Raw genomic sequence first — 57671 nt, forward strand, 5'->3', positions numbered from 1 at the left:
TCCCCATGCGAGAGTAGGGAACTGCCAGGCATCAATTAAAAGAACCCCGTACCGTATGGTGCGGGGTTTTTTGCTTTGGGTTTTTCCCGCTGCCGGAGAGAGCATCAGACAGCACACCAATTCAAAATAAACGCGGCGATCTCCTCAACGTTATTCAAATCCAGTACCGGTACCTCCAGATCCAGGGCTACGTCACTGGCGACTGCAATCACATGCTCATCGAGCGTCAGCTCGTGAACATCATGCCCGGCATGGCTTCTGAACAGTAGGATCTTTGCCACCGCGTCATGCTTAAACCCCTCAACCAGCACCAGATCCAGAGTAGAGTGATCCATCCGGCTAACCAGATACATGAGATCCAGCGGCGCTTCATCCGGTGTTTCAGTCATCAATGCCCAGCGCTGATCACTCGCCACCATCGTTTGGGCTGCACCTGCCTTACGCAGCTCATAGCTGTCTTTTCCCGGCTTATCGACATCCATATTATGATGCGTATGCTTAATTAATCCGGGGCGAACACCTTTAGCGCAAAGCGCAGGGATCAGTTTTTTCAGCAGCGTCGTTTTCCCGGTACCACTCCAGGCTGAAATGGCCAAAACAGGTATCATTTTTTCTCCTGCATCATCTGCAAATCTTCTGTGGTATTGACGTTCATAAACGCCGATTTCAAATCGCTAAAATCGACGGGATGGCCGCCTGACTGGCGCATAAAAGCCATCACCCTGCGCTCTCCTGCCGTCAGGTACTCCTGTAACGCCGGAACTAACGAACGGTGGATCAACGCAACAGCAGGGTGGTCACGCTCACCATCATGGGCCCAGACAACGGGTGCGCTACCACGAAGCCGTACCATGCGTTCGACAAGACAAGACGGAATAAACGGGGTATCACACGGACAGAAGATAAACCACTCTCCGTGCGCCTGCTGCATAACCGAAAGCATACCGGCCAGCGGCCCGGGGTAATTCTCCTGAGTATCCTCGTAAACGGGATACCCGCTACGCTGATAAACATCTCTATGCCTGTTAGCGCTGATGGCCATTGTCATGACCTGGCCCGCAAGCGTATCAGCGACATGCTGCCAGAGTGGCTTACCGTTAAGGAGCTGAAGACCTTTATCTTTCCCCCCCATTCGGGTTGCCTTGCCACCCGCCAGAACAACGCCGATTATTTGCTGGCCATGATTCATGAATATCGCCTCTTTTATTGTGGGATTGACCCTGCTAACGTGTCACTCTCAATGAAAGGAGCACCACCATGAAATGTAAACGTCTGAATGAAGTCATTGAACTCCTCCAGCCGGCCTGGCAAAAAGAGCCAGAGCTTAATCTGATGCAATTTTTACAGAAACTGGCGAAAGAGTCAGGTTTTGACGGCGAACTGACAGACCTTTCTGACGATATCCTGATCTACCATCTCAAAATGCGCGACTCTGCCAAAGACGCTGTTATTCCTGGTATTCAGAAAGATTATGAGGAAGATTTTAAAACCGCGTTGCTGCGCGCACGTGGCGTAATTAAAGAGTAAAAGCTTGTAAGCGGCGGCACCGAAATCGCCACAAGATGATATCCTGAATCATTCGTATAATTTCCGGATGATCGGATGAACGACCAGGCTTTTACTTTCCAGACATTACACCCGGATACCATTATGGATGCGCTGTTTGAACAGGGTATTCGGGTGGATTCCGGGCTAACCCCCTTAAATAGCTACGAAAACCGCGTCTATCAGTTTCAGGACGAGGATCGTCAGCGCTTCGTCGTAAAGTTCTATCGCCCTCAACGTTGGTCCGCAGAACAAATTCAGGAAGAGCACCAGTTTGCTCACGATCTGCTGGATGATGATGTTCCCGTTGCCGCGCCGCTTAAATTTAATAACCAAACGCTGCTCACCCACGAAGGGTTTTACTACGCCGTATTCCCAAGCCTGGGGGGCCGCCAGTTTGAAGCGGATAATATCGATCAGATGGAGTGGGTTGCCCGATATCTGGGACGCATTCACCAGACGGGACGCAAAGAAGACTTTATTGCCCGTCCGACAATCGGTATTCAGGAATACCTGCTGGAACCTCGTCAGGTATTTGAAACCTCGGCGCTAATCCCCAAAGCGCTTAAGGATAATTTCCTCAACGCGACCGATAAACTTATTGATGCGGTGAAAATCTGCTGGCGCGATGATATTTCCGTTCTGCGTCTGCACGGCGATTGTCACGCTGGTAATATTCTCTGGCGTGATGGCCCGCTGTTCGTCGATCTCGATGATGCACGTATGGGGCCAGCGGTTCAGGACCTGTGGATGCTGCTCAATGGCGATAAAGCTGAGCAACGGATGCAGCTTGAAACGATTATTGAGGCCTATGAAGAGTTTAGCCCTTTTAATTCAGACGAAATTGTCCTGATTGAACCTTTACGCGCGATGCGTTTTGTTTATTATCTCGCATGGTTAATCAGGCGTTGGGACGATCCTGCATTTCCCCGTAATTTCCCGTGGCTTACCGGAGAGGATTACTGGCGCAGCCAGATATCCACATTTACTGAGCAGGTTAAGGTTCTTAAGGAGCCCCCTCTGCAATTAACGCCGATGTATTAATTGGACACACCCAGGAGAGAGTTAATCATGAAAAAAATTTGGCTGGCGCTGGCAGGTATGATTCTGGCATTTAGCGCTTCTGCTGCGCAGTTTACCGACGGCAAACAGTATACGACGCTGGAAAAACCAGTCGCTGGCGAGCCACAGGTTCTGGAGTTCTTCTCGTTCTATTGCCCACATTGCTATCAGTTCGAGCAGGTGCTGCATGTTTCCGATAACGTGAAGAAAAAGCTGCCAGAAGGCACCAAAATGACCAAGTATCACGTTGAGTTCCTGGGCCCATTGGGTAAAGACCTGACTCAGGCATGGGCGGTAGCTATCGCGCTGGGCGTGGAAGATAAGATCACTGCACCAATGTTTGAAGCAGTCCAGAAAACCCAGACAGTTCAGACGACTGCAGATATCCGTAAAGTCTTCGTGGATGCCGGTGTGAAAGGTGAAGAATACGACGCGGCATGGAACAGCTTTGTGGTGAAATCTCTGGTAGCCCAGCAGGAAAAAGCCGCCGCAGACCTTCAGCTGCAGGGCGTTCCGGCGATGTATGTTAACGGCAAATATCAGCTGAACACGCAGGGCATGGACACCAGCAGCATGGATATCTTCGTACAGCAGTACGCGGATACCGTGAAATATCTGGTCGAGAAGAAGTAAGATCAATAAAGAAAAAAACGCCGGTCACTGACCGGCGTTTTTGTATGAAGATTTAATTTTTTCTATCTGTTCATCTTTCTCATTCCAGAGCGTATTCAGCCAACGCTGGAAAAGACGTTTGAAATTCTTATCGTTAACGTAATCCCCGTGCAACCCGTCATCAACCGGCACCAGCTCGATGCGTACAACGATCCGCGTCAGCTTGCCGCTGAGCATATCGAAGAACGGTGTCCTGTCGTTTTCCGGATAGCAGAGCGTGACGTTGAGTAATTTATCGAACTGCGCGCCCAACACGTTAAGCGCCATCGCAATGCCTGCAGCCTTGGGCGGCAGCAGGTGCTGATAAGGAGAGCGAGTTTGTTGACGCTTCTCTTCCGTAAAGCGCGAGCCTTCCACGAAGTTCACAATGGTTGTCGGATGCGCGCGAAATTTTTCGCAGGAGCGGCGGGTGGTTTCTACATCTTTACCACGACGCTCCGGATGACGAAGCAAATAGCTGCGCGAATAGCGTTTCATAAACGGCATATCAAGCGCCCAGCAGGCCAGACCGATAAAAGGCACCCAAGCGAGCTGCTGTTTCAGGAAGTATTTGTTCATCGGGATATGTTTGCGGAAAAGCACGCATAACACCACGATGTCTGCCCAGCTGTGGTGGTTGCAGATAAGCAGGTACCAGTTCTTTTTGTTGAGGCCTTCAAGCCCTTCCACATCCCACTTCAGGTGTGGGTTCAGGTACAACAGGAACGCCAGTCCTTCACACCAGCAGTGCATCATGAAATTACAAAATGCGGATACGGCTCGCCATACCACGGGCACGGGCAGCAGCAACTTAATGATGCCGGCAATAATGATCGGCACAGAACAGGCGACAGTCACCAGAATAGTTAAAATGATGCTTAAAGGTAATGTTATTGCTGCGAGCAATCTCGACATGATGAGCTTTTTCAGATGGTTAGCTGTAAGTGAGCGGCCGGCTATCCGGTGCAGGGCGCTGATTTTATCAGAAATCAGACAAAATAAGGGTGCTTTCATGCCAGGCGTTGCGGGATAACGCCCGGGAGCAGAAGATTTCGCTATAACGGCATGCGGCCCTGGGCTTATATCCACATAGACTAAATTGTCATCAATTGGCCATAAAGATCAAATGAAACATAATAACTCTATGATATATAGCATCTATTTATTATGAGGTATGTACTTTTAGCGTCTGTTATTCCTGTGACGTAAAAGTATGCACAAACTTATCCACAGATTTATTTTTGCGAGCGATCCTCACGATCGCAAAATCTTTTCCTGTATCTGGCGCTAATAACTGATGTTTTCATCCTTCTGTGGCATCCTTTACGCATAAATTGATTAAAGGCACGGACATTATGGTTCAGATCCCAGAAAACCCTCTTATTCTCGTCGACGGCTCTTCTTACCTGTATCGGGCGTACCATGCGTTTCCTCCTCTGACCAATAGCGCAGGGGAACCTACCGGCGCAATGTACGGCGTGCTAAACATGCTGCGCAGCCTGATCCTTCAGTACCAACCAACCCATGCGGCAGTGGTGTTTGATGCGAAAGGTAAAACCTTCCGCGACGAGCTTTTTGAGCATTACAAATCTCACCGTCCGCCAATGCCTGACGATCTGCGTGCGCAGATTGAACCGCTGCACGCGATGGTAAAAGCGATGGGCTTGCCGCTGCTGGCCGTCTCTGGGGTCGAAGCCGATGACGTAATAGGTACGCTGGCACGTGAAGCAGAAAAAATGGGTCGTCCGGTACTGATCAGTACAGGGGATAAAGATATGGCGCAGCTGGTAACGCCGGGTATCACCCTGATTAACACCATGACCAACACCATCCTGGGGCCTGAAGAGGTGGTTACAAAATATGGCGTGCCGCCAGAGCTGATTATCGACTTCCTCGCGCTGATGGGCGACTCCTCGGATAACATCCCAGGTGTACCTGGCGTGGGTGAAAAGACCGCCCAGGCGCTGCTTCAGGGATTGGGCGGGCTGGATACGCTGTACGCGGAGCCGGACAAAATCGCCGGGCTCTCCTTCCGTGGCGCAAAAACCATGGCCGGAAAGCTGGAAGAGAACAAAGAGGTGGCTTATCTCTCCTATAAGCTGGCAACCATAAAAACCGATGTTGAACTGGAACTGGGTTGTGAGCAGCTGGAAGTGCAGCAGCCTTCCGCAGACGAACTGCTAAGCCTGTTTAAGAAATACGAATTCAAGCGCTGGACCACTGACGTGGAAGCCGGTAAATGGCTGCAGGCAAAAGGGGCCAAACCGGCTGCTAAGCCAAAGGAGACGATTGTCGTTGATGCCGAAGAGCTGGCAGAAGAAGAGGCCATCGCGCTCTCTTTCGACAACTACGAAACCCTCCTTGAAGAGTCACAACTGGTGGCGTGGATTGAGAAACTCAAAAAAGCGCCGTTCTTTGCCTTCGATACGGAAACCGACAGCCTCGATAACATCTCCGCCAATATGGTCGGCCTGTCATTTGCGACGGAGCCGGGAATGGCGGCCTATGTGCCCGTTGCACATGATTACCTTGATGCGCCTGATCAGATCCCGCGTGAGCGTGTGCTGGAGCTGCTGAAGCCGATTCTGGAAGATGACAAGGCGCTTAAGGTCGGGCAAAACCTCAAATATGATCGCGGCATTCTGCAAAACTATGGCATTGAGCTGCGCGGCATTGCGTTCGATACCATGCTGGAATCTTACATTCTCGACAGCGTGGCGGGTCGTCACGATATGGACTCCTTATCCGACCGTTGGCTCAAGCATAAGACCATTACCTTTGAAGAGATTGCCGGAAAAGGTAAAAACCAGCTCACCTTCAATCAGATTGCCCTGGAAGAAGCGGGTCGCTACGCGGCCGAAGACGCCGATGTCACGCTGCAACTGCACCTGAAGATGTGGCCAAAACTGCAGAAGCACGAAGGTCCGCTGAACGTGTTCCAGCACATTGAGATGCCGCTGGTACCTGTGCTCTCGCGCATTGAGCGCAACGGCGTAAAAATTGATCCGACGGTGCTGCATAACCACTCTGGAGAACTGGCGCAGCGGTTGACCGAGCTTGAGCAGAAGGCGCATGAGCTTGCCGGCGAACCGTTTAACCTTTCATCTCCGAAACAGCTTCAGACCATCCTGTTTGAAAAGCAGGGAATTAAGCCGCTGAAGAAAACCCCTGGCGGCGCGCCATCAACGTCTGAAGAAGTGCTTGAGGAACTGGCGCTGGATTACCCGCTGCCAAAAGTGATTCTCCAGTACCGTGGTCTGGCGAAGCTGAAGTCTACCTATACCGATAAACTTCCGCTGATGATCAACCCTAAAACGGGCCGCGTGCATACCTCGTATCATCAGGCTGTGGCGGCGACCGGTCGTCTCTCCTCGACCGATCCAAATCTGCAGAACATCCCGGTACGTAATGAAGAAGGCCGTCGTATCCGTCAGGCGTTTATCGCGCCAGACGACTACCTGATCGTCTCGGCCGACTACTCGCAAATTGAGCTGCGTATTATGGCGCACCTGTCACGCGACAAGGGGCTGCTGACGGCCTTTGCGGAAGGAAAGGATATCCACCGTGCAACGGCGGCTGAAGTCTTTGGGCTGCCGCTGGACAGCGTGACTCACGAGCAACGTCGCAGTGCGAAGGCGATCAACTTCGGTCTGATCTACGGCATGAGCGCCTTTGGCCTTTCGCGCCAGCTCAACATTCCGCGTAAAGAGTCGCAGAAGTATATGGATCTCTACTTCGAGCGTTATCCGGGCGTGCTGGAATATATGGAACGCACCCGTGCGCAGGCGAAGGAGAAAGGCTACGTCGAAACCCTGGATGGCCGTCGCCTTTATCTGCCGGACATCAAATCAAGCAACGCCGCGCGTCGTGCCGGTGCAGAACGTGCTGCCATCAACGCCCCGATGCAGGGGACGGCGGCAGATATTATTAAGCGCGCGATGATTGCGGTTGATGCCTGGCTGGAAAAAGAGAAGCCACGCGTGAAGATGATCATGCAGGTACACGATGAACTGGTATTCGAAGTCCACAAAGATGATCTGGACGCTGTGTCGAAGAAGATCCACGAACTGATGGAAAGCAGCATGACGCTTGACGTGCCGTTGCTGGTGGAAGTGGGCAGCGGTGAAAACTGGGATCAAGCTCACTAAGGGTTCTGCCAATAACGCGCTTTTTATGTAAGTTAGCAACATAACAAAGTGCGTTTTGTGACGATCATTAGAATTCCCTATGTAAAGAATGAAAAAAAACTACAAAAAGTGCTTTTTCTACAGCAAAAAAAGGGGTAGAGTTATTCGCGTAGGGTACAGAGGTAAGATGTTCTATCTTTCAGACCTTTTACTTCACGTAATCGGATTTGGCTGAATATTTTAGCCGCCCCAGTCAGTAATGACTGGGGCGTTTTTTATTGCGGCAAAGAAAAATCCAGGCAAAAAAAAAGCGCGGACATCGCCGCGCTCGGTATTACTCTTCTTCCGCTTCCGTCGCGGGTTCCAGCTCGTTGAACCAGCTATCGAGCTTCTGACGCAGCTTGTCGACACCCTGCTTTTTCAGCGAGGAGAACGGCTCCACCTGTACGTCGCCGTTAAAAGCCAGCACCGCTTCGCGAACCATATTCACCTGCGCTTTACGCGCGCCGCTCGCCAGTTTATCCGCTTTAGTCAGCAGTACCAGCACGGCTATCTCACTTGAGACAGCCCAGTCGATCATCTGCTGATCGAGATCTTTCAGGGGATGGCGGATATCCATCAGCACCACCAGACCTTTCAGGCACTGGCGTTTTTCCAGGTATTCACCCAGCGCGCGCTGCCATTTGATCTTCATCTCTTCCGGTACTTGCGCGTAACCATATCCCGGTAAGTCGACCAGGCGTTTGCCTTCTGCCACTTCAAACAGGTTAATCAGCTGAGTACGGCCAGGTGTTTTTGAGGTACGCGCCAGGCTCTTCTGATTGGTCAGCGTATTCAGGGCGCTGGATTTGCCCGCGTTAGAGCGGCCAGCAAAAGCCACTTCAATGCCAGTATCAGAAGGAAGGTGGCGGATATCGGGCGCACTGGTGACAAAATGCGTCTGTTGGTAGTTCCAGGTAGTCACGTGGTCGTCTCCAAAATCGTAATCTGAGGGGGATTATACCTGAATGCCGGCAAAAGACTTTTTTGATTGCACAGTGCCTGTAGGTTAAAACCCTGGCGGTTGTGAGAGATCGGCTATGAATACTATGGGAGATTTCAGAGAATTCGCAGGCGTTAAAAAAGCCAAATTGTTTTAAATCATAAGCTTATTCTCGGGTAATTATCTGAAAATCCGTTTTTGTGCCGTTTCGTTGCTTGTCAGTTTAACTGAACAGGGTAAAGTGTGCGTCAGGGCGAGGAAGCCAACAGGAAACAGACTTAAGGATTAGGGTCAGGAGCGCCAGGAGGCGAAGACGCAGGATTGTCAGGATGACCAACGCCTGGAGGCGTTTTAACAGGAAACGGAACCGTATCACGGACGGTATTAGCCAAGGGATAAACAGGGTTTGTTGTTGGCAAACACGGAATGTCTGACCCGTTAAGGGTTGTGAGTCAGGAAAAAAGGCGACAGATTGCTCTGTCGCCTTTTTTCTTTGCTTGCTTTCTGCTAGATTTCGCCGCAATTCTATACTGAAGAAAACGACTTAAAGATAAAACATCATGAAAAAACCGACCTCCGCTGCGGGCGCTAAACGCCCTGCAAAAGCACACCGCAAAACGCGCGAAGAACTGAACCAGGAATCGCGCGATCGCAAACGCGATAAAAAACATCGCGGTCATGCTGCGGGTAGCCGTGCAAACGGTGGTGATGCTTCTGGCGCTTCTGCGAAAAACAAGCAGCAGAAAGACCCACGTATTGGCAGTAAAACACCTGTTCCACTGGGCGTGACAGACACCCCGGTCACTAAGCAGCACAAACCAAAGAGCGAGAAACCTATGCTTTCACCGCAGGCTGAGCTGGATTTGCTGGAGAACGATGAGCGCCTGGACGCGCTGCTGGAACGTCTTGAAGAGGGTGAAACCCTGACCGCCGAAGAGCAGTCATGGGTTGATGCCAAACTGGACCGCATTGATGAGCTGATGCAGAAGCTGGGTCTGTCTTACGACGATGACGAAGATGAAGAAGAAGACGAAAAGCAGGAAGATATGATGCGTCTTCTGAAGGGTGGAAACTAACATTTGCATCCGGCAGGGACGATAGTCCTGCTAATAACCCTTCCGGTTATATGTTATCTGGTGTGGTTATTCGTTAAACTACGGCGGTTGTCGCGGCGACAGAAGTGGCTGCGCACCCGAGTGATGGCCCGCGATGGGGCCAGAACGGGCCGCCGTATGCGAACGCGACACCAACGGAAGGAGTGAGCATGTCTGTACCAACTATCGACTGGGATTTGGCCCTAATCCAGAAATATAACTATTCCGGGCCGCGTTATACGTCATACCCCACCGCGCTGGAGTTCTCCGATAGTTTCGGCGAGGCGGCGTTTCAGCAGGCTGTCGCGCGCTACCCCGAGCGACCGCTGTCGCTCTATGTCCATATTCCGTTCTGCCACAAGCTCTGCTACTTCTGCGGCTGCAATAAAATCGTTACCCGTCAGCAGCATAAAGCCGATCAGTATCTGGATGCGCTGGAGCAGGAAATTCTGCACCGTGCCCCGCTGTTTGCCGGCCGTCACGTCAGCCAGCTTCACTGGGGTGGGGGGACGCCAACGTATCTGAATAAAGCGCAGATCAGCCGTTTAATGACGCTCCTGCGCAACAACTTCCGTTTTAACGACGATGCTGAAATCTCGATCGAGGTCGATCCGCGCGAAATTGAGCTGGATGTACTGGATCACTTACGCGCTGAAGGTTTCAATCGCCTGAGCATGGGCGTGCAGGACTTCAACAAAGAGGTGCAGCGGCTGGTGAACCGTGAGCAGGATGAAGAGTTTATCTTTGCCTTACTCAACCACGCCCGCGATATCGGCTTTACGTCGACCAATATCGACCTGATTTACGGCCTGCCTAAGCAAACGCCGGAGAGCTTCGCCTTCACGCTGAAACGCGTGGCCGAACTCAACCCGGACCGCCTGAGCGTCTTTAACTATGCGCATCTGCCGACGCTGTTTGCCGCTCAGCGCAAAATCAAAGATGCCGACCTGCCTTCTGCCCAACAGAAGCTGGATATTTTGCAGGAAACCATCGCCTCGCTGACCGAAGCCGGTTATCAGTTCATCGGCATGGATCACTTTGCTCGTCCGGATGACGAGCTGGCTATTGCCCAGCGCGAAGGCGTACTGCACCGAAATTTCCAGGGATACACCACCCAGGGCGACACCGATTTGCTGGGGATGGGCGTCTCCGCCATCAGCATGATCGGTGACTGCTACGCGCAGAACCAGAAAGAGCTGAAACTTTACTATCAGCAGGTAGATGACGCGGGCAACGCGCTGTGGCGCGGTATCGCGTTAACGCGCGATGACTGCATCCGTCGTGACGTGATTAAGGCGCTCATCTGTAACTTCCGTCTTGATTTCAGCGAGGTGGAAGCGCAGTGGGATCTGCATTTCAGCGATTACTTTGCTGATGACCTGAAGCTGTTAGCGCCTCTGGCAAAAGATGGGCTGGTGGATGTTTCAGAACGTGCAATTGACGTGACACCCAAAGGGCGCCTGTTGATTCGTAATATCTGCATGTGCTTCGACGCCTATCTGCGTCAGAAAGCGCGTCTACAGCAGTTCTCACGCGTCATTTAAGACGTGCCAAAATATTTGGCCGGGTAAGGCGAAGCCGCTACCCGGCTTTTTTGTTAGCGACTCTCTAGCTAAACAGCCCAACCAGCGCCGCGCACAGCACAGCAGCAACGGCTGTTTGTGGCGTGTGGCTTTCAGCTGCTCCACTTGAGAGCATATTCACTAATGTTTCCAGCATGATGATCACCCTCACTTTCCGGGCACGATCATACAAAAATCATTGATACAGTAAAGCGCAAAATAGCAGCAATTTGCGCTCAATTAATAACCTTTACACAAGGGTAAAGATCACTCCATGCCAAGCTCTTTCAGCTTACGCGTCAGGGTATTACGTCCCCATCCCAGCAGGCGTGCCGCTTCCTGCTTATGGCCCTGTGTATGGCGGAGTGCGGTGGTCAACAGCGTGCGCTCCATCTCGGGCTGGGCTTCAGACAGCAAGTTTTGATGACCGGAACGCAGCGCGCGATCGGCCCACTGTGCCAGCAGCGTCGCCCAGCTGTCCGGCAATGCATGTCCGGTGCTGCTTTCTGGCGCAGTCGCTTCAAACAGTTCAGCCGGTAAATCCTGAATCAGGACTTCCTGTCCGGCGGCCATTACGGTCAACCAGCGACAGGTGTTTTCCAGCTGACGCACGTTGCCCGGCCACGCCAGACGGGTGAGGGCGGCATCGGTTTCCGGGTGCAACTGCTTGGCTTCCACGCCCAGCTCACGGGCAGCGACCTGCAGAAAATGACGCGCCAGGCGGGGAATATCTTCACGGCGTTCACGTAGCGGTGGCAAATGAACGCGGATCACGTTCAGGCGATGGAATAAATCCTCACGGAATTTACCTTCCTGGACGCGCTGCTCCAGATTCTGGTGCGTCGCGGCAATAATGCGCACGTCAACCTTCACCGGCGCATAGCCACCTACGCGATAAAACTGTCCGTCGGCCAACACGCGCAGCAGACGGGTCTGGACATCCAGCGGCATATCGCCGATTTCATCCAGGAAGAGTGTTCCACCGTCAGCCTGCTCGAAGCGACCCTGGCGAATGGTATTCGCGCCAGTAAAAGCCCCTTTCTCATGGCCAAACAGTTCGGATTCAATTAAATCCTTTGGGATGGCGGCCATATTCAGGGCGATAAACGGTGCTTTTGCCCGCGGGCTGTGGCGATGTAAGGCATGCGCTACCAGCTCTTTACCGGTTCCCGATTCACCGTTAATCAGTACGCTGATGGACGAGCGTGACAGACGGCCAATGATACGAAACACATCCTGCATGGCCGGCGCTTCGCCAATGATGTCCGTCGTGGGCCCGAAGTCAGGCGTGTGACGAGGCTGCTGCTGCTCCTGGTAGTGGCTGATCGCGCGCTCAACCAGGGCGACCGCTTCGTCGATATCAAACGGTTTGGGCAGGTAATCGAACGCCCCTTGCTGATAGGCGCTCACCGCGGCGTCCAGGTCGGAATGCGCCGTCATTATGATGACCGGAAGCATAGGATGGCGTTGTTTGATCTGCTTTAAAAGCGCCAGCCCGTCCATTCCCGGCATGCGAATATCCGAAAGCAGCACATCCGGCGTTTTGGTGGTGAGTGCGTCGAGCACTTCGCTGCCGCTCTCAAACGTCGTGCAGCTTAATCCTGCCCCTGTGAGCGCGCGTTCAAGCACCCAACGGATGGAGCTATCGTCATCGACTACCCAGACTATCCCTCGTTGCATAAACGTCACCTTTATTTTTTAATCGGCAGGAAAACCGAAAACTCGGTATGTCCCGGCCAACTGGTAAATTCAATTTTTCCAGAGTGTTGATCGATCAAACTACGGGCAATGGATAACCCCAGGCCGGTACCGCCTTCGCGACCGCTGACCATCGGGTAGAACAGGGTGTCCTGAAGATGCGACGGAATACCCGGCCCGTTGTCCTCAACGTCGATGCGGGCAGCCAGACGATAGCGCACGCCGTGCAGTGTGAGCTGGAACGCGGTGCGGGTGCGCAAAATAATTTCGCCCCCTTCCGGCCCCAGCGCCTGCAGGGCATTACGCACAATATTCAGCAAGACCTGCTCAATCTGATCCGGGTCGTGCGCCAGTTCCGGCAGGCTTGGGTCGTAGTCACGGACCAGCGTGACGTTCTCCGGCAGCTCCATCGAGACGAGTTTCACAACCCGCTCAGCCACTTTATGAATACTTTCTGAGACATGCATGCCGGGCTGTTGTGGCCCGAGCAGACGGTCAACCAGGTTACGCAGGCGGTCTGCCTGCTCAATGATGACGTTGGTGTACTCCGCCAGCGCAGGGTCGGGCAGCGCTTTGGTCAGGAGTTGTGCCGCACCGCGTAAGCCACCCAGCGGGTTCTTGATTTCATGCGCCAGGCCTCGCACCAGGTCACGGGCGGCAATTTGCTGGGCATGCTGAAGTTGTTCCTGGCTCAGGCGGCGCTGATTATCCATCGGCGCCATTTCAAGCAGGATCAGCCCTTCAGGAAGCCGTTGTGCGGTAAGCGATAAAATATGTGAGCGCCCGTCGATCACCAGCGTGACTTCGTTATCGGTAAAGCCCTGACCGGCCTGCAGACTTTCCTGCATCAGGCCAATATTCAGCGAGAAATAGCTCAATAATTCCGGAAGCGGGGTGCCAAACAGTTTGCGTGAACTCTGGGCGAGCAGCTGCTGCGCCGCCGGGTTGGCGTAATGTACGGCCAGCTCGTCGTCGACCAGCAAAATACTGTTAATCAAAGAATTGAGGATCTGCCCAGCATCGGGCAGCGTGCCAGTTGCCATTCAGCAGTCTCCTGGAGTTGGTTGCACTAATTTAGTGCAGTATAGCTTTTTCGTCGTAAAAAGCGCGTGAGATCAGTTTGTTGGTGGAGAAAAAAGCCCATCCGGAGATGGGCTGAAAGTTTCCACGGCAACAAATAAAAGCTTGTGAGATCGCGCGTAAAAGGGCGCGCGAAACTCATTGAAACTTAAACGCTGTAGTACAGTTCGAACTCAACCGGGTGTGGCGTCATACGCACACGGTCGTTTTCTTCAGTACGCAGGGCGATGTAAGCATCGATAGCGTCGTCAGTGAACACGCCACCCGCAGTCAGGAACTCGCGGTCTGCGTCCAGCGCCTGCAGGGCTTCTTCCAGAGAGCCTGCAACCTGTGGGATCTCTTTCGCTTCTTCTGGCGGCAGGTCGTACAGGTTTTTGTCCATGGCTTCGCCTGGGTGGATCTTGTTCTTGATACCGTCCAGACCCGCCATCAGCAGTGCTGCGAAGCACAGGTATGGGTTAGCAGCTGGATCCGGGAAGCGAACTTCGATACGACGCGCTTTAGGAGACGCTACCACCGGGATACGGATAGAAGCAGAACGGTTACGCGCAGAGTACGCCAGCATTACCGGTGCTTCGTAGCCTGGGACCAGACGCTTGTAGGAGTTAGTGGTTGGGTTCGCCAGGGCGTTGATCGCTTTAGCGTGTTTGATTACGCCGCCAATGTAATACAGAGCCTGCTCAGACAGACCGGCATATTTGTCGCCAGAGAACAGGTTGGTTCCGTTCTTGGACAGAGACATGTGGCAGTGCATACCGGAACCGTTATCGCCAAACATTGGTTTTGGCATGAAGGTCGCGGTTTTACCGAAACGGTGCGCAACGTTGTGCACAACGTATTTGTAGATCTGAATTTCGTCTGCTTTTTTGGTCATGGTGTTGAAGCGGGTTGCCACTTCGTTCTGACCCGCAGTCGCCACTTCGTGGTGGTGAGCTTCAACCACCAGGCCCATCTCTTCCATCACCAGACACATGGTGGAACGGATGTCCTGAGCGGAGTCGACCGGAGGAACCGGGAAGTAACCGCCTTTAACGCCAGGACGGTGACCTTTGTTACCACCTTCGTATTTGGTGGAGGAGTTCCATGCACCTTCGATATCGTCGATGGCAACGTGGGAGCCAGAAATAGAGGCACCGAAACGGATGTCATCAAACAGGAAGAATTCTGGCTCTGGCCCGAACAGTACGGTGTCTGCGATACCGGTTGAACGCAGGTACTCTTCAGCGCGTTTCGCGATGGAGCGTGGGTCGCGGTCGTAGCCCTGCAGTGTGCCTGGCTCGAGGATGTCGCAACGGATGATCAGGGTTGGTTCTTCGAAGAACGGATCAATGACCGCAGTGGAAGCGTCAGGCATCAGAACCATGTCAGATTCGTTGATACCTTTCCAGCCGCCAATGGAGGAGCCGTCAAACATTTTGCCTTCTTCAAAGAATTCGGCGTTTACCTGATGAGCAGGAATAGTGACGTGCTGTTCTTTACCTTTGGTATCGGTGAAGCGCAGATCAACAAACTTCACTTCATGTTCGTTCAGCATCGTCAAAACGTGTTCAGCGGACATACTTAACTCTCCAGATTGGTCATTGTCGTCGTGGTAACGAGGTCTTCAATTTCTGTCTTGGGCTGGCTGTGTGCCATTTTTTTGCCGTATTTTTATAAAGCGAAATCTGTGCCAACTTTTAAAACACCCCAAAAAGGCGTTATCATGCGCACCATAGTGCAAAAGTGCTGCACCACAATGGTTATGTTGCACCAGTATAGTGCTTCAGTGTGAACACTGAGCACCATATTGGTGCAATTTTCGTTAAAGTGCCCTTTTTACGCTCCGTGAAAGCGATCACAAAGCATCTCTGCAATACTTGTTTGCGGGGGATGTTTGTGATCCTGTTTTGTAGTGCGATTAATCCGTGTACAATAACGCGCTATTTCTAATGCCTGAGGCAAAGTTGTGATCGAAAATTTGCGTAACATCGCCATCATCGCGCACGTCGACCATGGTAAAACCACCCTGGTTGATAAGCTGCTGCAGCAGTCCGGTACGTTTGATGCTCGTGCCGAAACTCAAGAGCGTGTGATGGACTCCAACGATTTGGAGAAAGAGCGTGGGATTACTATCCTCGCGAAAAACACCGCTATCAAATGGAATGACTACCGTATCAACATCGTTGATACCCCAGGGCACGCCGACTTCGGTGGTGAAGTTGAGCGCGTGATGTCCATGGTGGATTCCGTGCTGCTGGTGGTTGACGCATTTGACGGCCCAATGCCGCAAACGCGCTTCGTGACCAAAAAAGCATTTGCCCATGGCCTGAAACCTATTGTTGTTATCAACAAGGTTGACCGTCCGGGCGCGCGTCCTGACTGGGTTGTTGATCAGGTGTTCGACCTGTTCGTTAACCTCGACGCGACCGACGAGCAGCTGGACTTCCCTATCATTTACGCTTCGGCGCTGAATGGTATCGCGGGTCTGGATCACGAAAATATGGCGGAAGACATGACTCCGCTGTATCAGGCGATTGTCGATCACGTACCGGCTCCGGATGTTGATCTTGATGGTCCGCTGCAGATGCAGATCTCCCAGCTGGACTACAACAACTACGTTGGCGTTATCGGTATCGGCCGCATCAAACGCGGTAAAGTGAAGCCGAACCAGCAGGTTACTATCATCGATAGCGAAGGCAAAACCCGTAACGGTAAAGTGGGCAAAGTGCTGACTCACCTGGGTCTGGAGCGTATCGACAGCGAACTGGCTGAAGCGGGCGACATCATCGCGATTACCGGTCTGGGCGAGCTGAACATCTCTGACACCATCTGCGACCCGCAGAATGTGGAAGCGCTGCCAGCCCTGTCCGTTGATGAACCAACGGTAACCATGTTCTTCAACGTCAACACCTCTCCGTTCTGTGGCAAAGAAGGTAAATTCGTTACCTCTCGTCAGATCCTTGACCGCCTGAACAAAGAGCTGGTGCACAACGTTGCGCTGCGCGTTGAAGAAACTCAGGATGCTGACGCATTCCGCGTTTCTGGTCGTGGTGAGCTGCACCTGTCTGTTCTGATCGAAAACATGCGTCGTGAAGGTTTCGAAATGGCGGTTTCCCGTCCGAAAGTTATCTTCCGCGAAATCGACGGCCGTAAACAAGAGCCGTTCGAGAACGTCACGCTGGACGTTGAAGAGCAGCATCAGGGTTCTGTTATGCAGGCTCTGGGTGAGCGTAAAGGCGACCTGAAAAACATGAATCCAGATGGCAAAGGCCGCGTACGTCTCGACTACGTGATCCCAAGCCGTGGTCTGATCGGTTTCCGTTCAGAGTTCATGACCATGACGTCCGGTACCGGTCTGCTGTACTCCACCTTCAGCCACTACGACGACGTGCGTCCGGGTGAAGTTGGCCAGCGTAACAACGGCGTTCTGATCTCCAACGGTCAGGGTAAAGCGGTTGCGTTTGCGCTGTTCGGTCTGCAGGATCGCGGTAAGCTGTTCCTGGGTCACGGTGCTGAAGTTTATGAAGGCCAGATCATCGGTATTCACAGTCGTTCTAACGACCTGACTGTAAACTGCCTGACCGGTAAGAAACTGACCAACATGCGTGCGTCCGGTACTGACGAAGCAACGGTTCTGGTTCCACCGATCAAGATGACCCTGGAGCAAGCTCTGGAGTTCATCGATGACGACGAACTGGTAGAAGTGACCCCACTGTCTATCCGTATCCGTAAACGTCACCTGACCGAGAACGATCGTAAACGTGCAATGCGCGGTGCGAAAGAAGAGTAATACGGTCAATCCGTAGGCCGGGTAAGCGCATGCGCCACCCGGCACGTAAAAAGCCGCTGAGCGATCAGCGGCTTTTTTTTTTATCAGAACGAATACCTTAACCCCAGGCGGATACGGTACTGCTCGCGGTTGTAATCATTCCATCTGTCCAGCCACTGAAGCTCAAGATAGGGCAGCCAGTTTTTATCGATTTTATAGCTAAATTTGTGAGTGATTTCCCAGTGATGGTCTTTGCCATTTTTGCTGTGGTAATCGTTCACGCGCTGGAAAAAATGCGGTTCAAAGGTATAGAAAAAAGCATCCGTGACCTTGAAATTCCAGTAGTTAGCGAATTCGTGGGTGTCGTTTTTATCCATCTGGCCGTTGTAGTCCGGCGTATCGTAATTGTTGTGGTTATAGCGATAGCGGAAGGTCAGATTAAACCAGTCGAGAAATTTATAATTGGTATCCAGATAGATAGCGCCTCCGGACCCGGCGCTGCTGTCATTCAGTAAACCGCCAGGCTGAAAGGTGAGTTTATCGGTCGGTTTAAAAAGCGGATACCACCCTTCTATTTCGTTATAGCTGTGCTTAAGCTCGTCCCATTTGCCCACGTTATAGGCGTTAGTGAACATCAGCCCCGCGCCCTTATCGAAGTTATAGCCAGCACGCAGGATCACTTCGTGCAGTTCAGAGGCCGTATTATAGGCTTCGCGCGTTTCGACATAGGCGCCGGCAACTGCCGAGCAGGACACAGACGACACAACCAGTGCAGTAACGATTCTTTTCATAATCAGTCCATGTATGAGGTACAGAAAGGCCCCCCTCCTGTTACACAGGAAGGGAATCAGGGCCGGATTTATTGTTATAAAGTGACTGCTGACGCTTTATTGTTGGTGGTTAACTCAGGGGGTTTTGCGGGTTGTTTTTTCCGTTTTCCAATCTCCTCAATAATAAAGGCGAAGCGTGCTTCGTTGAGTTTATAAAAGAGTCCCATGGTTATCGCGGCAACGATCGCCAGGCCGCACGGCCAGAGAAAAATTAGCTGACGGAGCCCCAGTAGCGTGCCCGCACTCTGCACGGCGTGTGGAATGTAGCCAATCTGCGTCAACATAATGCCCGGCAGGAAACCGGCGAGGGCGGCGGAGATTTTGCGCGAGAAGGTATAACCGGTATAAACCGATCCTTCGGCGCGAATGCCTGTTTTCCACTCGCCATAATCCACGGTATCGGGCACCAGCGCCCAGTTGAGGCTGTTTACGAATGCCGTACCGAAAAAGGCCATGCAGGAAAAGAGCACAAAGAGCAGGGAGCTGGTTCCCCAGAGGAAGTTCATTACGTCGCCCACGGCCCACAGCGTCAGCCCGCCAAGGTAGACCGGCTTCTTGCCGAAGCGCTTAACCGCGCCCGGCACCAGAAACACGCCAACCAGAATGCAGCCCATACTGAAAAAACCCATCCACGACAGCAGATGCAGATCGTTTAGCACGTACTGGGTGTAATAGACCTGAATCGCCAGTTTGATATTAAACGCGGCGAGGGTGCAAAGGTTGGCGATACACAACACCAGCAACGGCGGGTTGCGGAAAATGGCACAGAAGGATTTCAGGATGCCAGGCTTATGATGATCGGGCGTAACCTCCACATAGCGCTCTTTCACACCGCTGTAGCACCACCACATGCAGAACAGACCGCCGGTGACGAACACCAGTGCGGCCACCAGATAGCCGAGAGAGGGCTGGCTGACAAACAGCGCCTGGATTGGCATAAACCCCACGGTGCAGAGCAACAACCCAACCGTAGCGCCGCCCTGGCGCCAGGCCGCAAGCTGTGCCCGCTCGTTCGGATTTTTAGTGATGGCGGGAACCATCGCGCCGTAAGAGCAGTTCATCAGGCTATAACAGAGGCCAAACATCATGAAGAGCAGGGTGGCGATAGCGGTTTTCACCGTCAGGCTAAAATCGGTGGCCACAAACTGCGCCGTGGCCACCAGGGCAACCGGCACCGAGGCATAAAGAATAAACGGCCTGAATTTGCCTCTGGCACCGATGTTACGCCGCGAATCCAGCAACACCCCGGTCAGCATGTCGGTGAATGCGGTAAAGAACTTCGCCACCAGGAAAATAATGCCGCCATAAAAAGCGGGCATGCCCAGTTCATCAGTATAAAACTTCAGCAGATACAGCGTGCCAATACAGAGCATCAGGTTAGAGCCAAAATCGCCCATCCCGTAGGCGCACTTTTCGCGCAGGCTCAGCTTCAGGGTTAACGGATCACTCTTGTGTGTCATGGTCGATCCTCACAGCGCCCCGCAGGGCGCTCTCTCAAGTCAGTTATGCTGTACGTTTGCGCAGTTCAATTTCTTCCACGATGCGCACATACATCTTCTCGTTGAGGTTGTAGAAACAGCCCATCGCCACGATGGTGATGACGGCCAGCAGACTGGGGTAGATAAATATCAGCTGCCGCAGCCCTTCAACCGTTCCGGCGGATTGCACCACGTTTGGCACATAGCCGATTTGCGTGAGCATGATGCCGGGGAAGAAGCCGGCCAGCGCCTGTGAGACCTTCCGGAAGAAGGTAAAGCCGGTATAGACCGTCCCTTCGGATCGCACGCCGGTACGCCACTCGCCGTACTCCACGGTATCGGACACCAGCGCCCAGTTGAGGCTATTCACGAAGGCTGAGCCGAAGAAGGCCAGACAGGAGAACGCCACAAAGCTTACCGAACCACCGCCAAAGAAGTAGTTGAGCAGGTCGCCTGCCACCCAAATCAGCAGCCCGCTGATATAGACCTTTTTCTTGCCGAAGCGACGCACCGCGCCGGGCATCATAAAGACGCCGATAAAAATGCAGCCCATGCTGAAAAAGCCCATGTAGGACAACAGAATAGGGTCGTTCAGCACGTACTGCGTGTAATAAACCTGAATGGCGAGCTTAACGTTAAAGGCCCCCAGCGTGCACAGGTTGGCGATGCAGAGAATAAACAGCGGTCGGTTACCGGCGATGGCGCGAAACGACTGCAGCAGGCCGGGCTTCTGGGCTGGATTGGCGGGCTGCATTTCAACGTAACGCTCGGTCACGCCCTTATAGCACCACCACATAAAGAACAGCCCGAACAGCGAGAAGAGGGTCGCGGCAAAGATATACCCAAGCTGGTCATTGCCTTCAATCAGGTTCATTACCGGCACAAACCCGACGGTACAGAGCAGCAGGCCAAGCGTGGCGCCGCCCTGACGCCAGGCGGCCAGCGAAGCGCGCTCGTCCGGGTTTTTGGTAATGGCCGGCACCATCGCACCGTAGGAGCAGTTCATCATGCTGAAGAACAGGCCGTAAAGCATGAACAGCACGGTCGCCATCACTGTTTTGCCGGTGATTTCAAACGGCGTGCCGACAAAGTTTGCGATGGCCAGTAACGTCACCGGGAACGCCGCATACAGCACGAACGGGCGGAATTTGCCCTTAGGACCGATCTTGCGTCGGGAATCGAGCATGATACCCGTGCCCATATCGGTGAAGGCGGTGAAGAACTTGGCAATCAGGAAGATGATCCCGCCGTAGGTACCAGGCAGGCCAAGAACGTCGGTGTAGAACTTCAGCAGATACAACGTGCCGATATCCAGAAGGATGTTAGAGCCGAGATCGCCCATCCCGTAGGCGAGTTTCTCTTTAAACGGCAGGCGTAGCGTTGCCGGATCGGAAGCGTGTTGACGCATTATTGTTCTCCATCTGCCCGCAGGCTTCCCTGCGGGCGAGCCTTATCAGATATGACGTAAGGTGCTAAACAGCTCTGCCCATTCGCTTTGCTGGCGATAAAACACCGGCGGTTTGCCGAGCGGAGCGTCAACGGTGATGTCACCGCCCTCATGCGTTTCACCCGTCCAGGCATTCACCCAGGTGTCCTCAGGCAAATAGAGCGTCCAGTCACGACGGCCTTCTTCATGGACCGGTGCCACCAGCAGATCGCGGCCAAACAGATACTGGTATTTCAGCGTGTAGCTGCGCGCATCGTTTTCGTAATGCAGGAACAGCGGGCGCATCACCGGCAGGCCGCTTTTCGCGTTCTGCGCAACGGCGGCTTTTATGTAGGGCTTCAGGGTAGTGAAGACGGTCGTCATACGCGCAAAGTGGGCGATGGTTTCGCCGTCGCCATCAAACTGCCAGTTATCGCCAGGGCGGTTGCCCTCGTGGGTACGCATCATCGGTGTGAAGGCGCTGAAGTCGCACCAGCGCAGCAGCAGCTCTTTGCTGCGTTTCATCTCAAACAGCGTGGTATAACCGCCGATGTCGCTGTGATGCAGCCCGTGCCCGGTCATTGCCAGTGAGAGTGCCGCAGGAACCACTGACGCCAGACCGTCGTCCAGGCTCCAGTCGACGTTCTGATCGCCGGCCCACATCATCACCGAGTGTTTCTGGCTGCCGGTATAACCCGCGCGCATAAAGAACAGGATCTCGCCGAGCTTGCCGGTCTCTTCCAGCGCCTCGTAGTTACATTTCGCCCATAGCGCAGGCCAGGCGTTATGCATGATTTCCGCGCTCACGCCGTTGTGCAGGAAGGTATCAGTCGGCAAATATTCACCAAAATCAGCCATCCAGCCGCCACAGCCCAGCGCTATCAGGTTCTTTTTGATGACCTCTTTGTACCAGTCGTAGGCTTCCGGATTCGTCAGGTCGATAACGCCCGCATAGAACTCGCCGAACTCGACGTGATAGTCCTGCCCGTCGGCGTTTTTGGTCAGATAGCCGCGTTTCGCCGCCTCTTCACAGAGGTCTCTGTCGCTGGCCACGTAAGGGTTGATATAGGAGAGGAACTGCACGCCTTCCTGCTTCCACTGCGGGATACGTGTATCCAGCTGCGGATACAGATCGCTGTTCCACTTCCAGTTCCACATCACGCGTTTGCCAAAGGAGGTCATCCGGATGCCGGACCAGTCCTGCGCCCAGATACCGTTCACCTTCACACCGCCGTTGCGCATGGTGTCGAGCTTTTGCTGGCACACGTCGGTGCCGCCCTGAACGCCCAGCGTTACCTCGTCGTAAACCCAGTCCGGCAGTTCGGGCTGACGGCCCAGTAACCCGGTCAGTTTTTCCAGCAGATCGGCATACGTTTGCGCACATTCGAAGCGCAGCGTGGCGTTATCTTCCCAGAAGGCCAGCTCGTGGAACCCCGGCGCGCTGAAGTCGAAATTCATATAACAGCTGTTATCCACGTGGCAGTAGTACTTCTGGGTACTCACAAAGGTGGGTTGCGGGAAGAAGGTCCAGTAGTAATCGCCGCCCGCGTTCTCTTTGCAGTCTGCCTGCCAGGTGACGTAGGTCTGCTTATTACGGCCCACGCCCTGCTCGCTGGTCCACAACGGGAACGGCTTGCCGCGCAGGTCGAAGTAGGAGAACTGCTCTCCGCAACCATAGATATGATCCTCGGGCTGGGCCGCCAGCCGCAGCCAGATGCGGTTATGGCTGGAGGCATCATTTTTGAGTTTCAGCTCCAGGCGTCCTTCGGCATCCACACCCACCAGTAGCGTGGCGCTGACGGCGTCACCCCGGGTAAAGCGAATCGCCCAGCCCGCATTTTGCGGCGCGACGGTGGCCTCGGTCAGGGCAATTTTTTCGTTGAGTTTGTCTTTGATGCTGAAGTTGCCGCGAAACATCTCGATATCGGCTTCACCTGCGCCGATCCACAGGCACGGGGTGTCGGCGGTGTGGGACAGAATCAGACGATCCTGCCAGCTCAGGGTGAAACCATGTTCACTGCTTTTAAGAATAATATTGTGTAGGGTACGCATAAGATCTCCGTTTTTATTATTTGGCCTGGCTATCCAGTAATCCGGCGGCAACGGCCGGGGCTAACCCTGGCGCCAGCGGTAAGCGAGGGATCACCAGGCAATGCAGCAGATGATAAATATCCTGCTTGCCGTCCCAGACTTTGGTGGTCACTTCGTTATGGATATCCAGCTCCTGCCACCATGAACCGTTCTCGTAGTCGATCAGGTATTTGATGCAGTAATCCCACCATTTCTGATACCAGGCTTCGTACTGCGCCTCGCCGGTGACGGTATAGAGCGCATAGGCCGTTCCCATCGCTTCGACAATCGGCCAGCGCACGCGCTCGCGAACGATGGGTTTACCATCCCAGCCAACGGAATAGACAAAACCGTCGGCACCATCGGGTGCCCAGGCGTCGCGGATTGTGGCGTGGAACAACCCTTTTGCATCTTCCAGCAGCCATGCGGGGGGTGTTTCAAAACGCGCTTCCAGCGCAGCGCGCAGGTGCAGCATCAGGCGGCCCCACTCGATCCAGTGGCCTGGCGTACCGCCGTAGGCGCGAAAACGGTGAGCGGGGTTATCAATGTTGTAATCGCGGATGGGGTTCCATTGCGTATCGAAATGCTCATTAACCCGGTACTCGCCCTTGCGTGCCACGTCGTGAATGATCACCGAGGCAATGCGCAGGGCGCGGTCGAGCCATTTACGGTCATGCGTCACGTCATACACAATCAGGAAGGCTTCGACAGCGTGCATATTGGCGTTGCCACCACGGTACTCTTCGGTTTTGCTGAAGGCCTCATCCCAGGATTCCAGGCACATCTGTTCCTGTTCGCTCCAGAAATAACGCTCAATCACCTTGATGGCATCGTCCAGTAACTTGCGAGCCTGTGGATGGCCGGTGGTGACGGCGCTGGCCGCACCCAGCAAAACAAAGAAGTGCTGATAGCCCTGCTTGGAGGCATCCATAACGCCTTCATCGTTAATACAGGCGTACCAGCCGCCATATTGCGGGTCACGCAGCGGACCGTTCAGGGCGTTGATGCCATGCTCCACCAGGGCATATGCGCCGGGACGCCCCATGTTTGCCGCCACGGCATAAACGTGCAGCATACGGGCGGTGATCCACAGATGCGTGCCCATATCGCTGCGCACCTGACCGTTATTGCCCAGCCAGCCAAAGCCGGTCGGCACGGCGGCGTTTTTACCGAAATCGAGAATGCGGTCAGTCTCTTGTTCAAGCCAGCGGTTATGGCTCAGGGTGTTAAACCATTTCATGTTCGGGTCCTTTCTTAACGGCGAGCCATCATTTCGTCGACGATCTCACCCAAACGCTGCAGTTTCGGCACAGAAATATCACGGAGCATCAGTTCCGTGTCCGGCAGGCCAATCACTGATGACCAGACGGCGCGGCCGGCTAAAAAGCCGGATGCGCCCGCCTGCATCGCAACACTCACCGCCCTTGGGAACAACTTATCGTCCACGCCGGATGAGAGGATCACCCACGGCATGGCGATGTTCTCGTTCAGTTTTTGCGAGGCAGTCAGCAATTCCTGCTGAGAGCCTTTGCCGAACAGGGGCATCTCCACTTTGTAAAGGTCAGCTCCGCTGTCTCCCAGCTCTTTTGCCGCGTCGATAATGGCCTGTTCACGATTAAACGTCGCGCCGCGACGCGGCGGGCGGACTACCGGCTCAATAATGCTGAGCAGTCCATTGTTATGGCACAGCTGATTGAACGCCTTCACCATCTCCAGACGCTGCTGCGGATCTTCGTCGCTACGCCACAGCACCAGTAGCTTCAGCGCTTTACCGCCATCGCGCCTGACCGCCTGAGCATCAACGTTTTTATCGATGACGACGCTGTCAACGGGGATCCCGTTCCCCGGAATAAATTCGTCTGCTGCCACAATCATCGCGCAGCTTTTGGCAACGGCCTGTTGCTCAACGATCTGCTGGTAGCAAAACTGCTGATCGACAAGAATGGCGGAGGCATACGGCGACAGAATCTTGGCCGCGTTGACCTTAAAGTCGGTGAGATGCCGATCGGTGACCGGCACCGGGGCGCCCGCCGCAGCAAACATCAGGCGCATCGCTTCGCGCTGGTCAACGGCCAGCATTGCAAAACCGCCGGAAGGTCGGGTGATATCTTTCAGGGTGTACATCGTCATTCCTCAGTCCTTTCGTATCAGTGTGTTTTTTTCAGCCCGGCGGATGCGCGAACCTGTTCAAGAATGGCTGTCCAGTCTTCGCGCCCGCGTCCGGCGGCTCGCGCCTGGTTGTAGACTTCACGGGAGGCGGCGCCCAGCGGCATCGGGACGTGGAGCTGGTTTGCCACGTCCAGCGCGATCCCCAGATCTTTATGCGCGAGGTCGATCATAAAGGCCGGTGTAAGATCGCCTTTGAGCACCTTGTTAGGCCATGAGGTGGTGAAGTGGCCTTTGCCTGCTGGCGTACCGCTCATGACGCTGAGCGCCACATCGAAAGAGAGGCCGAGGGCTTCACACAGCACGGCGGCTTCAGCGGACAGCGCGTTCAGGGCAATGCTCATGTAGTTGTTAATAAGCTTCACGCGGATGCCCATGCCTGGCCCACCTGCGTTTATCAGTTCATTGCCCATCGCCATCAACACCGGCGTGGCACGTTCAACCTGCTGCGCGGTGCCGCCAGCCAGAAGGAGTAATGTTCCGGCGACGGCATGGTCCGATGTGCGTCCGACAGGCACATCCATCATGCTGAAACCACGTTCAGCCATGTCGCTGATCAGGGCATCGGTCTGTAGCGGGTGAATGGTGGACATATCAATGACCAGCCCTTCGCGGGATAACCCTTCGCAGACGCCCTGCTCACCAAACAAGACTGTGCGAACCAGGTCTCCGTTTGGCAGCATGGTAATGACAAATTCGGCCTCCTTTACTGCCTGTGCAGGCGTGGCTGCAGCCCGGGCTCCACGCGCCACCAGAGCCTGTATCGCCTGCGGGTTTACATCAAAAACGTGAAGCTGGTGGCCCTGTTTAAGCAGATTCGTTGCCATGGGCGCACCCATCTGTCCTAACCCGATAAAGGCAATTGCTGACATGCTTCTCTCCTGTCACATCGTGTCAATTATTGAGCGTTTGTGTTGTCTGTTTTTGATCGTATTTGTAATTTATAGTCAAAAAATTGACAGGGGTCACTTTTTAAACATTTCGTGAAATTAAAATGAGAGCATCAGAAAACGCAGAAGGAATCACCATGACTCGCATCGTTTGTGTCGGCATTACCGTGCTGGATCGCATCTGGTATCTCGATGATTTACCGAAAGAAGGTGGCAAATATGTCGCAAAAGACTATACGGAGGTGGGCGGCGGTCCTGCGGCGACTGCGGCGGTGGCGGCAGCGAAACTGGGGGCTGAGGTGGACTTTATTGGCCGGGTGGGTGATGACGATACCGGCAGAAGACTGCTCGCGGAGCTGGAGTCCCTGGGGGTAAACACGCGCTATACGCGGATGGTGAAAGGAGCCCGTTCATCGCAATCGGCCGTGCTGGTGGATGGCCACGGGGAGCGTGTTATTGCTAACTACCCCAGCCCCGATCTCCCGACTACAGCGGCATGGTTGCAGGATATCGATTTTTCGCAATGGGATATCGTATTAGCCGACGTGCGCTGGCACGAAGGGGCTAAACAGGCGTTCACCCTTGCCCGCCAGCAGGGCGTCAGCACGCTGCTTGATGCCGATGTCACCCCGCAGGACATTGCTGAACTGGTCGCCTTAAGCGATCACGCGGCCTTCTCCGCGCCGGGTTTGCGGCGTTTAAGCCAGCTGGACGATACGGAAAACGCGCTGAGAAAAGCACAAACGCTCACAAATGGACATGTCTACGTCACGCAAGGGCGTGAAGGGTGTTACTGGCTGGAGCAGGGCGCGCTTCGTCATCAGCCGGGATTTGCGGTCGACGTGGTGGATACCACAGGTGCAGGGGATGTCTTTCACGGCGCGCTGGCGGTGAGTCTGGCGCAGCAGGGGGCGTCACCAGACGCGGTACGTTTCGCGAGCGCGGTTGCGGCACTGAAATGTACCCGGCCCGGCGGACGGGCGGGTATACCTGACTGTGATCAAACCCGCTCTTTTTTGTCACTTTTTGTATAAAATGCGGGGCGTGATGGTTTTCAGAGGACAGCCCATGAGCCTTACCGAACTGACCGGCAACCCGCGGCACGATCAACTGCTTACGTTGATTGCTGACCGCGGCTATATGAACATTGATGAACTGGCGCAACTGCTGGACGTCTCAACGCAAACCGTGCGCCGGGATATCCGCAAGCTGAGTGAGCAGGGGCTGATCACGCGTCATCATGGCGGCGCGGGCAGGGCATCCAGCGTGGTGAACACCGCATTTGAGCAACGTGAAGTCTCCTTGACCGAAGAGAAGCGGGCCATTGCCGAAGCGATTGCCGACTACATTCCTGATGGTTCAACCATCTTCATTACTATCGGGACGACGGTGGAGCACGTTGCCCGGGCGCTGCTCAACCATCATCATCTGCGCATCATCACCAACAGCCTGCGGGTGGCGCATATTCTGTATAAGAACCCGCGCTTTGAAGTGATGGTGCCTGGCGGTACGTTGCGTCCGCATAACGGAGGCATTATCGGGCCTGCAGCGACGGCGTTCGTGTCAGGCTTCCGTGCCGATTACCTGGTGACCAGCGTCGGAGCAATTGAACACGACGGCGCGATGATGGAGTTTGACGTTAATGAAGCCAGCGTGGTGAAAACCATGATGGCCCACGCGCGACATATTTTACTGGCGGCCGATCATACGAAATACCACGCCTCTGCTGCCGTTGAAATTGGTAACGTGTCGCAGGCAACCGCGCTCTTCACCGATGAGCTACCGGGATCTGCGCTGCACAATCATCTCAAATCCAGCAAGGTTGAAGTCGTTGAGGTGAATTCAGGCGACGAACAGCAGGCAGGCTAACCCTTCTTAATGGCCCGATATTCAGGCTCGGGCCTTTCCTTTCTGTAAGCTGAATCTGGCGCATAGCCAAACCTTATCTTTCCCGCTACAGTTACTTTTCCACGGCGAGCAGGAGATAAAAAATGCTTTATATCTTTGACTTAGGAAATGTAATCGTCGATATCGATTTTAATCGGGTGCTGGGCGCATGGAGCGACTTTAGCCGTGTCCCGCTGGCGACGTTAAAGCAGAGTTTCGCCATGGGCGAGACCTTCCATCAGCACGAGCGCGGCGAAATTAGCGATGAAGAATTTGCTGAACGTCTGTGTCATGAAATGGATGTGCCGTTAAGTTACGAGCAGTTTTCCCATGGCTGGCAGGCAGTATTCGTCGCGATCCGCCCGGACGTGATCGCCATTATGCATAAACTCCGCGAGCAGGGGCATCGGGTTGTGGTGCTGTCGAATACTAACCGTCTGCATACCACGTTCTGGCCTGACGAGTATCCTGAGGTGCAGGCGGCGGCCGATAAAATCTACCTCTCCCAGGAGATGGGTATGCGTAAACCCGAAGCGCGTATCTATCAGGCGGTTCTGCAGGCGGAAGGATTCACCGCGGCCGATGCGGTCTTTTTCGACGACAATGCCGATAATATAGAGGGAGCTAACCAGTTGGGTATCACGTCAATTCTGGTGACCGGAAAGGAGACGATACCAAACTATTTTGCGAAGCAGTTATGCTAAAAACCGTTCATCAAAAAGCCACGCATCATACTCGTCCGCTCAGGGCGTGGCTGAAACTGCTCTGGCATCGCATTGATGAGGACAACATGACCACGCTGGCGGGTAACCTCGCCTACGTGTCACTGCTCTCGCTTGTGCCGCTGGTGGCCGTCATTTTTGCGCTATTTTCCGCTTTTCCGATGTTTGCAGATGTCAGCCTGCAGCTTCGCCACTTTGTCTTTGCGAATTTTATTCCCGCCACCGGGGACGTCATACAGAACTACATTGAACAGTTTGTCGCAAACTCCAGCAAAATGACGGCGGTCGGGGCGTGTGGCCTGATCGTCACGGCGCTGTTATTGATGTACGCCATAGATAACGCGCTGAATGCCATCTGGCGGAGTAAAAAGGCGCGGCCCAAGGTTTATTCCTTTGCGGTGTACTGGATGATCTTAACGCTGGGGCCCTTGCTGGCCGGTGCGAGTCTGGCTATCAGTTCGTATCTGCTTTCGCTGCGCTGGGCCAGCGATCTCAACGGCGTTATCGATAACCTGTTGCGTATCTTCCCGCTGATTTTATCGTGGCTCTCTTTCTGGCTGCTGTACAGCGTGGTACCGACCACGCGCGTGCCTAACCGCGATGCGGTCGTGGGCGCGCTGGTCGCGGCATTGCTCTTTGAACTGGGCAAAAAAGGGTTTGCCCTTTACATCACCATGTTCCCGTCTTATCAGCTGATTTACGGCGTGCTGGCGGTGATCCCCATTTTATTTGTCTGGGTCTACTGGACCTGGTGTATCGTCTTGCTTGGTGCCGAAATAACTGTCACTCTCGGCGTATACCGCGAACTTAAAAAAGCAGCAGAAGCTGAAAAACAACAAGAAGCAGACCAACCATGATTGCATTGATACAGCGCGTAACCCGTGCCAGCGTCACCGTGGAGGGAGAGGTGACGGGTGAAATTGGCCCAGGACTTTTAGTGTTGTTAGGTGTCGAAAAGGATGATGACGAACAGAAAGCCAACCGCTTATGCGAGCGCGTGCTGGGCTACCGCATTTTCAGCGATGCGGAAGGTAAGATGAACCTGAACGTTCAGCAGGCGGGTGGCAGCGTGCTGGTGGTCTCCCAGTTTACGCTGGCGGCCGATACCGAGCGCGGCATGCGCCCGGGTTTCTCTAAAGGTGCCGCACCGGATCGTGCAGAAGCCCTTTACGAGTACTTTGTGGCGCGTTGTCGTCAACAGGACATGAATACGCAAACCGGACGATTCGCTGCAGATATGCAGGTATCGCTGGTGAACGATGGCCCCGTCACATTCTGGCTCCAGGTATGAGCCAACTGGCGGCGTGGCCGCGGGTAACAAGAGAGAGTACAGCTATGTATCACCTTCGAGTACCGCAAACGGAAGAAGAGTTAGAAGCCTATTACCAGTTCCGCTGGGAAATGTTACGCAAGCCATTACATCAGCCAAAAGGGTCTGAGCGCGACGCCTGGGATGCGATGGCCCATCACCAGATGGTGATGGACGAAGAGGGTAACCTCGTCGCCGTCGGGCGTTTGTACATCAATGCCGATAACGAAGCTTCAATCCGCTTTATGGCGGTTCATCCTTCCGTGCAGGATAAAGGCCTCGGCACCTTGATGGCGATGACCCTTGAGTCCGTCGCCCGTCAGGAAGGGGTTAAGCGCGTCACCTGTAGCGCCCGCGAAGACGCCGTCGAATTCTTCGCCAAACTCGGTTTTGTTAACCAAGGGGAAATCACCGCCCCGCAAACCACGCCGATTCGTCACTTTTTGATGATTAAACCCATCGCTACGCTGGATGATATTCTCCATCGCGCCGACTGGTGTGGGCAGCTCCAGCAGGCCTGGTATCAGCACATTCCCCTGAGTGAAAAAATGGGCGTGCGTATTCAGCAGTACACCGGGCAAAAATTCATTACCACCATGCCGGAAATCGGCAATCAGAACCCCCATCACACCCTGTTTGCCGGCAGCCTGTTTTCACTCGCCACGCTGACCGGCTGGGGGCTAATCTGGCTGATGCTCCGCGAACGCCATCTTGGCGGCACCATTATTCTGGCCGATGCCCATATTCGTTACAGCGCGCCGATCAGTGGTAAGCCGAGCGCCGTTGCCGATCTTGGCGCACTCGGGGGCGATCTCGATCGCCTGGCGCGCGGGCGTAAAGCGCGCGTACAGATGCGCGTTGAACTGTTCGGCGATGAAACGCCGGGTGCCGTCTTTGAAGGTACCTACATTGTTCTTCCTGCGAAGCCGTTTGGCGCGTTTGAAGAGGGTGGAAACGAAGAAGAGTAGGCTCCGGCGTCCCGGCATGATTGCCGGGCTAATTCCCCGCGCCGATCCGTCTGGCAATATCCCTCAGAAGATCGCGCGCAGACGGGCTGACCCCACCAAGCTGGAAAAATCCATGGATAACCCCCAGCCACCGCTGAGCCGTACACGTGACGCCTTGCTCAGTCAGGCGCTGATATAGCGCCTCACCTTCGTCGCAAAGCGGATCAAACTCGGCAGTAATGATGTGCACGGGAGGCAGGCCGCTAAAATCCTTTCGCCAGAGCGGGCTCGCTTCAGGATGCTGGCGTTCCGTGTTGGCCAGATAGAGCTCATATCCGCTCAGCAGCGTATCGCGAGTGATGACGTAATCCGCGCCGTTACGGGTATAGCTTTCAAAATAGGCCGTGGCATCCAGCATCGGGTAGATAAGAATGAGCTGCGCAGGCTGCCAGAGTCCGGAAGACGTGAGCCGCAGGGCAGTCACCAGTGCCAGATGGCCTCCCGCGCTGTCCCCGCACAGGGTGATACGGTTTTTATCCACACCAAACATATCCGCGTATTGCCAGATCAGATGTGCGCCTCTTTCTGCATCATCATGGGCGGCAGGGTAGGTATGTTCAGGAGCAAGTCTGTACTGGATCGCAATGACGCGGCAGTTGCCATAAAACGCTAACTGGCGCAGTTGATTATCGTGAGTATCGAAGCCGCCGCTGATAAAGCATCCCCCGTGGTAGTAGATAACGGTCGGCAGCTTTTCAGCAGTATCTGGCGGAGAGAAGACGCGATATGTGATGCCTTCGAGGTTCTGCGTCTCTACGTCAACGCGCGTTTCTGTCTCACCGGCAAGCGCCGTGCTGGCAATATAGCCTGCTCTCCGGTCATCAATACTTTGGCTACGCGCAGAAGGACGTCCTGCTGCGATGAACGCCTGAACCAGCGTATCAATCCCTTTTTCGAGTGCCATGTGGGTCCCTTTAATCTGTATGAATATACAGTGTTATAACTCAGTTTGTTGTCGGGTGAAACAGGGAAAACGAGGCTGAAAACGATTCTGGAAAGCGGCTCGCAAAAGTAAACATGGATGTTAAATTTGGCTTTAGTCCTGAATAACGCACGTGTAGTTTGCCTGCACAGTGATGCTGGAAGATATGCGAGAGGAAGGCGAGGATGTTTCAGTCAACCAGATACAGGCCGGGCAAACCAACGTTGCCCGGCACTGTGAGTGGGGATTACTCCCCTTCACCCGGGAACAAGAACGGGTTAATAGAGCTGCGGGCAAAGCCCTCTTGCTCCATTTTGGCGTCCAGAATCAGCGAGGCGAGATCGTCGGCGACGGCTTCGACTTTCGGGTCTTTTTCCTGATAAAGGATCTTCAGGTAGGTACCGCAGTCGCCGCAGCTTTCAGCTTTGACCGCCGCGTCTTCATTTTCCAGCGACCAGTAGTTGAGATCGCGCGTCTGCTCGCAGTTGCTGCATTTAATGCGCACCACGTGCCACTCGGTTTCACACAGGTTGCAGTGCAGATAACGCAGCCCCTGAGTGGTACCGATCTGCACCATGCTGGACACCGGCATTGAGCCGCATACCGGGCAGAATTGACGCGCTTCACCGTATTCGGCGCGGGCTTTACCCGGGATCAGGCTGGCCATTTGCGCCCAGTAAAGCGACAACGCCGCCCAGATGAACGGCGCTTTGTCGCTGCTGACCAGGGAGAAATCGGACGCAAACAGCGCGCTCGCCATCTCTTCCAGCTCCTGATCGGAGGCTTTTTCCAGATTCTCAATGACCGCCAGCGCGGTACCGCTCATCTCGGGTTTCAGCTCGGCAATCAGGGAGTGCAGCAGCGTATGCCAGTGCTTATCGCGCGGCAGAACGTGGATATCCAGCGGAGGCTTACCCTGCTCGCTGGCCTCTTTGATGCGCGCGGTCAGGTCAATTTGCAGCGGGTGGTCGTAGAGCACCACTTCCTGCGCATGGGCAACCAGCGCGGCAAAACGCAGAAAATCGCCCAGTGGGTTGTTCTCTGCCAGCTCGCGCAGACGCTCTGCGCGGCGGTTATAGAGGTTCTTGAGTCTGGGGAATAACAACGGCGGAATATATTCCGCCGTGCGTTTCTCGCTCGAACCCAGCTCATCTTGCGGGATTATGCGAATACTCATTCAGATGACTTTTCCTGTTTCTGGCGGACCTCTCGGTACCAGCGCGGGTGATGTTTCTTCGCCCACGTACTGGTTACCCAGCCTTCCACCATCGCGGTAATGGTGCCTTTCACCCAGAGGGCGGCGTAAATATGCACCATGATAACCACAATTAACGCCACTGCGGCAAATGAATGCAGCATCAGCGCGAATCGGATCACCGGGATTGAGAAAGCAGGCGCAAAATACGGACGCCAGATGATCACGCCGCTCACCAGCAACAGGACCAGGAAGATAATCGCCGCCCAGAATACGCACTTCTGGCCGAAGTTATAACGCCCGGTATCACCCACTTCCTCGTTGACGACGATCTTACGAATATTCTTCGCCCAAAAGATATCATCCCGATTGATTAGGTTATGGTGCCAGTATCGGAAAAACATGATGATGAACGACGCGAACATGATGACGCCAACAAACGGGTGCAGTATACGCGCCAGCTGTGGTGTCCCCATGATCTGCATCAGCCAGTTGAAGGAGGGGAAGAAGAACCCCAGCCCGCTTATCGCCGCCAGCATGAAGCAGAAGGCGGTGACCCAGTGGTTGATGCGTTCCGGCGCGGTATAGCGCACGATGGTGTCACGTTTTTTCATTTGCGCACCTCGTCTTTCTCTTCATGCAGGTTGTCGTCTTCCTCTTCCGCGCGGTTCGGACCGACACCGACATAGTGGAAGATGCTCGCTGCGAAGGTGGCAGCAAAACCCACCGCTGCCAGCGGTTTCCAGATGCCTTTCCAGAACTTCACGGTCGCGCTGATTTCCGGGTTCTCCGGCAGGCCGTGATACAGATTCGGCTTGTCTGCGTGGTGCAGCACATACATCACGTGCGTGCCGCCCACGCCGGCCGGATCGTACAGGCCTGCGTTGTCGTAGCCACGGGTTTTCAGTTCGCCCACGCGTTCAGCCGCCAGCGTTTTCATATCCTCTTTGGAACCAAAGTGGATAGCGCCCGTCGGACAGGTTTTCACGCACGCAGGCTCCTGGCCGACGTTTACGCGGTCTACGCACAGCGTGCATTTGTAGACGCGGTTGTCTTCCGGGTTCATGCGAGGGACATCGAACGGGCAGCCCGCTATGCAGTAGCCGCAGCCAATGCACTGCTCGGACTGGAAGTCGACGATACCGTTAGCATACTGAATGATAGCCCCTTCTGACGGACATGCCTTCAGGCAGCCCGGATCCGCACAGTGCATACAGCCGTCTTTGCGGATAAGCCATTCCAGTTTGTCGTTCTGTTCCACTTCCGAGAAACGCATCACCGTCCAGGACTTGGCGGTCAGGTCAGCCGGGTTGTCGTACACCCCGACGTTGTGACCCACTTCATCACGGAGGTCGTTCCACTCAGAACAGGCCACCTGGCAGGCTTTACAGCCGATACAGGTGGTCACGTCGATAAGCTTCGCCACTTCCTGCTGGTGGTCCCGCGCCTGAGGCGCGGGCGTGAAACCGTTAGTCGCGGAACGACGGATAATGTCTTGAGATTGATAAGCCATAAGTCGTCTCCGTTACACCTTTTCCACGTTCACGAGGAAGGCCTTAAACTCCGGCGTCTGCGTGTTCGCATCACCGACGAACGGCGTCAGGGTGTTCGCAATGAACCCTTTCTTCGCCACGCCCTCATAACCCCAGTGAATCGGAATACCGATGGTATCCACCTGCTGACCGTGAACGTTCAGCGTGCGAATACGCTTGGTCACTACCGCCTTGGCCTTGATGTAGCCACGGTTAGAAGAGACCTTCACGGTATCGCCATGGGCAATGCCGAGCTTGTTCGCCAGCTTCTCGCCGATCTCCACAAACTGTTCCGGCTGCGCGATAGCGTTAAGCAGCGCGTGCTTGGTCCAGTAGTGGAAGTGTTCGGTCAGACGGTAAGTGGTGCCCACATACGGGAACTTGTCTTTTTTACCCAGCGCGTCGAAATCGCCCTTAAAGATGCGGGCTGCCGGGTTAGAGACCACGTTCGGGTGCAGCGGGTTGGTGCCCAGCGGCGTCTCAAACGGCTCGTAGTGTTCCGGGAATGGCCCTTCCGCCATCTTATCGATAGCAAACAGGCGTCCCATCCCTTCGGGCTGCATGATAAACGGCCCGACATCGCTGCCTGGAGGGGCAGTACTGTAGTCCGGAATATCCACACCGCCCCATTTCGCGCCGTCCCATTTCAGCAACTGACGCTTCGGATCCCACGGATTACCCTGTGGGTCAGCGGAAGCACGGTTGTAGAGAATGCGGCGGTTCAGCGGCCATGCCCAGGCCCAGCCCAGCGTATTGCCGAGGCCTGACGGGTCAGCGTTATCGCGGTTAGCCATCTGGTTACCTTTCGGCGTCCAGCTACCGGCAAAGATCCAGCAGCCACTGGCGGTCGTGCCGTCATCACGCAGGTGCGCGAAGGTACTGAGCTGATCGCCTTTCTTCGCCAGCACCGTCCCGGTGGCCGGGTCGATAACATCTGTCAGCGCTTTACCGTTGCTCTCCATCGCCACTTCTTCCGGCGCTGGGTTTTCCGGCGTCGAGTAGTTCCAGGTCATGTTCAGCACCGGTTCCGGGTTCGCACCGCCTTCTGCCGCATACATCTTACGCAGGCGTAAGAAGATACCGGCCAGGATCTCGCCGTCGTTCATGGCGATGCCAGGGGCGTCCGCACCTTTCCAGTGCCACTGCAGCCAGCGGCCAGAGTTCACGATGGAACCGTTCTCTTCCGCGAAGCAGGTAGAAGGCAGACGGAACACTTCAGTCTGAATCTTCGATGGGTCAACATCATTCGACTCACCGTGGTTCTGCCAGAAGGTCGACGTCTCGGTGTTGAGTGGGTCAATCGTCACCAGGAACTTCAGTTTCGACAGCGATTCAACCACCTTGTTCTTGTTCGGGAAAGAGGCGACCGGGTTAAAGCCCTGGCAGAGATAGCCATTCACCTTGCCCTGATGCATCATCTCGAAGTACTGCAGAACGTCGTAACCTTTGTCCCACTTCGGCAGCCAGTCAAAGCCCCAGCTGTTTTCCGCTGTCGCTTTGTCACCGAAGAAGGCTTTCATCATCGAGACGAAGAACTTCGGATAGTTGCCCCAGTAGTTCACCTGACCTTCGAGCAACGGTTTAGGCGTGCTGGCTGTGAGGTAGGTTTGCAGGTCGGTCTGTTTTTCGCTTGGCAGGTTCATGTAACCTGGCAGGCTTTGAGACAGCAGACCAAGGTCGGTCAGACCCTGAATGTTGGAGTGACCACGCAGGGCGTTCACGCCGCCGCCAGCCATCCCCATGTTGCCGAGCAGCAGCTGAACCATCGCCATGGTACGGATGTTCTGCGCGCCGACAGAGTGTTGGGTCCAGCCGAGTGCGTAGAGGAACGACGCCGTTTTGTCTTTCGCGCTGGTTTCGGCGATAAGCTCGCACACCTTCAGGAAGTCTTCCTTCGGCGTACCACAGATGTTTTCGACAACGTCCGGCGTGTAGCGGGAAACATGCTCTTTCAGCAGGTTCCACACGCAGCGCGGATGCTGCAGCGTCGTATCACGCTTCGCAAAGCCTTTCTCGTCCAGCTCATAGTTCCAGCTGGTCTTGTCGTATTTGCGTTTTTCGGCGTCATAACCGCTGAACAGTCCATCTTCGAAGTGGTAATCCTCACGCACGATCAGGCTGGCGTTGGTATAGGCTTCGGTGTATTCGCGGTTATATTTTTCGTTGGTCATCAGGTACAGCAATACGCCTGACAGGAAAGTGATGTCAGTACCTGAACGAATAGGGGTGTAGAAATCCGCCACTGACGCAGTACGCGTAAAGCGGGGATCGATCACAATCAGTTTCGCACCGTTGTGGATTTTGGCTTCCATCGCCCAGCGGAACCCGACAGGGTGCGCTTCAGCGGCGTTACCGCCCATCACCACGATAAGGTTGGCGTTCTTGATGTCGACCCAGTGGTTGGTCATCGCACCGCGACCAAATGTTGGAGCAAGACTTGCTACCGTTGGTCCGTGTCAGACACGCGCCTGGTTGTCGACCGCGAGCATACCGAGTGCACGCGTAAATTTCTGGGTTAAATAGCCGGTTTCGTTACTGGAAGCAGAGGCACACAGCATCCCGGTGGAAAGCCAGCGGTTGACGGTGACGCCTTCAGCGTTCTTCGCAATAAAGTTGGCATCGCGGTCTTCTTTAATCAGTTTAGCGATGCGGTCAAATGCGTCTTCCCAGCTGATTTGCTGCCATTTATCGGAACCTGGCGCACGATATTCAGGGAATTTGAGGCGGCTTTCGGAGTGGATAAAGTCAACCAGGCCGGCACCTTTCGGGCACAGCGCGCCGCGGTTGACCGGATGGTCCGGGTCACCTTCGATATGGAAGATAGACGCTTTGGCGTTTTTAGCACCGTCGCCGAGGCTATACATCAACAGCCCGCAACCGACAGAGCAGTACGTACAGGTATTACGGGTTTCACGGGTGCGCAGCAGTTTATATTGCCGCGTCTCCGCCAGCGCTACACCGGGTGCAAAACCCAGTGCCGCCGCCGTGGTGCCTGCCATACCGCCAGCGCAGATCTTAAAGAACTGCCTTCTGCTGACCTGCATGGGTCACTCCTTGTTTCGACATTGCTTACATATGTAGTTTTGACTTCGCGGTTGAACGGTGACCGCAAAGGAGAAAAATTTGCGTTAATCCCTCAGTTCTACGAGGGATATCATCAGAATACCACAATGTCGGTACGCCTGTTCCAATGGCGTTAATACAAAGTGAACGTATTATCACTGTGTTGATTATAAAGTGTGACACGAGTCACATTATTGCCCCGACATGTTAAAGGGCTGTATCACCGCCTCGGTTGCGCCTCTCCCAAATGAGTAGGTAAACTTGATGAGGATGGGTGCTGAAAAGTTGATCCATACTATGCGTATGGCCTGCGGTTTATGATGCAATAGCAGGCTCACCTCCGTGGTTGTTCAGGAATACCGCTGTGTCTAAACAAAACCATGTTACCCACTCGTCGCCACTGCCTGCCGGTATCGTGGAACTGTCGGTACACAGACCGCCCCACATTACCCACACCACGCCTGATTTTCTGGCGGAGGAAGTGCCCGTTGCTCTGGTTTACAACGGTATTTCCCATGTGGTGATGATGGCCTCGCCGAAAGATCTGGAGCTGTTCGCGATTGGCTTTTCCCTCTCGGAAGGCATCATTGAGCACCCGCAAGAAATTTACGGTATGGATGTGGTGAAGGCCTGCAACGGCCTTGAAGTGCAAATCGAACTCTCAAGCCGCCGCTTTATGGGGCTCAAAGAGCGGCGACGCGCGCTGGCCGGGCGTACCGGATGCGGGGTTTGCGGGGTAGAGCAGCTCAATGATATCGGTAAGCCTGTCGCACCTCTGCCGTTTACCCAGACCTTCAATCTGGCCCATCTCGACCATGCCCTTGAACATCTGAATGACGTGCAACCTGTCGGCCAGCTGAGCGGATGCACGCATGCGGCGGCATGGGTTCTGCCATCGGGCGATATTGCCGGGGGGCACGAGGATGTCGGCCGCCATGTGGCGCTGGATAAACTGATGGGCCGCCGGGCGCGTGAAAGCGACCTCTGGCAGCAGGGGGCGGCACTGGTCTCCAGCCGCGCCAGCTACGAGATGGTGCAAAAGTCGGCGATGTGCGGTGTTGAAATCCTTTTTGCCGTATCGGCCGCGACCACGCTGGCGGTAGAAGTGGCGGAGCGCTGTAACCTGACGCTGGTGGGGTTCTGTAAGCCGGGAAGGGCGACGATTTATACCCATCCGCAGCGATTAATAGTTGATCAGTAAATTTGAAAAAGAATAGCAAATCCTTCCGCTTTTAGTTGTTCATGATGAGGTCTACTATTTATCTCATCAAGGCACGGTGCCTTAAAAAAATGACTAATTGAAAGGGTTTATATCATGAAAAGCATCAAAAATTTTGTCGCAGTAATCGCTCTGGCTACATCTTTCGGTTCTTTCGCTGCACAGACTGTGACCGCAACCGCCTCTACCATTGATGGTGCAGAAGCCAAAATTGCTGCACAGGCTCAGGAAGCGGGCGCGTCATCTTACAAAATTACGCAGGCGTTTACGGGTAACCGCGTACACATGACCGCTGAACTGAACAAATAAGCTGCCACACCGTCGAAAGAGCGCCCCCGGGGCGCTTTTTTTTATTGGATACCCGCCAGACGCAGCAATGCAGTCACGACCGCTGCCGCCACGATCACCACAATTAACGGCATTTTTCGCCATGCCAGAAACACTGCAAACGCCACGCCCAGTACGCGCGCCATACCGGCAAAATGCTCACCTTCATAGAAGGTGGTCGCCAGCGCGACGGAAAACAGCAAAACCGTTGCCGCATCTGAAAGCAGAGCCTGAGAGCGGTCTGTCAGCGCCAGTCGGTTGCCGAGTTTTGCCCCGCCGAGACGCATTAAATAGGTTCCCAAAGAAAGAAGGGCGATACCGAGAATAAAGACCGTCATATTCCCCATTATTTTTTCCTCGCAGCAAGACCGAGTAAAGAGAGCAAAACCGGTAAACCCACCGGGGCAAACGGCACGGCGGCCAGTGACAACGCAGCACCGCTGCAGGCGCGGATCAGGGTGGTGCGATTTTTAAAAGCCGGCACCACTAACGCCAGTAAAATCGCCGGGAATACCGCATCCAGCCCGATGGTTTCAAGGTCCGGCAACAGTTTGCCAACCATGGTGCCCAGCAATGTACCCAGCGGCCAGACGATCGCCACGCCTAAACCGCATAACCAGTATGCCGCCTTACGCTGTTCGGGCGTTTTTTGCGACAACCCGAACACCACGCTTTCGTCGTTCATAATGTGGCAACCCAGAAAACTCAGGCCACGTTTACCCACCAGTTCACGCACCGTCACTCCAAACGGTACATGACGTGCATTAACCAGTAATCCGGCAGCCGCCGCTGCCAGAGGGTTACCGCCGCTTGCCACAATGCCGATAAACATAAATTCAGAGGCACCCGCCAGCACGGTAATGGAGAGTAAAAATGGGACCCAGACCGGGAAACCGTAGGCCATTGCCAGCGAGCCATAGGACATCCCGACGACGCCTACCGCGAGACACACCAGGATGATTGCTTTTATCGTGTCGCCTTTCAGGGTGGAGAGATGATGCTTCATACAATTTTAGCCATATCGAACGTATTTCCATTATAATGAACGCATCAGAACCGTTTTTCAAGACGAACGATTCGTTCGATTTATAGAACAAAGGGGGCCGTTTTTATGACGCAGCCAATCAGCGTGATCGCTAAAAGTCTGGTGCGAGAACGCCTGCGAACCGGACTTTCACTGGCGGAAATCGCGCGCCGTGCCGGGATCGCTAAATCCACGCTGTCGCAGCTGGAGTCCGGCAACGGGAATCCCAGCCTGGAGACGCTCTGGTCACTCTGTGTGGCGCTGGACATTCCTTTTGCCCGTTTGCTCGAACCGCAGCAGCCGACCACTCAGGTGATCCGCCGTGGAGAAGGAACGAAGGTGGTTGCCGGACAGGCTAACTATGAAGCCATTTTGCTGGCGGCGTGCCCGCCGGGCGCGCGTCGTGACATCTACCTGTTACTCACCCAGCCGGGGGCCGACCGCATTTCTCAGCCACATCCGGCAGGCTCAGTGGAGCATATTATTGTGACGCAGGGTAGAGCGCTGGTTGGTCTGATCGACGCGGCGGAAGAGCTTGGCCCGGGGGATTACATTTGCTATCCCGCTGACCAGCCGCATATCTTTAAGGCCCTGGAGCCGGATACGCACGCGCTTCTGGTGGCTGAACAAAATTAACGCAGATACGGAAAATCATGTCGCTTAAAGCCATTGCCAAAGAACTGGGGCTGTCTGTTACCACCGTCAGCCGCGCCCTTAACGGGTATGACGATGTCTCCCGCGAGACGCGCGCCCGCGTCGAAGCGGAGGCTCAGCGCCGTGGCTACCGGCCAAACACCTTCGCGCGTCGCCTGAAGATGGGCAAAATCGACGCCGTGGGTCTGGTTTTTCCGGTGCATCCTGTTCCGCTCAATAACAGCGTCTTTATGGACATGGTCGGCGAAATTAGCCACGAACTGGCGCGACATGAAATCGATCTCCTGCTGATTGCCGATGACGATCTGGCGGACAAGCACAGCTATATGCGTATGGTGCAAAGTCGTCGCGTGGATGCGCTGATTGTGGCGCACACGCTGGATCATGACCCGCGGCTGGAACAGCTTCAGGCCGCCGGTTTTCCCTTTCTCGCGCTCGGGCGCAGCCAGCTGCCGCAGCCCTATGCGTGGTTTGATTTCGACAACTATGCCGGCACGTACAATGCCACCCGCTGGCTGATTGAAAAGGGGCATCGCCGCATCGCCTTGCTGGGTGAAAGCAACAATCAGGCCTTCATCACCCAGCGCCGCCAGGGTTATCTGGATGCGCTACGCGAAGCCGGGTTATCCAGCGAATGGCTGCGCGCTATGCCGCCTTCGCGCCGCGTGGGATACGCCACGACGAATGAACTTCTCTCCCTGCCGCAGCCCCCCACGGCCATCATTACCGACTGCAACACTCACGGCGACGGCGCGGCCATGGCGCTGGCGCAGCGGGGTCTTCTCTGCGGTGAAAACGCCGTTTCGCTGGTGGTTTACGACGGCTTACCGCAGGACAGCATTGTCGATGTTGATGTGGCGGCGGTTATTCAGTCCACCCGCCAGGGCGTCGGGAAACAGATCGCTGACATGGTGCGTCAGTTGATTAACGGCGACGATATCGCTCAGCTTCAGGTGCTCTGGCAGCCAGAGTTCTTCCCGGGCCAGACGGCCTAAACACAGCAAAATTCCAAAGCCGATCACAGATCCGAAACGTTTTGGTTTGTATCCGAAACGTTTCGGATCAACACTCAGATCATCCCGATGACAGGAGAGGTCTGATGCACGATTCCATTTTTCGACTCGAAAGTAAGGCGGTTGACCTGGTGATAACCACGCACCCGTTCGCCGAAATTCTCTACTGGGGGCCGCACCTTCACCACTTTTCACCGCAAGATGTGGTAAGTCTTGCTCGTCCGGTGGCGAACGGCAGGCTCGACGTTGACGCCCCGGTGACGCTGATGGCGGAGCTGGGACACGGTCTGTTTGGTTCGCCCGGTATTGAAGGGCACCGCCAGGGGCTGGACGGGTCGCCTGTCTTTAAAACCACCCATGTGCAGCACCAGGGGCAAACCCTGACGTTAACGGCGGAAGATGAACATGCCGGGTTACGTCTGACCAGCGAGCTGGTACTGGATGCAAGCGGGGTACTGGTGGTGCGTCATGGTTTAACTAACCTGCGGGCGCAGGCGTGGCAGGTTGATCGTTTCGCCGTGACGCTACCGGTCGCCGAACGCGCGCAGGACGTGATGGCGTTCCACGGACGCTGGATCCGTGAGTTCCAGCCGCATCGCGTGAAGCTTGAACACGACAGCGTTGTGATTGAAAACCGCCGCGGCAGAACCTCTCACGAACACTTCCCGGCGCTGATCGCCGGTACGTCCTCATTTAACGAAATGCACGGCGACGTCTGGGGCGTGCATCTGGGCTGGAGCGGCAACCACCGCCTGCGTGCGGAAGTCAAAACCGACGGACGCCGCTATCTGCAGGCCGAAGCCCTCTACCTGCCGGGAGAAATGGCGATTGAAGAGGGGGAAACGCTCTGGACACCACGCCTGTATGCAAGCTACTCCGCACGGGGTCTGAACGGCATGAGCCAGTCGTTCCACCGGTATCTGCGCGACAACGTTATCCGCTTCCCTGAAAACAAACCGCGCCCGGTACATCTCAATACCTGGGAGGGGATCTACTTCAGCCATAACCCGGCGTACATCATGCGCATGGCCGATGAGGCTGCGGCGCTGGGCGTGGAGCGTTTTATCATCGACGACGGCTGGTTCAAAGGCCGTAACGATGACCACGCGGCGCTGGGTGACTGGTACCTGGACGAGAAAAAATACCCGGACGGGCTGACGCCGGTGATTAACCATGTGAAAAAGCGCGGCATGGAATTTGGTATCTGGATTGAGCCGGAGATGATTAACCCGGACTCGGATCTGTATCGTGCCCATCCCGACTGGGTGCTGGCGCTGCCGGGCTACACCCAGGCAACGGGCCGTCATCAACTGGTGCTCAACCTGAATATTCCGCAGGCTTTTGATTATCTGGTCGAGCGCATGAGCTGGTTGCTGGGCGAACATGCCATCGACTACGTTAAGTGGGATATGAACCGCGAACTGGTACAGCCCGGGCACCACGGCAAAGCCGCCGCGGATGCGCAGACGCGGCAGTTTTATCGTCTGTTAGACGTGCTGGGCGAGCGTTTCCCGCACATTGAATTTGAGTCCTGCTCCTCGGGCGGCGGGCGAATCGACTATGAAGTCCTGACCCGCAGCCACCGCTTCTGGGCCTCTGACAACAACGACGCGCTGGAACGCAATACCATCCAGCGTGGCATGAGTTACTTCTTCCCGCCGGAAGTGATGGGCGCGCATATCGGTCATCATAAATGTCACGCCACCTTCCGCCAGCACAGCATTGCTTTCCGCGGCCTGACGGCACTGTTTGGCCACATGGGACTGGAGCTTGATCCGCTCACCGTCGATGCTCAGGAGCGTGAAGGCTATCGCCATTACGCCGCGCTGCACAAGCAGTGGCGGGAAGTCATCCATCACGGTACCCAGTGGCGCGTGGATATGCCGGATGCCAGCACGCTGGCGCAGGGTATAGTGAGCGAAGACAAAACGCAGGGGTTGTTTATGGTCAGCCAACTGGCCATGCCGGATTACACGCTCATGATGCCGCTGCGCATGCCGGGGCTCGACGCGCAGGCGCAGTACCGCATCACGCTGCTCGACCACCCCAACATTCGACTCACCGGTGAGGGCGGGCACACCATGCGCAAGCTACCGGCGTGGATGGAAACGTCCCAGACGGCCAGCGGTGAGTGGCTGATGCAGGCGGGGATCGCACTGCCGATTCTGGACCCGGAAACCGCCATTCTGATTGGCGTTGAACGCGTGTAAGGGTGATGGGCCGGGAGACTGGCCCTCCGTTGAGGATAAAAATAATGAACACAACAACCTGTACCCACAAAGACAACCCTAACTTCTGGATCTTCGGGCTGTTCTTCTTTCTCTACTTCTTCATTATGGCCACCTGCTTTCCGTTTCTGCCGATCTGGCTGTCGGATGTCATCGGCCTGAACAAAACCCATACCGGGATCGTATTCTCCTGTATCTCGCTTTCGGCCATCGCCTTCCAGCCCGTACTTGGGGTCATTTCGGATAAGCTGGGGCTGAAAAAACACCTGCTGTGGATTATCACGGTGCTGCTGTTTCTGTTCGCGCCGTTCTTCCTGTATGTCTTTGCGCCACTGCTGAAAAGCAGTATCTGGCTGGGGGCATTGAGCGGCGGTCTGTATATCGGTTTTGTCTTCTCCGCAGGTTCAGGCGCGATTGAGGCCTACATCGAACGCGTGAGCCGTAACAGCGTGTTTGAATACGGCAAGGCGCGCATGTTCGGCTGTCTCGGCTGGGGGCTGTGCGCTTCAACGGGCGGTATTCTGTTTGGCATCGACCCGTCGTATGTCTTCTGGATGGGATCAGCGGCTGCGCTGCTGCTGATGCTGTTGCTGGTGGTTGCGAAACCGAAGCCAAACCAGACTGCGCAGGTGATGAATGCGCTGGGGGCCAACCAGCCGCAGATCACTGCCAGGACGGTCTTTAACCTGTTCCGTCAGCGCAGAATGTGGATGTTCATTCTGTACGTCATCGGTGTGGCCTGCGTGTATGACGTTTTTGACCAGCAGTTTGCCACCTTCTTTAAAACCTTCTTCGCAACGCCGCAGGAGGGAACGCGAGCCTTTGGTTTTGCCACTACGGCGGGGGAAATTTGCAACGCGATCATCATGTTCTGCTCGCCGTGGATCATCAACCGTATCGGCGCGAAGAATACGCTGCTGATTGCCGGGCTGATTATGGCGACGCGCATTATCGGCTCGTCGTTCGCCACCACCGCGGTGGAGGTCATTGCCCTGAAGATGCTGCACGCGCTGGAGGTTCCGTTCCTGCTGGTAGGGGCGTTCAAATACATCACCGGCGTGTTCGATACCCGTCTGTCGGCCACTATCTATCTGATTGGCTTCCAGTTTTCCAAACAGTCGGCGGCGATTTTCCTCTCTGCTTTCGCCGGGAATATGTATGACCGGATCGGTTTCCAGGAGACCTACCTGATGCTGGGCTGTTTTGTACTGGCGATTACGGTGGTCTCGGCCTTTACGCTGAGCAGTAAGCAGGAGATTGCGGCGCGCCGCGCTGCGGTGGAGGCAAACTAACGCAGGACGCTGCCGCGGATGCGGCAGCGTTAACGCTTTAGGGCAGGTAAAACACCGCTTTCAGTTCGGCACTCACCGGGCTGTTGTCGGGGTTCGAGGGCATTACCTCACCCATGTATTTCCACCAGCGCTGACAAACGTCGGTCTTTGCCACCGCGTTCCAGCGCGCTTCCGATTCAATTTCAACGCTCGCAAACAGCAGGTTATGCGCCTCATCGAGATAGATAGCGTAGTGGTGCGCACCGTGGTCTTTTAATACCGCCTCCAGCTCTGGCCAGATGGGGTTATGGCGACGCGCGTACTCGTCGTGCGCGTCAGGGTTCACCTGCATCACAAATGCTTTGCGGATCATCATGCCTCCAGCCGCTTTCGCGGGCCGCTATGGGTACAAATCCAGTGCCGACTGCATCGGCGTGACGCCAAAGCGTTTACCGAGTGCAATCAGCTCTTCCCGGGTGATGGTCTGCTTCATGCCGCCCATCGACAGAACCTTCACCAGCACCTCGGCGGACTTCTCGGCGGTATCAATCAGACCAAACGTTTCGTCGAGCGTCGGCCCGCTGCCGAATACCCCGTGGAACGGCCACAGCACCAGGGAGTGTGACTGCATTTCGATGGCGGTGGCCTGGCCGATTTCGTCGGTACCCGGCACCATCCATGGCAGAATGCCGACCCCGTCGGGGAAAACCACCAGACATTCGGTGCTGCCTTCCCACAGCTTCCGCGTGAGGTAGTCGCTACTGTTTTCCAGCACGTAGGTCAGGGCGATCAGGTTAGTGGCGTGACAGTGCATGATCACCCGGTCCTTGCCGTGAGTTGCCTTGATACGCTCACAGTGAGAGAGGAAGTGCGCCGGGAGTTCAGACGTGGGCACTGCATCGTCCGTCAGCCCCCAGAGGATGTGATAGCCTGCGCCGTCGCTGTCCACTCTCACCACCCCGAGATTGGCCTGCGGGTCGAGCTGCACGTTACGGAAGAATTTGCCGGAACCGGTGACGATAAACGGCGTCCTGGCGAGCTGCGGCATTGGCTGGCTCAGGGCGATATAGCGCGGCTTCTGATGGAACTCGGCGGCGAACGGTTCAATGTCGGCATCATCCAGGCGCAGCGTCAGGTTACCGCCGTTGCGCTCGTCCCAGCCTTTCAGCCAGGCGTCGGAGGTGGCTTTAATCATGCCCTGGACGAACCAGGCGTTAGTGATGGTCTGCATAGTGTTTCATTTCCCGTGATCGTGGTGAGCGTTTCCCTCACCCCGGCCCTCTCCCACAGGGAGAGGGGGTAAAAGTGGCCTCTTCCACAGGAAGAGGGTGAGGGCATATTTATCCGCGCTGACTCAGCACGTCTTTCTCATACATCCGCACGTTATCCAGCCACTGACTGCCCGCTGGGGTGTCGTTACGCTGGCAGTACATCTCCCACACCGCCTGCCATGGCAGGGTTTTCTGCTCTTCCAGCAGCACCAGGCGCGCGGTGTAATCGCCGTTCTCTTCCAGCTGTTTCAGGGCGCTGGTGGGCTCCAGCAGCGCACGCAGCAGGGCTTTTTTCATGTTGCGGGTGCCAATCACCCAGGCCGCGATGCGGTTGATGGAGGCATCAAAGAAGTCGAGGCCAATGTGCACGCGGTCAAACAAATCGTGGCGAATGATTTCGCTGGCAATGGCCTGGGTTTCGTCATCCAGCAGCACCACGTGGTCGCTGTCCCAGCGTACGGGACGGCTCACGTGCAGCAGCAGGCGGGGTACGTAGAGCATGGCGGCGGAGATTTTGTCGGAGATCACCTCAGTCGGGTGGAAGTGGCCGGCATCCAGGCACAGCGCGGTCTGGCGGCTGGTGGCGTAACCCATGTAAAACTCGTTCGAGCCAACGGTGTAGCTTTCCGCACCAATACCGAACAGCTTGCTCTCTACGGCGTCGATGTGGTGCGCCGGGTTCAGTTTTTCGCTGATGGCTTCATCCAGCGCCGCCAGCAGGCGTTGACGCGGGGCCAGACGGTCAACGGTGATGTCTTTCATGCCGTCCGGGATCCAGATGTTCATCACCGACGGCGTGCCGAGCTGCTCGCCAAAGTACGCGGAGACGCGGCGGCTGGCTTTTACGTGGTCAATCCAGAACTGGCGGATATCGTCGTTCGCGTGGGCAAGGGTAAAACCGTCGGCGCTCAGCGGGTGCGAGAAGCAAGATGGGTTGAAATCCAGGCCGAGCTGGTTGGCTTTCGCCCACGCCACCCAGTTTTTAAAGTGCGCAGGTTTGATCTCGTTACGCGCGACCGGCGTGTCAGATTCCAGATAGATAGCATGCAGGTTCAGCCGCTTAGGCCCCGGGATCAGGCTCAGCGCCAGCTCCAGGTCGGCGCGCAGCTCGGTGGCGTTACGCGCTTTGCCCGGATAGTTGCCGGTGGCCTGAATGCCCCCCGTCAGCGAGCCGCCCGGGTTTTCAAAACCGGCAACGTCGTCGCCCTGCCAGCAGTGCATGGAGACCGGCAGACGATCGAGCTGACGCAGCGCCTCATCGACATCCACGCCGACGGCGGCGTAACGCTGTTTAGCCAGGTCCCAGGCTTGTTCAAGTTGAGTGGTCATGCGCAAAGCTCCTTAGTCAGTCGGTTTTGCTGAAACTGCGCCCGATAGCGGGCAATTTCATGGCAGGGATTGGGGATGAACGTGGTCAGCGTGGCGTTCGCCGAGACCACCGTGCGGAAATCGTCCACGCTGGCGAGTTCGTCCAGGGTCATGAGCTGAATGCCAATGTTGCCGAGCGTCGACGCTTCAATCGGACCTGCCACCACGGTGATCCCGCAGGCATCGGCGCAGAGCTGGTTCAGAAGCTGGTTCTGGCAGCCGCCGCCGACAATATGCAGCTGAGTGAACGGCCGGCCACGAAGGTCGGCCAGCTCGCTCAGGATCTCGGCATACAGCAGGGCGAGGCTGTCGAAAATACAGCGTGCCAGTTCTGCCGGTTTCGATGGCACGGGCTGCCCGGCGTCGACGCAGGCGGCCTGGATTTCGGCGCTCATGTTCGCCGGGTTGATAAAGCGGTCATCATTGGGATTGATCAGGAAACTGCAGGCTTTCAGTCTTTCGGTGTCGGCAATAAGCGCGGGCAGGTCGGTAATGTTTTGCTCTTTAAGCACTCGCTGGAGCAGCCACAGACCCATGATGTTCTTCAGCACGCGGTAGCGCCCTTCGGCACCGCCTTCGTTGGTGATGTTCGCGGCCAGCGCGGCATCGCTGGTGTAGGGAGTTTTGCTCTCAAAGCCCATCAGCGACCAGGTCCCGGAAGAGAGGTAGGCCGCGTCGTTACCGGCAAGCGGTGACGCAATGACGGCGCTGGCGGTATCGTGACTCGCAACCGCCACCACCGGGATCGCATTACCCTGCGGGCACATCCATTGCCCGATCACATTGCCAGGATGCGTCGGTGTACCGAACCAGGAGGGGGAAGCCCCGGTCCAGGCCAGCAGGTGTTCATCCCAATTATCGGAGTTGATGTTCACCAGTTGCGTGGTGGTGGCGTTGGTGTATTCCCAGTTCATGTTGCCGGTCAGGCGGTAGCTGAAGTAGTCCGGGATCAGCAGTGCATGCGCCACGCGGGGAACCAGCGCCGGCTGCTGTTCGACCAGCGCGCGCAGTTGATAGAGCGTATTGAATGGCAGGAACTGAATGCCGCTGCGGCCATAAATATTCTCTTTGCCAAGCCCGGCAATCGCACGCGCCATCAGGCCGTCGGTGCGGCTGTCGCGATAGGCTATCGGCAAACCAACGCGTTCACCGTTGCTGTCCAGCAGTACGTAATCGACGCCCCAGGTATCGATGCCGATACTGTCGATACGGATACCCGCATCGCAGACTTTCTGCAGTCCGGTGCGGATCGCTGCCTCAAGGCTGTCGATATCCCACACCTCACAGCCATCCTGCTTTTGCAGGCAGTTAACAAAGCGGTGCATCTCGCGAAGCGAAAGCGTCTGCCGCTTGCCGTCATAAGTGGCCAGCATTACACGGCCGCTGGATGCGCCTAGATCGACAGCCACGCAATGGCGAAAAGTCATGGTTGTGTCCTTCTTAAAGTCATTAGCGGTGAGTGTAAAAAAAGGAACCCATCACCACCTTCTCGCCAGTGACAGCGGTTTTCCGGGGCTGGCAAGAAAGCAAAGGTGAACGTGAGGGAGTTCACAGTTTCCAGGCGTGACGGGGTTTGCAGGCAGTGTGACGCTTACCGCATTTCCTGATCTTTCAGCCTGTTTCTTGAAAAACGGACAGTTTTTGCGAGGTTTACGGTCGAAAATTTAAGGTGAGGGGACGGGGCCTTAATTACTATTTTGAGAACATTTCTCATTGGTGGGGGCCGTTATGACCGTACTGCACAGCGTGGATTTTTTTCCTTCGGGTGGGTCGTCTGTCGCGATTGAACCGCGACTCCCTCAGGTGGCGTTCCCTGAGCATCATCATGATTTTCACGAAATTGTGATTGTTGAACACGGAACGGGGATCCATGTGTTTAACGGCCAGCCGTATACCATCAGTGGTGGGACGGTCTGCTTTGTGCGCGATCATGACCGGCACTTATATGAACATACCGACAACCTGTGCCTGACTAACGTGCTCTACCGTTCGCCCGATGCGTTCCAGTTCCTGTCCGGGCTGAACCATCTCCTGCCGCAGGAGAAGGACGGCATCTATCCTTCGCACTGGCGGGTGAATCAGTCCACGCTGCAGCAGGTGCGCAAGCTGGTGAGCCAGATGGAACAGCGCGACGAGGGACAGGAGACCCACGTCATCGCCACGCGTGAGCTGTTGTTTATGCAGCTGCTGGTGCTGCTGCGCCGCAGTAGCATGGTGGCCGGGCTGGAGAATAACGATGCGCGTTTGACTCAACTGATGGCCTGGCTGGAGGACCATTTCGCCGAGGATGTCTGCTGGGAAACGCTGGCGGATGATTTTTCGCTGTCGCTCCGGACCTTGCATCGTCAGCTGAAGCAGCAAACCGGGTTGACGCCGCAGCGCTATCTGAACCGTCTGCGCCTGATTAAAGCGCGCCATCTGCTGCGTCATACCGATGAGAGCGTCACAGATATCGCCTATCGTTGCGGTTTCGGCGACAGTAACCACTTTTCGACCCTGTTTCGCCGGGAATTTAGCTGGTCACCGCGCGATATTCGCCAGGGAAAGGACGCGTCACTGCAGTAACGCGAGGGTTGTCACCGTTTCCTGTGGGCAAAAACGCTAATAATGTCAGGTTATTTGCTGTCGAGGTGGTGTCGTGGTTGCTCAGCTAATGCTTCGCAAAGTGGATTTTTTTGCCTCCGCCGGCCAGGCCGTCGCGGTGGCGGATCGCTATCCGCAAAACGTCTTTGCCGAGCACACTCATGAGTTCTGCGAGCTGGTGCTGGTGTGGCGAGGCAATGGCTTGCATATCCTCAACGACCGGCCCTACCGCATTACGCGTGGGGATCTGTTTTACATCCGTGCTGAAGACAAGCACGCCTACGCTTCGGTAAACGACCTGGTCCTGCAGAATGTGATTTACTGCCCCGACAGGCTGAAACTGAACGTCGACTGGGCGGCTTACATTCCGGGGTTTAATGATACGAAGTGCGCGGCGCACTGGCGACTGAGCAGTAACGGCATGACGCAGGTGCGACAGGTGATTTCTCAGCTGGAGCAGGAGAGCCAGAAAAGCGATCCTGAGGCTCACCAGATGGCAGAACTGCTTTTCGCCCAGCTGGTCATGACGTTGGCGCGCCATCGCTACGCCATTGATAACCCGTCGGCTACCGCGCAGGAAGCCCTGCTTGATAAGCTCATCACCACCCTGGCGGGCAGCCTTAACAAAAGCTTTGTGCTGGAGAAATTCTGCGAGCAGGCGCAGTGCAGCGAGCGCGCGTTGCGCCAGCAATTCCGCACCCAGACCGGGATGACGGTGAACCATTATCTGCGCCAGCTGCGCATCTGCCATGCCCAGTACCTGCTTCAGCATACGGAACTGATGGTCAGCGATGTGGCGATGCGCTGCGGCTTTGAGGACAGTAACTATTTTTCGGTGGTCTTTAACCGCGAGGTGGGGATGACGCCGGTTCAGTGGCGTCATCGCAGTCGTAACGCGGCGTAATCAGTTCGCCATGCCGAGGCCCACAATGTTGGCCGCAATAATGATCACCACGCACCCCAGACTCAGCACGCCCACCGGGCGACGCCCGGCGTTGTTCCACTCTTTCAGAAGCAGACCCACCAGCCCACCGCACAGCACGTAGAAGCTCATGTGCAGCATCCAGCTCATATAGTCATACTGCGCCGGAATACTGGCGTGACCCCACGCGTAGAAGAAGAACTGGAGATACCACATCAGCCCCCCGAGCGCCGAGAGCAGCACGTTCCCGATAATCATCTGTTTAGCCAGCGAGAAGTCGGCTTTCAGTGACAAGGTCTTCACGTTTGCCAGACGGAAAAAACAGAAACCGAGGTTAACCACCGCTCCGCCACCCATGATCACCACGTAGCTTGGCAGTGCCACGTACAGCGGGTCGACGCCCAGTGCGGCAGCAGCTTCATGCATCGGTTTGGCGGCGTTCATCGCGAATGACATGCCTGCGGAGAAGATCCCGCACATCACCGCCAGCAGCAGGCCTTTCTTCAGGTTGAACTCTTCGGCTCTGATGCCCATTTTGCGCTCTTTCAGCTGCCCTGCGCGGGTGACAATGCCCACGCCAATGACGGCCACCAGCACGCCCAGCAGCGTCATCTGGCCGCCTTTGGTGTTGATCAGCACGTCAACGTTGCCGTTGAGGATTGGCGTCATCAGAGTGCCGACAATCAGCGTAATACCAATCGCGATGCCAATGCCCATCGACATGCCGAGGTAGCGCATGGTGAGGCCATAGTTAATGTTACCGACGCCCCACATGGCGCCAAAGAGAAAGACCGGCAGCAGGGTGGAGGCGTTAAAGGAGGAGAAGTAGCCCCAGAAATCCGGGAGCAGCATGGCGCTGATGGTCCAGGGAAGAATTATCCACGAGACCACACCGCCGACGGACCACATGGTTTCCCATGACCACTGTTTGACCTGTTTAAACGGGGCATAGAAACAGGCTGCACTGGCCGCGCCTATCAGATGCCAGAAAATACCCATCGTAATCGCATGATTCATGTTTACATCCTCATCGTTTTTATATGCCGGTGGCTTCCCACCAACCCGATGAGTGTAAAAATTAAGCAGTCGGGTAACCTTCGGAAGGTTGCCGCACTTTGGTTTTGAATGGCAATCAACGCGTTAACCGGGTGAGCAGACTCACAATTTCAGCAATAACCGAAAACCGAATAACCTTATAAAAACTACGGCATTGATAATCATTTTCAATATCATTTAATTAACTATAATGAACCAACTGCTTACGCGGCATTAACAGCTGTGCCGCCCGACAATAATGGAGAGGATTATGAGTTATACACTGCCATCCCTGCCGTATGCCTACGACGCACTGGAACCGCATTTCGACAAGCAGACGATGGAAATCCATCATACTAAACACCACCAGACCTATGTGAACAACGCGAACGCCGCGCTGGAAAGCCTGCCAGAGTTCGCTAGCCTGCCTGTTGAAGAGCTGATCACCAAGCTGGACCAGCTGCCAGCTGACAAGAAAACCGTTCTGCGTAACAACGCAGGTGGTCACGCTAACCACAGCCTGTTCTGGAAAGGCCTGAAAACCGGTACCACCCTGCAGGGCGACCTGAAAGCGGCTATCGAGCGCGATTTCGGTTCTGTAGACAACTTCAAAGCGGAATTCGAAAAAGCCGCTGCGACCCGTTTCGGCTCTGGCTGGGCGTGGCTGGTTCTGAAAGGTGACAAACTGGCGGTTGTTTCAACGGCTAACCAGGACTCCCCGCTGATGGGTGAAGCAATCTCTGGCGCATCCGGTTTCCCTATCCTGGGTCTGGACGTGTGGGAACACGCTTACTACCTGAAATTCCAGAACCGTCGCCCGGACTACATCAAAGCCTTCTGGGATGTGGTGAACTGGGACGAAGCAGCAGCGCGTTTCGCCGCGAAAAAATAAGGTTGCATTGACGCCTGTGAGAAGCGAGTCTGATGACTCGCTTTTTTTGTATCTGCAGAAAGGAGCAGCGATGCATTTTCCGGTGAATGTCTTTACAGGCAAGGTAAGGGAGTACGACGGCAGCCGCCCGAGCGCCATCGCCAAAATTCAGGTCGACGGCGAGTTGACGTTAACCGACCTCGGGCTGGTGGGCGATGAGCAGGCCGAAAAGAAAATCCATGGCGGGCCTGACCGCGCGCTGTGCCACTATCCGCGGGAACACTATCAGCACTGGATAACCGAGTTTCCCGAACAGGCGGATATGTTTGTCGCGCCAGCGTTTGGTGAGAATCTCTCAACGGAAGGGCTGACCGAGAAAAACGTCTTTATCGGCGATATCTACCGCTGGGGCGATGCCCTGATTCAGGTGACGCAGCCGCGCTCGCCGTGCTTCAAACTAAACTATCATTTCGGCATCAGCGACATGTCTGCCCGGCTGCAGAGCGCGGGTAAAACGGGCTGGTTATATCGGGTGGTGCTGGCAGGTCAGGTATCGGCAGATGCGCCGCTGGTGCTGGCATCGCGCCTGAGTGATGTCTCGGTATATGACGCCTGCGCGATCGCCTGGCATATGCCGTTTGATGACGACCAGTACCATCGGCTTTTGTCCGCTGCAGGGCTGTCCACGAGCTGGACCCGAACGATGCAGAAACGCCGTTTAAGTAGCAAGATCGAAGATAATTCGCGGAGATTGTGGGGGAAATAGTTTCCCCGCAGAAGAGGCAAGCCGGGTCAGCGATACCGCCGCCCGGCTAAACGGCTACGAACGTTTATACAACGGCAGCCACAGCGTTAACCGCAACCCACCCAGCGGGCTGTCGTCGGCTTTCACCCAGCCGCGATGCTGCTGCATGGCAGTTTCAACAATCGCCAGACCCAACCCCGTGCCGCCAGATTCACGGTCACGCGCCTCATCGGTACGGTAGAACGGACGGAAAATCTGTTCGCGGTCTTCCGGGCTTACCCCAGGACCATCGTCATCAACGATGATGGTGATCCCGTCTTTATCCACCGAGAAGGCTACTTCAATCTTCGTGTGCGAATAGCGCAGGGCGTTACGCACGATGTTCTCCAGCGCGCTTTCCAGCGTGTTGGGGTTACCGTACAGCGGCCATGGCCCTGGCGGGAAGTTGACGGTAAAGGATTTCCCCATCTGCTCCGCTTCGAACGCCGCGTTATCCAGCACTTCATGCCATAGGTGGTTGGCTTTCACCGTTTCGCTCACCAGCGCATTTTTCTGCTGATTGCGCGACATGACCAGCAGGTCGTTAATCATGCTGTCCAGACGATGCGCTTCCGTTTCAATACGTTCCAGCTCTTTGCTCTCACCGCTGCGGCGACGCAGCAGCGCGGTGCCGAGCTGTAAGCGCGTGAGCGGCGTGCGCAGCTCGTGCGAGATATCCGACAGCAGGCGTTGCTGTGCCGTCATCATGCGGTCGAGGGCGCTCACCATCTGGTTAAAACTGGTCCCCGCGGCAAGGAACTCCTGTGGACCGGCTTCCAGTTCAGGGTGTTGTCGCAGGTTACCCTGCGCCACTTCGTCCGCCGCGTTTTTCAGCTTACGCGCCGGTTTCGCCAGACTCCACGCCAGCCACAGCAGCAGCGGTGAGCTGACCAGCATGGTGACAATCAGCAGCAGAAGCGGACGGTCAAACAGCAGGTTGATGAAATCGGACTGGGAGTTGCTCGCCGGGCGGATCAGGTAAAGCTGGTAATTATCCTCGCCATCTCTGACGGAGAAGGGGCCCACCATCTCAACCCGACCGTATTTTTTCTTCTGAGGATGGTCGGCGTTATCCGCCTGACCAATGAAGTTACGGATGATCTGCATTTCATTGCGATCGGCGCCAATCACGCGCCCTTCGCTGGTCACCAGCAACAGGCGCTGGCCTGGCGGTGCCCATTTGTCGATAGCGCGAAACAGCCTGCGCCACCACATTAAATCGTTCGGCGGGTCGTTTGCCAGCTCGGCTTCCACGTGCTGCTCGATCATCACGCCCTGACGTTGCTCGCTGTCGAGAAGCTCCGTCATCTGGCGTGAGTCGAGTTTTGGCAACATCAAAACGAGCATTAAAACCAGTGCCAGCGTCAGCCAGAAAATGGCGAAGATGCGGGCTGTTAAGCTTCCTATCATGAAGCGGAAACCATCAGATAACCGCGACCACGCAGGGTTTTAAACCACGGGTGCCCGTCCTTGCGTTCCGGCAGCTTGCGGCGCAGGTTCGAGATATGCATATCGATGGCGCGATCAAACGGAGTGAGGCGTTTGCCAAGCACTTCCTGGCTCAAATGTTCACGCGATACCACCTGGCCGAGGTGCTGGGCCAGCAGGTACAGCAGGGTGAACTCGGTGCCAGTCAGTTCCAGCGTTTCACCGTCAAAACTCGCTTCCTGACGGCCCGGATTCAGGCTCAGGGAGTCGACTTCCAGCGTCGGTGAACTGTTGTCGCTGTTCTGCTGCTGTTCGCTCCAGTGAGAACGACGCAGGATAGCGCGAATACGGGCAACCAGTTCACGGTCGTTAAACGGCTTTGGTAAATAGTCATCCGCGCCCAGCTCAAGGCCAAGTACACGGTCAAGTTCGCTGCCGCGAGCGGTCAGCATAATTACGGGCGTCTGGTGTGTCTGGCGAAGCTCTTTCAACGTATCAATGCCGTTTTTCTTCGGCATCATAACGTCGAGCAAAAGTAAATCGATGCTGTCGTCAAGGAGACTCAGCGCCTGCTCGCCATCATGGGCAACCAAAACGTTGAAACCTTCCATGTCGAGCAACTCCTTTAAAAGGGATGTGAGCTCTCGGTCATCATCAACTAACAGGATTTTATTCATTGTTTAAATACCTCCGAGGCAGAAATTACGACATCAAGGCTATCTAATCCATGACTTTACGTTGTTTTACACCCCCTGACGCATGTTTGCAGCCTGAATCGTAGACTGTCTCTCGTTGAATCGCGACACGAAAGATTTTGGGAGCAAGTGATGCGCAAAGTTACCGCTGCCGTCATGGCCTCAACGCTGGCGTTCAGTACATTAAGCCAGGCCGCTGTAGCTATCCCCGGCGATAACGGGCCCTCAACGGAGGGGGCAACGCAGCACAGCAGCCAAAGCCATATGTTTGATGGCATAAGTTTAACCGAACATCAGCGTCAACAGATGCGAGATCTGATGCAGAGGGCACGACACGACCAGCCCCCTGTTAATGTTAGCGAAATGGAGACAATGCACCGCCTTGTCACCGCAGAAAAATTTGACGAAAGCGCTGTACGCGCTCAGGCCGAAAAAATGGCACAGGAGCAGGTTGCCCGCCAGGTAGAGATGGCGAAGGTCCGCAACCAGATGTTCCACCTGCTAACGCCCGAGCAGCAAGCGGTTTTGAACACAAGACATCAGCAGCGAATGGACCAGTTGCGTGAGGTTGCACGGATGCAGCGAAGCTCAGAAACAACGTTTTTCAGTAGCAATAGCAGTACCCGTAGTAACCAGTAAACCCTGTTTTCCTTGCCATAGACACCATCCCTGTCTTCCCCCACATGATGTGGGGGTTTTTTTTGCCCTTCATTCTGCTTTGTTAACCGTTTATTCATCCTTTGACTCCCCATGCTTCCGTTATACTAGCGGCATGACATGACAGGAGCGTTTATGAATCAATCCTATGGAAGACTGGTAAGTCGGGCAGCGATTGCAGCGACCATCGTGGCTTCAAGCCTGTTAGTGATTAAAATTTTTGCGTGGTGGTATACCGGCTCAGTCAGTATTCTCGCGGCGCTGGTGGACTCGTT

At 55.3% G+C, this 57671-nt stretch carries 55 protein-coding genes (1 of these 55 running past the window's edge); 26 read left to right on the top strand and 29 right to left on the bottom strand.

Annotated elements, in window-relative coordinates; translation table 11 throughout:
• Positions 1–104 precede the first annotated feature (104 nt).
• Positions 105–608 carry a molybdopterin-guanine dinucleotide biosynthesis protein MobB gene (gene mobB / locus AB6731_RS21480; RefSeq protein WP_032679273.1) on the bottom strand — a complete coding sequence of 168 codons (504 nt, stop codon included), beginning with the start codon at positions 606–608 and terminating at the stop codon, positions 105–107.
• Positions 605–1189, bottom strand: coding sequence for a molybdenum cofactor guanylyltransferase MobA (gene mobA, locus AB6731_RS21485; RefSeq protein ID WP_047742347.1), 585 nt, complete (start codon positions 1187–1189; stop codon positions 605–607). Before mobA ends, mobB begins: the two co-directional genes overlap by 4 nt.
• 68 nt (positions 1190–1257) lie before the next feature.
• On the opposite strand from mobA, the gene AB6731_RS21490 reads away from it, so the two are divergent.
• The 3 genes from AB6731_RS21490 to dsbA all read left to right on the top strand — a co-directional run bounded on the left by AB6731_RS21490 (position 1258) and on the right by dsbA (position 3240).
• Entirely contained in the window at positions 1258–1527 is a 270-nt protein-coding gene (locus tag AB6731_RS21490; RefSeq protein ID WP_010436801.1) for a YihD family protein, read from the top strand.
• 75 nt (positions 1528–1602) lie between these two features.
• A complete protein-coding gene (locus tag AB6731_RS21495) occupies positions 1603–2589 on the top strand; it encodes a serine/threonine protein kinase (RefSeq protein ID WP_371006783.1) in 987 nt (328 codons plus the stop codon).
• Between the two features lie 27 nt (positions 2590–2616).
• Entirely contained in the window at positions 2617–3240 is a 624-nt protein-coding gene (gene dsbA / locus AB6731_RS21500) for a thiol:disulfide interchange protein DsbA (RefSeq protein ID WP_020883990.1), read from the top strand.
• Positions 3241–3264: 24 nt separating this feature from the next.
• On the opposite strand, the gene AB6731_RS21505 is transcribed toward dsbA, so the two are convergent.
• On the bottom strand, positions 3265–4116 hold the full coding sequence (locus AB6731_RS21505) for an acyltransferase (protein ID WP_277493414.1): 852 nt from the start codon (positions 4114–4116) through the stop codon (positions 3265–3267).
• On the opposite strand from AB6731_RS21505, the gene AB6731_RS21510 reads away from it, so the two are divergent.
• Both AB6731_RS21510 and polA read left to right on the top strand, forming a co-directional pair.
• Positions 4013–4291 (top strand): hypothetical protein, encoded by a 279-nt coding sequence (locus AB6731_RS21510; RefSeq protein ID WP_223399272.1) that lies wholly within the window; start codon positions 4013–4015, stop codon positions 4289–4291. The two genes, AB6731_RS21505 and AB6731_RS21510, sit on opposite strands and share 104 nt — an antisense overlap.
• A gap of 322 nt (positions 4292–4613) precedes the next feature.
• Positions 4614–7406: a DNA polymerase I gene (gene polA / locus AB6731_RS21515; RefSeq protein WP_020883988.1), complete on the top strand. Its 2793-nt coding sequence runs from the start codon at positions 4614–4616 to the stop codon at positions 7404–7406.
• Between the two features lie 313 nt (positions 7407–7719).
• On the opposite strand, the gene yihA is transcribed toward polA, so the two are convergent.
• Entirely contained in the window at positions 7720–8349 is a 630-nt protein-coding gene (gene yihA, locus AB6731_RS21520) for a ribosome biogenesis GTP-binding protein YihA/YsxC (RefSeq protein ID WP_014172255.1), read from the bottom strand.
• 578 nt (positions 8350–8927) lie between these two features.
• On the opposite strand from yihA, the gene yihI reads away from it, so the two are divergent.
• Together yihI and hemN are read left to right on the top strand one after the other, a co-directional pair.
• Complete coding sequence (yihI, locus tag AB6731_RS21525) at positions 8928–9443, top strand: Der GTPase-activating protein YihI (RefSeq protein WP_014172254.1); 516 nt, start codon at positions 8928–8930, stop codon at positions 9441–9443.
• Between the two features lie 188 nt (positions 9444–9631).
• A complete protein-coding gene (gene hemN, locus AB6731_RS21530; RefSeq protein ID WP_050737758.1) occupies positions 9632–11005 on the top strand; it encodes an oxygen-independent coproporphyrinogen III oxidase in 1374 nt (457 codons plus the stop codon).
• Between the two features lie 64 nt (positions 11006–11069).
• Here the strand turns inward: hemN and AB6731_RS21535 are convergent, their stop codons facing one another.
• From AB6731_RS21535 to glnA, 4 genes are all read right to left on the bottom strand, one after another.
• Positions 11070–11180: a YshB family small membrane protein gene (locus AB6731_RS21535; protein WP_032670298.1), complete on the bottom strand. Its 111-nt coding sequence runs from the start codon at positions 11178–11180 to the stop codon at positions 11070–11072.
• Positions 11181–11290: 110 nt separating this feature from the next.
• Positions 11291–12703: a nitrogen regulation protein NR(I) gene (gene glnG, locus AB6731_RS21540; RefSeq protein ID WP_020883985.1), complete on the bottom strand. Its 1413-nt coding sequence runs from the start codon at positions 12701–12703 to the stop codon at positions 11291–11293.
• 11 nt (positions 12704–12714) lie between these two features.
• The gene (gene glnL / locus AB6731_RS21545; RefSeq protein ID WP_014172250.1) at positions 12715–13764 is read right to left on the bottom strand and encodes a nitrogen regulation protein NR(II); all 1050 of its coding nucleotides are present in this window, start codon (positions 13762–13764) and stop codon (positions 12715–12717) included.
• 185 nt (positions 13765–13949) lie between these two features.
• Positions 13950–15359 (bottom strand): glutamate--ammonia ligase, encoded by a 1410-nt coding sequence (gene glnA, locus AB6731_RS21550; RefSeq protein ID WP_014172249.1) that lies wholly within the window; start codon positions 15357–15359, stop codon positions 13950–13952.
• A 387-nt stretch (positions 15360–15746) separates the two neighbouring features.
• Here glnA and typA point away from each other — a divergent pair, with 387 nt between their 5' ends.
• Positions 15747–17570 carry a ribosome-dependent GTPase TypA gene (gene typA, locus AB6731_RS21555; RefSeq protein WP_014172248.1) on the top strand — a complete coding sequence of 608 codons (1824 nt, stop codon included), beginning with the start codon at positions 15747–15749 and terminating at the stop codon, positions 17568–17570.
• Between the two features lie 83 nt (positions 17571–17653).
• Here the strand turns inward: typA and ompL are convergent, their stop codons facing one another.
• The 7 genes from ompL to yihU form a co-directional block, all read right to left on the bottom strand.
• Positions 17654–18340, bottom strand: coding sequence for a porin OmpL (gene ompL, locus AB6731_RS21560; RefSeq protein WP_020883984.1), 687 nt, complete (start codon positions 18338–18340; stop codon positions 17654–17656).
• 74 nt (positions 18341–18414) lie between these two features.
• Positions 18415–19839 carry an MFS transporter gene (locus AB6731_RS21565; RefSeq protein ID WP_020883983.1) on the bottom strand — a complete coding sequence of 475 codons (1425 nt, stop codon included), beginning with the start codon at positions 19837–19839 and terminating at the stop codon, positions 18415–18417.
• A gap of 43 nt (positions 19840–19882) precedes the next feature.
• Positions 19883–21265, bottom strand: coding sequence for an MFS transporter (locus tag AB6731_RS21570; RefSeq protein WP_020883982.1), 1383 nt, complete (start codon positions 21263–21265; stop codon positions 19883–19885).
• A gap of 45 nt (positions 21266–21310) precedes the next feature.
• Positions 21311–23335 (bottom strand): alpha-glucosidase, encoded by a 2025-nt coding sequence (locus AB6731_RS21575; RefSeq protein ID WP_371006784.1) that lies wholly within the window; start codon positions 23333–23335, stop codon positions 21311–21313.
• Between the two features lie 16 nt (positions 23336–23351).
• Entirely contained in the window at positions 23352–24593 is a 1242-nt protein-coding gene (yihS, locus tag AB6731_RS21580; protein WP_371006785.1) for a sulfoquinovose isomerase, read from the bottom strand.
• A gap of 14 nt (positions 24594–24607) precedes the next feature.
• Entirely contained in the window at positions 24608–25483 is an 876-nt protein-coding gene (yihT, locus tag AB6731_RS21585) for a sulfofructosephosphate aldolase (protein WP_014172242.1), read from the bottom strand.
• A 17-nt stretch (positions 25484–25500) separates the two neighbouring features.
• Positions 25501–26391, bottom strand: a complete 891-nt coding sequence (gene yihU, locus AB6731_RS21590) for a sulfolactaldehyde 3-reductase (RefSeq protein WP_371006786.1) — start codon at positions 26389–26391, stop codon at positions 25501–25503.
• Positions 26392–26546: 155 nt separating this feature from the next.
• Here yihU and AB6731_RS21595 point away from each other — a divergent pair, with 155 nt between their 5' ends.
• From AB6731_RS21595 to fabY, 6 genes are all read left to right on the top strand, one after another.
• On the top strand, positions 26547–27443 hold the full coding sequence (locus AB6731_RS21595) for a sugar kinase (RefSeq protein ID WP_044867216.1): 897 nt from the start codon (positions 26547–26549) through the stop codon (positions 27441–27443).
• Between the two features lie 34 nt (positions 27444–27477).
• Entirely contained in the window at positions 27478–28278 is an 801-nt protein-coding gene (locus AB6731_RS21600; RefSeq protein ID WP_050737750.1) for a DeoR/GlpR family DNA-binding transcription regulator, read from the top strand.
• Between the two features lie 122 nt (positions 28279–28400).
• On the top strand, positions 28401–29000 hold the full coding sequence (yihX, locus tag AB6731_RS21605) for a glucose-1-phosphatase (RefSeq protein ID WP_014172238.1): 600 nt from the start codon (positions 28401–28403) through the stop codon (positions 28998–29000).
• Complete coding sequence (locus tag AB6731_RS21610) at positions 28994–29875, top strand: virulence factor BrkB family protein (RefSeq protein WP_014172237.1); 882 nt, start codon at positions 28994–28996, stop codon at positions 29873–29875. Before yihX ends, AB6731_RS21610 begins: the two co-directional genes overlap by 7 nt.
• Positions 29872–30309, top strand: coding sequence for a D-aminoacyl-tRNA deacylase (gene dtd, locus AB6731_RS21615; RefSeq protein ID WP_020883977.1), 438 nt, complete (start codon positions 29872–29874; stop codon positions 30307–30309). The genes AB6731_RS21610 and dtd overlap by 4 nt, the downstream gene beginning before the upstream one ends.
• A gap of 44 nt (positions 30310–30353) precedes the next feature.
• Positions 30354–31295 (top strand): fatty acid biosynthesis protein FabY, encoded by a 942-nt coding sequence (fabY, locus tag AB6731_RS21620; RefSeq protein ID WP_020883976.1) that lies wholly within the window; start codon positions 30354–30356, stop codon positions 31293–31295.
• 28 nt (positions 31296–31323) lie between these two features.
• On the opposite strand, the gene AB6731_RS21625 is transcribed toward fabY, so the two are convergent.
• The 5 genes from AB6731_RS21625 to fdnG all read right to left on the bottom strand — a co-directional run bounded on the left by AB6731_RS21625 (position 31324) and on the right by fdnG (position 38027).
• Positions 31324–32238: an alpha/beta hydrolase gene (locus tag AB6731_RS21625; RefSeq protein WP_371006787.1), complete on the bottom strand. Its 915-nt coding sequence runs from the start codon at positions 32236–32238 to the stop codon at positions 31324–31326.
• 265 nt (positions 32239–32503) lie between these two features.
• Complete coding sequence (gene fdhE / locus AB6731_RS21630) at positions 32504–33433, bottom strand: formate dehydrogenase accessory protein FdhE (RefSeq protein WP_040018302.1); 930 nt, start codon at positions 33431–33433, stop codon at positions 32504–32506.
• On the bottom strand, positions 33430–34065 hold the full coding sequence (gene fdoI / locus AB6731_RS21635; protein WP_014172232.1) for a formate dehydrogenase cytochrome b556 subunit: 636 nt from the start codon (positions 34063–34065) through the stop codon (positions 33430–33432). The genes fdhE and fdoI overlap by 4 nt, the downstream gene beginning before the upstream one ends.
• Complete coding sequence (gene fdxH, locus AB6731_RS21640; RefSeq protein ID WP_014172231.1) at positions 34062–34964, bottom strand: formate dehydrogenase subunit beta; 903 nt, start codon at positions 34962–34964, stop codon at positions 34062–34064. Before fdxH ends, fdoI begins: the two co-directional genes overlap by 4 nt.
• A gap of 12 nt (positions 34965–34976) precedes the next feature.
• Positions 34977–38027, bottom strand: coding sequence for a formate dehydrogenase-N subunit alpha (gene fdnG, locus AB6731_RS21645; protein WP_371006788.1), 3051 nt, complete (start codon positions 38025–38027; stop codon positions 34977–34979).
• Positions 38028–38410: 383 nt separating this feature from the next.
• Between fdnG and fdhD the strand changes: the two genes are divergently transcribed.
• Together fdhD and AB6731_RS21655 are read left to right on the top strand one after the other, a co-directional pair.
• On the top strand, positions 38411–39247 hold the full coding sequence (gene fdhD / locus AB6731_RS21650) for a formate dehydrogenase accessory sulfurtransferase FdhD (protein WP_371006789.1): 837 nt from the start codon (positions 38411–38413) through the stop codon (positions 39245–39247).
• A gap of 114 nt (positions 39248–39361) precedes the next feature.
• On the top strand, positions 39362–39574 hold the full coding sequence (locus AB6731_RS21655; protein WP_086533032.1) for a DUF1471 domain-containing protein: 213 nt from the start codon (positions 39362–39364) through the stop codon (positions 39572–39574).
• Positions 39575–39615: 41 nt separating this feature from the next.
• On the opposite strand, the gene AB6731_RS21660 is transcribed toward AB6731_RS21655, so the two are convergent.
• Positions 39616–39939: an AzlD domain-containing protein gene (locus AB6731_RS21660; RefSeq protein WP_086533031.1), complete on the bottom strand. Its 324-nt coding sequence runs from the start codon at positions 39937–39939 to the stop codon at positions 39616–39618.
• Entirely contained in the window at positions 39939–40598 is a 660-nt protein-coding gene (locus tag AB6731_RS21665; RefSeq protein ID WP_014172226.1) for an AzlC family ABC transporter permease, read from the bottom strand. Before AB6731_RS21665 ends, AB6731_RS21660 begins: the two co-directional genes overlap by 1 nt.
• Before the next feature lie 105 nt (positions 40599–40703).
• Between AB6731_RS21665 and AB6731_RS21670 the strand changes: the two genes are divergently transcribed.
• The 4 genes from AB6731_RS21670 to AB6731_RS21685 all read left to right on the top strand — a co-directional run bounded on the left by AB6731_RS21670 (position 40704) and on the right by AB6731_RS21685 (position 45803).
• On the top strand, positions 40704–41252 hold the full coding sequence (locus AB6731_RS21670) for a helix-turn-helix domain-containing protein (protein WP_014172225.1): 549 nt from the start codon (positions 40704–40706) through the stop codon (positions 41250–41252).
• 17 nt (positions 41253–41269) lie between these two features.
• Positions 41270–42265 (top strand): substrate-binding domain-containing protein, encoded by a 996-nt coding sequence (locus tag AB6731_RS21675; RefSeq protein WP_014172224.1) that lies wholly within the window; start codon positions 41270–41272, stop codon positions 42263–42265.
• 104 nt (positions 42266–42369) lie between these two features.
• On the top strand, positions 42370–44493 hold the full coding sequence (locus AB6731_RS21680) for an alpha-galactosidase (RefSeq protein ID WP_371006790.1): 2124 nt from the start codon (positions 42370–42372) through the stop codon (positions 44491–44493).
• A 44-nt stretch (positions 44494–44537) separates the two neighbouring features.
• Positions 44538–45803 carry an MFS transporter gene (locus tag AB6731_RS21685; RefSeq protein WP_371006791.1) on the top strand — a complete coding sequence of 422 codons (1266 nt, stop codon included), beginning with the start codon at positions 44538–44540 and terminating at the stop codon, positions 45801–45803.
• Positions 45804–45840: 37 nt separating this feature from the next.
• Here AB6731_RS21685 and rhaM read toward each other — a convergent pair whose 3' ends face one another.
• The 4 genes from rhaM to rhaB form a co-directional block, all read right to left on the bottom strand.
• Complete coding sequence (gene rhaM, locus AB6731_RS21690; protein WP_196087943.1) at positions 45841–46155, bottom strand: L-rhamnose mutarotase; 315 nt, start codon at positions 46153–46155, stop codon at positions 45841–45843.
• 27 nt (positions 46156–46182) lie between these two features.
• The gene (rhaD, locus tag AB6731_RS21695; protein ID WP_086533027.1) at positions 46183–47013 is read right to left on the bottom strand and encodes a rhamnulose-1-phosphate aldolase; all 831 of its coding nucleotides are present in this window, start codon (positions 47011–47013) and stop codon (positions 46183–46185) included.
• Positions 47014–47122: 109 nt separating this feature from the next.
• Entirely contained in the window at positions 47123–48382 is a 1260-nt protein-coding gene (rhaA, locus tag AB6731_RS21700) for an L-rhamnose isomerase (protein ID WP_020883965.1), read from the bottom strand.
• Positions 48379–49848 (bottom strand): rhamnulokinase, encoded by a 1470-nt coding sequence (gene rhaB / locus AB6731_RS21705; RefSeq protein WP_183516920.1) that lies wholly within the window; start codon positions 49846–49848, stop codon positions 48379–48381. The genes rhaA and rhaB overlap by 4 nt, the downstream gene beginning before the upstream one ends.
• A 301-nt stretch (positions 49849–50149) precedes the next feature.
• On the opposite strand from rhaB, the gene rhaS reads away from it, so the two are divergent.
• On the top strand, positions 50150–50986 hold the full coding sequence (rhaS, locus tag AB6731_RS21710) for an HTH-type transcriptional activator RhaS (protein ID WP_371006792.1): 837 nt from the start codon (positions 50150–50152) through the stop codon (positions 50984–50986).
• A gap of 73 nt (positions 50987–51059) precedes the next feature.
• Positions 51060–51908 (top strand): HTH-type transcriptional activator RhaR, encoded by an 849-nt coding sequence (gene rhaR / locus AB6731_RS21715; RefSeq protein WP_025202748.1) that lies wholly within the window; start codon positions 51060–51062, stop codon positions 51906–51908.
• On the opposite strand, the gene rhaT is transcribed toward rhaR, so the two are convergent.
• Complete coding sequence (gene rhaT, locus AB6731_RS21720; RefSeq protein ID WP_020883962.1) at positions 51909–52943, bottom strand: L-rhamnose/proton symporter RhaT; 1035 nt, start codon at positions 52941–52943, stop codon at positions 51909–51911.
• 289 nt (positions 52944–53232) lie between these two features.
• Between rhaT and sodA the strand changes: the two genes are divergently transcribed.
• Positions 53233–53853, top strand: a complete 621-nt coding sequence (gene sodA / locus AB6731_RS21725; RefSeq protein ID WP_014833772.1) for a superoxide dismutase [Mn] — start codon at positions 53233–53235, stop codon at positions 53851–53853.
• A gap of 70 nt (positions 53854–53923) precedes the next feature.
• Positions 53924–54598, top strand: coding sequence for a 6-hydroxyaminopurine reductase (gene yiiM, locus AB6731_RS21730; protein WP_032679245.1), 675 nt, complete (start codon positions 53924–53926; stop codon positions 54596–54598).
• Positions 54599–54652: 54 nt separating this feature from the next.
• On the opposite strand, the gene cpxA is transcribed toward yiiM, so the two are convergent.
• Positions 54653–56026: an envelope stress sensor histidine kinase CpxA gene (gene cpxA / locus AB6731_RS21735; RefSeq protein WP_010436910.1), complete on the bottom strand. Its 1374-nt coding sequence runs from the start codon at positions 56024–56026 to the stop codon at positions 54653–54655.
• Positions 56023–56721 (bottom strand): envelope stress response regulator transcription factor CpxR, encoded by a 699-nt coding sequence (gene cpxR, locus AB6731_RS21740; protein ID WP_014172213.1) that lies wholly within the window; start codon positions 56719–56721, stop codon positions 56023–56025. The genes cpxA and cpxR overlap by 4 nt, the downstream gene beginning before the upstream one ends.
• Positions 56722–56871: 150 nt before the next feature.
• Between cpxR and cpxP the strand changes: the two genes are divergently transcribed.
• Entirely contained in the window at positions 56872–57378 is a 507-nt protein-coding gene (gene cpxP, locus AB6731_RS21745; protein ID WP_020883960.1) for a cell-envelope stress modulator CpxP, read from the top strand.
• 153 nt (positions 57379–57531) lie between these two features.
• A protein-coding gene (gene fieF / locus AB6731_RS21750) for a CDF family cation-efflux transporter FieF (RefSeq protein ID WP_020883958.1) crosses the window boundary here: on the top strand, positions 57532–57671 show its 5' portion. It continues 754 nt past the right edge of the window; the window shows 140 of its 894 coding nt (coding positions 1–140); the start codon lies at positions 57532–57534; the stop codon falls past the right edge of the window.

It is taken from the genome of Enterobacter sp. RCC_40 (assembly GCF_041360735.1).
Taxonomy (GTDB): domain Bacteria; phylum Pseudomonadota; class Gammaproteobacteria; order Enterobacterales; family Enterobacteriaceae; genus Enterobacter; species Enterobacter ludwigii.

Bases quoted from the DNA above. Each gene is read 5' to 3' on its own strand.
- yihS (WP_371006785.1), bottom strand. From the start codon at position 24,593: ATGAAATGGTTTAACACCCTGAGCCATAACCGCTGGCTTGAACAAGAG.
- sodA (WP_014833772.1), top strand. From the start codon at position 53,233: ATGAGTTATACACTGCCATCCCTGCCGTATGCCTACGACGCACTGGAA.
- yihX (WP_014172238.1), top strand. From the start codon at position 28,401: ATGCTTTATATCTTTGACTTAGGAAATGTAATCGTCGATATCGATTTT.
- AB6731_RS21680 (WP_371006790.1), top strand. From the start codon at position 42,370: ATGCACGATTCCATTTTTCGACTCGAAAGTAAGGCGGTTGACCTGGTG.
- fdoI (WP_014172232.1), bottom strand. From the start codon at position 34,065: ATGAAAAAACGTGACACCATCGTGCGCTATACCGCGCCGGAACGCATC.
- AB6731_RS21600 (WP_050737750.1), top strand. From the start codon at position 27,478: ATGAGCCTTACCGAACTGACCGGCAACCCGCGGCACGATCAACTGCTT.
- rhaM (WP_196087943.1), bottom strand. From the start codon at position 46,155: ATGATCCGCAAAGCATTTGTGATGCAGGTGAACCCTGACGCGCACGAC.
- glnA (WP_014172249.1), bottom strand. From the start codon at position 15,359: ATGTCCGCTGAACACGTTTTGACGATGCTGAACGAACATGAAGTGAAG.
- AB6731_RS21565 (WP_020883983.1), bottom strand. From the start codon at position 19,839: ATGACACACAAGAGTGATCCGTTAACCCTGAAGCTGAGCCTGCGCGAA.
- AB6731_RS21595 (WP_044867216.1), top strand. From the start codon at position 26,547: ATGACTCGCATCGTTTGTGTCGGCATTACCGTGCTGGATCGCATCTGG.
- AB6731_RS21570 (WP_020883982.1), bottom strand. From the start codon at position 21,265: ATGCGTCAACACGCTTCCGATCCGGCAACGCTACGCCTGCCGTTTAAA.
- mobA (WP_047742347.1), bottom strand. From the start codon at position 1,189: ATGAATCATGGCCAGCAAATAATCGGCGTTGTTCTGGCGGGTGGCAAG.
- dsbA (WP_020883990.1), top strand. From the start codon at position 2,617: ATGAAAAAAATTTGGCTGGCGCTGGCAGGTATGATTCTGGCATTTAGC.
- rhaB (WP_183516920.1), bottom strand. From the start codon at position 49,848: ATGACTTTTCGCCATTGCGTGGCTGTCGATCTAGGCGCATCCAGCGGC.
- fdhE (WP_040018302.1), bottom strand. From the start codon at position 33,433: ATGAGTATTCGCATAATCCCGCAAGATGAGCTGGGTTCGAGCGAGAAA.
- AB6731_RS21660 (WP_086533031.1), bottom strand. From the start codon at position 39,939: ATGGGGAATATGACGGTCTTTATTCTCGGTATCGCCCTTCTTTCTTTG.
- fdxH (WP_014172231.1), bottom strand. From the start codon at position 34,964: ATGGCTTATCAATCTCAAGACATTATCCGTCGTTCCGCGACTAACGGT.
- AB6731_RS21670 (WP_014172225.1), top strand. From the start codon at position 40,704: ATGACGCAGCCAATCAGCGTGATCGCTAAAAGTCTGGTGCGAGAACGC.
- yiiM (WP_032679245.1), top strand. From the start codon at position 53,924: ATGCATTTTCCGGTGAATGTCTTTACAGGCAAGGTAAGGGAGTACGAC.
- cpxP (WP_020883960.1), top strand. From the start codon at position 56,872: ATGCGCAAAGTTACCGCTGCCGTCATGGCCTCAACGCTGGCGTTCAGT.
- ompL (WP_020883984.1), bottom strand. From the start codon at position 18,340: ATGAAAAGAATCGTTACTGCACTGGTTGTGTCGTCTGTGTCCTGCTCG.
- mobB (WP_032679273.1), bottom strand. From the start codon at position 608: ATGATACCTGTTTTGGCCATTTCAGCCTGGAGTGGTACCGGGAAAACG.
- rhaA (WP_020883965.1), bottom strand. From the start codon at position 48,382: ATGACCACTCAACTTGAACAAGCCTGGGACCTGGCTAAACAGCGTTAC.
- AB6731_RS21685 (WP_371006791.1), top strand. From the start codon at position 44,538: ATGAACACAACAACCTGTACCCACAAAGACAACCCTAACTTCTGGATC.
- AB6731_RS21535 (WP_032670298.1), bottom strand. From the start codon at position 11,180: ATGCTGGAAACATTAGTGAATATGCTCTCAAGTGGAGCAGCTGAAAGC.
- AB6731_RS21665 (WP_014172226.1), bottom strand. From the start codon at position 40,598: ATGAAGCATCATCTCTCCACCCTGAAAGGCGACACGATAAAAGCAATC.
- hemN (WP_050737758.1), top strand. From the start codon at position 9,632: ATGTCTGTACCAACTATCGACTGGGATTTGGCCCTAATCCAGAAATAT.
- glnL (WP_014172250.1), bottom strand. From the start codon at position 13,764: ATGGCAACTGGCACGCTGCCCGATGCTGGGCAGATCCTCAATTCTTTG.
- AB6731_RS21510 (WP_223399272.1), top strand. From the start codon at position 4,013: ATGAAATTACAAAATGCGGATACGGCTCGCCATACCACGGGCACGGGC.
- polA (WP_020883988.1), top strand. From the start codon at position 4,614: ATGGTTCAGATCCCAGAAAACCCTCTTATTCTCGTCGACGGCTCTTCT.
- rhaS (WP_371006792.1), top strand. From the start codon at position 50,150: ATGACCGTACTGCACAGCGTGGATTTTTTTCCTTCGGGTGGGTCGTCT.
- cpxA (WP_010436910.1), bottom strand. From the start codon at position 56,026: ATGATAGGAAGCTTAACAGCCCGCATCTTCGCCATTTTCTGGCTGACG.
- fabY (WP_020883976.1), top strand. From the start codon at position 30,354: ATGTATCACCTTCGAGTACCGCAAACGGAAGAAGAGTTAGAAGCCTAT.
- AB6731_RS21575 (WP_371006784.1), bottom strand. From the start codon at position 23,335: ATGCGTACCCTACACAATATTATTCTTAAAAGCAGTGAACATGGTTTC.
- rhaT (WP_020883962.1), bottom strand. From the start codon at position 52,943: ATGAATCATGCGATTACGATGGGTATTTTCTGGCATCTGATAGGCGCG.
- dtd (WP_020883977.1), top strand. From the start codon at position 29,872: ATGATTGCATTGATACAGCGCGTAACCCGTGCCAGCGTCACCGTGGAG.
- AB6731_RS21490 (WP_010436801.1), top strand. From the start codon at position 1,258: ATGAAATGTAAACGTCTGAATGAAGTCATTGAACTCCTCCAGCCGGCC.
- yihU (WP_371006786.1), bottom strand. From the start codon at position 26,391: ATGTCAGCAATTGCCTTTATCGGGTTAGGACAGATGGGTGCGCCCATG.
- yihT (WP_014172242.1), bottom strand. From the start codon at position 25,483: ATGACGATGTACACCCTGAAAGATATCACCCGACCTTCCGGCGGTTTT.
- AB6731_RS21675 (WP_014172224.1), top strand. From the start codon at position 41,270: ATGTCGCTTAAAGCCATTGCCAAAGAACTGGGGCTGTCTGTTACCACC.
- AB6731_RS21625 (WP_371006787.1), bottom strand. From the start codon at position 32,238: ATGGCACTCGAAAAAGGGATTGATACGCTGGTTCAGGCGTTCATCGCA.
- AB6731_RS21495 (WP_371006783.1), top strand. From the start codon at position 1,603: ATGAACGACCAGGCTTTTACTTTCCAGACATTACACCCGGATACCATT.
- rhaD (WP_086533027.1), bottom strand. From the start codon at position 47,013: ATGCAGACCATCACTAACGCCTGGTTCGTCCAGGGCATGATTAAAGCC.
- AB6731_RS21610 (WP_014172237.1), top strand. From the start codon at position 28,994: ATGCTAAAAACCGTTCATCAAAAAGCCACGCATCATACTCGTCCGCTC.
- cpxR (WP_014172213.1), bottom strand. From the start codon at position 56,721: ATGAATAAAATCCTGTTAGTTGATGATGACCGAGAGCTCACATCCCTT.
- yihI (WP_014172254.1), top strand. From the start codon at position 8,928: ATGAAAAAACCGACCTCCGCTGCGGGCGCTAAACGCCCTGCAAAAGCA.
- glnG (WP_020883985.1), bottom strand. From the start codon at position 12,703: ATGCAACGAGGGATAGTCTGGGTAGTCGATGACGATAGCTCCATCCGT.
- AB6731_RS21655 (WP_086533032.1), top strand. From the start codon at position 39,362: ATGAAAAGCATCAAAAATTTTGTCGCAGTAATCGCTCTGGCTACATCT.